Below are 57,671 nucleotides of genomic sequence, written 5' to 3'. Positions count from 1 at the left end.
ACGGCAAGGTTGTTATTACAGCGCCCGTCAATCAGGACATGCCGCTGCGCAAGGGGGTACATCCACCCATTATCTCCGAAGATACTTGGGCAGCTGCCAGATCGGTTATATCCAGCCGCAGCCACGCGCCTGTGCCAAATAATAAACAACTTACAAATCCGCTGGCCGGGTTGGTCTATTGTTCCACATGCGGGCGATCTATGGTGCAGATTCACAAAAAAGGAAAATCCCCTATGCTAATTTGTCCAACGGCAAAATGTCCGACTGTTAGCAGTCTTCGGTCGGTTGTGGAATCGACCTTGCTTGGCTGTCTGCAAGACTGGTTGCGTGGCTATCGCATACAACTCCCCGAACCATCAAATACCGATGATTCGGGAATCAAGGCCGCAGAACGCAACCTTGCCAAAGCCAATCGGGATCTGGCCGCACTGCAAAAGCAGAAAGGCAGCCTGTACGATTTGTTGGAACAAGGCACTTATACGCAGGAAGTATTTTTGGAACGCTCGCGCGTTTTAGCAGGACGTACAGCAGAAGCGGAAGCTAATATAAAAGCACTGTCCGCCCATCTATCTGCAATCAGAGAAGCGGAAAACACCCGCAAGTCCATGGTTCCAAGAATCAAGCATGTGCTGGAGCTATACCCTGCACTGGATTCGCCCGACGAAAAGAATGCACTGTTACGAACTGTGCTGGATCACGCAATATACAGCAAGACAGTGGGTGGGCGCTATCAAGAAAGCGATATGCGGCTATACGTCTTCCCAAAGATTGTCGGCCCCAAAAGTCACCTATAACAACACGGGGGATATACCTATGGGCCTCCCGGCCCTGTGTCACCCCTTCCTCAAGTCCGGGAAGTGCTGGATTATGCCATCACCGAGATTCCCGCCGCAAAGATTTTTCTGGGTCTTTCCAATTATGGCTACGACTGGCCCCTCCCCTTTATGGAGGGCGAGACAAAAGCACAATCCATCTCCAACCAGCGGGCCATTGAGCTGGCCATTGAGCACGAGGTCGCCATTCAGTACGATGAAACGGCTCAGGCCCCCTTTTTCCACTATGCCGACCCCGGCGGCACGGTCCACGAGGTCTGGTTTGACGACGCCCGCAGTCTCTCCGCCCGTCTCCGGCTTATTCAGGAATACGGCTTTCAGGGCGCAGGTATCTGGAACGTTATGCGTCCCTTCTCCCAGCTGTATCTCGCCATGTCCTCCCTGTACAATATCCGATAATGCAAGACGCGGCGGAGCTATTGGCTCCGCCGCGTCTTCTATCTCACACGTCTGTCAGCAGTTTTTCTCCCGTCAGCGCCATCTGCTTGGCCGCAGGCTCCCATTCAAGGTAAATCCGCACAATGCGCTTTCCTTTGCACAGGATAAAGGTGCCCGTCGGTTCCCCGGCACGTTCCAGTTGATAGACTGCATCCGCTCCCCATGGCTGCGCATCCACACTGCGGTAAACGTAGCCCTCGTCGGGATCCATTTCGTTATTCCAATCAGAAAGATCCAGCCAGTCATTCAGTAAACTTTGGCGTAAAAAACCGGCCCGCACATCCAGAATTTCGTAGTTCAGTCTTTCCCAGTCGTCATATTCGGTTTGCTGCGCGTCCCGATATACCGCCAGCGGGCTTGTTTTAACGCGTATCTCATAAGACCAGTGCTTCTCGTCTGCGCCCCGCAGATCTTCCATGGTCAGCGGCAAATCATCGTGATAAATCGTCCACGTATTGCCGTGAGTGTTGACGTATTCCTCCGCATCCTTCGGCTGAAACAAATCCGCTCGCAGCATCAATGCCGTGGTACCCGCCGTCAAAGCAAGCGCCAGCACAATTCCGCCCCCCACTGACACCAGCCGATTCGTCCACGCGTTTACACCCCGCCGTTTCATCCACTTTCGCAGGCCCCATACCGCCGCGATCTCCAGCCCATAAATGCCGCTGTAAATCAGCCACGCACCGGCTGTCTCGTGTCCATACGCCAACGCGGAAGGAATGTATAGCAGCGCCATGACCGCCGCCGAAAAGGCCAGCAGCGCGACCTGCTTTCCCCGCTTAAAGCGATTCTTCCGTTCCACGCACGGCCCGCCCCGCTCCACTGAGCGTCTGCTTCTTCGATACCACAATCCATAGGAGATCAGGTTCCCTCCATAATACACCAGCAACATCAGTACCAGCAGCGATGTGCCCAACTGCATCCCATCGGACAGGTACTGCACAAGGTCATCCATGTTGACGGATAGTTGGATCAGCAAATTGAATCCAAACAGCGCCAGCAGCACCAGATTCCCCGGCAGGAAATTCTTCTTCATCGCCCGGTGGACCACCGCCAGCTTCGTCCTCTCATCCGTCTCAATAGGCGGTGCGTCCGCCCGGTCGGTGGAGAAAATCACCATTTGGTGCCAGCTGGTCACATAGTCCCACCCCGCCGCCGCGCAGTATTCCCGCAGAGTCTCCTCGTTTTCCGTAGGTATCGGGTTAAACTCCGAGGACTCAGAAAAATAGGTCACGGCATACCGTATCTTTCGCGGCTCCGCCCTGCGGTATCGCCAGAGGTTCCCCGCCTGTTCCAGCAGCCAGCCCTTCTCCGCCATCGCCGTCAGATGTTCCACGATGGCTGCGTCTTCGTAGAACTCAAACCACATCAACTCGCGCTTAATCTCTTTCATCGCGTCTCTCCTTCCACACGAAAGCGCCGATAGTCCCCCAGCAATGTCTCCAGCCGTTCCGCCTCCTCCGCCAGCGCCCGCTCCCCCGCCGCCGTAATGCGATAGCTGCGCCGCCGCCCCTCCACCGCCGTCTCTTCGATCATTCCGGCAGTCAAAAAGCTGTCCAGCAGATTATAAAGCGTCCCCGGCCCGATCACGACACGCCCCCGGGTCATTTGGTCCACCTGCGCCATCACGTCCGCACCGCATCGCTCCTGCCGCAGACATAACAAACTATAAAACATCTGCTCCGTCAGGGTCTGAAATTTCTTCCGTGCCATTGCCGCCTCTCCTTCCAGCAGATATCGAATATCGATATTTCATGCCCATAGCATAACATCGAATATCGATATTGTCAACCATATATTGCCTTTGCATGAAAGGATTGTTCTGCTGCAAACAAGATTGCTTAACAAATTAAGCAGCGGAGGATTTGACTCCTCCGCCGCTTGATTGATCAACGATATCCTTTACTCTTTCCGTTCTTCAAAATAGCTTTTAAACTTTTCCGCCGCGAACGCGCTTACCTCGGCGCAGTACCCGTCATAGTCCGTCAACAGCGCCTTCGCCTCTTTGGTCAGCGCGGCTCCTCCGCCGTTTTTTCCGCCGGTGGCGCTGTCCAGCAGCTTGCAGCCGAACACGGCCTCCGCCGTGCGCACGATGCGCCACGCCTTGGAGTATGCCATCTCCATGGACGCCGCAGCAGCGCGCAAAGAATGGTGCTCCTCCACCCTGTGGAGCAGCACGGCAATTCCCGGCCCAAAACAGCGCTCATCGTCGTCGGAGTACAACCGGATCGTCAGTTTTAACTGCAACTTCTTTTTCATGCCTGCATGATAGCACATTTTATATCTCTCGTCAAACAACGAATTTTTTGTCACCACAGCCGTAGTGCCTTTTCTCGCAACGTGCTAAATAAGCGCAGCCCCCCACCGCATCCGGGCAAAATTCGAGAGCCTTCCGCCCCTTGCAAACCGCATCTGAATGGGGTACAATCAGTGTCAGAAAATTTCACCAGCACTTTTTGAGAACGGCGTTGCATCGTTCGCGGATAACGCCGGCGTCATAAATTGTCTGTGATTCCCTTTCATAAATCCCTCGAATACACAAATAGGGAGGAACTTCCCATGGAAATGAAAAAAGTCCGCCTTGGCAGAACCGAACTGATGGTCACGAAAACCGCTTTCGGCGCTTTGCCCGTCCAGCGCATCGGCCATGCGGATGCAAAAGCGCTCCTGCGCCGGGCCTATGATTCCGGTATCAATTATTTTGATACCGCCAACGCCTATACGGACAGCGAAGAAAAAATTGGTGAGGCGCTCAGTGATGTGCGCCACAACATTGTGATCTCCACCAAAAGCGGCGGCGGGGATAAAAAAACCGTGCAATCCCACATTGAGGAGAGTCTCCGCCGCTTGAAAACGGATTACATTGACCTCTTCCAGTTTCATAATCCTGCCCAGCTGCCGGATATCAACGACCCAGACGGGCCGTTTGCCGCCGCGCTGGAGGCAAAGCAGAAGGGCTATGTCCGCCATATCGGCATCACAAACCACCGTTTAAAGGTAGCCCTTGCCGCTGTGGACTCCGGCAATTTTGAGACGATGCAGTTTCCCTTCTGCTATTTGTCCTCCGGCAAGGACGTGGATTTGGTCAATCGCTGCAAGGCGGCGGATATGGGTTTCATCGCCATGAAGGGTCTGTCCGGCGGAATGCTGAACAATGCCGCCGCCTGCTATGCGTTCATGCAGGGCTATGACAATGTGGTTCCCATCTGGGGCGTGCAGCACGAATGGGAACTGGACCAGTGGCTGGAGCTGACCGAGGAGAACCAGCAGCTGACCCCCGCGCTTCAGGCCGTGATCGACCATGACCGCAAGGAGCTGGCCCATAATTTCTGCCGCAGCTGTGGATACTGTCTCCCCTGCTCCGCCGGGATTGACATTCCTCAGGCCGCCCGAATGGCCATGCTTCTGCGCCGCTCCCCCTACCAGCCCTATATGACCGACGAGTGGTACGCAAAAATGCACAGGATCGAAGATTGCATCCACTGCGATGTCTGCAAGAGCCGCTGCCCCTATGAGTTGGATACGCCGGAGCTGCTCCAGGCCATGCTGAAGGACTACGACGCGTTTTATGCCCAGCATCATAACGATCAATAAGGAGAACCCGTATGCTTTTCAAAAACGACGAAGCCAGCTTGAAGCTGGAAATCATCAACTATGAATTTTCCGAGGATTCCGGCGCACCCAACAGCGACGACCGCAACTGGCTGGTCCTTCGCGCCACCTATTCCGACGAGGACGGACGTGTGATCAAAGACTCCAACAGCTGTCTTTTGACCTTTGAGCTGACCGAGCTGACCGCCGGGCTCAAGGTTTTGCGCTCCGGCATCCGCGACAGCTACGACAGCGATTTTTCCGAGCCGTATTTTCTCTTCTCCGCCCGGACGGAGGGCGAGGGCCGTTACGCCGTGGATGTCTCCTTCACCCTGCCCAACACAATGGAAGATCTTGAAAACGCGGATATCAGCTGCACGCTGACCGCTCCGGAACTGGACGCACTGATCGACGAGCTGGACGCACTGTGTAAAAAATTTCCCGACCGCAAATAATCCCCGCTTCTCCAAACCGAAAAACATCCGCCTCCGCCGAAGATATGTATCTTCGGGGAAGGCGGATACTCTTTGCTCAATTTTGATAGAACGTCAGTCTTGTAAAATTTCACAGAGCGCGGCAAAGTCTGCAAAGGTCAGCTGCTCACCCCGAACCGTCTCCGCCAGTCCCGCTGCCCGTATGGCGGCCAGCAGCTCCTCCTTGGATCTTCCCAGCGCGGAGGCCAGACTGTTCGCCAGCGTCTTGCGGCGCAAAGCAAACGCCCCCCGCATCAGCCGGAACAGCAATTCCTCATTCTCCACCTCCACCGGCGGCTTTTCCCGCCGGACGCACCGCACCACGGCGGAGGTCACCTTCGGCGCGGGATAAAACTTTTCCGGAGGCACCGGGAACAGATATTCCGGCTCCATATAATACTGCAAAAACAGGGAGAAAGAGCTCCCCCCACTGGTCCCCGGCGCGGCGCAGATCCGCTGCGCCACCTCCCGCTGAATCATAACGGTGAATTGCCGGATGGCTTTTGTCTCCACGAATTTCGTCAGCACCGGCGTGGTGATGTTGTAGGGCAGATTCGCGCAGGCCATCACCGGCCGATCTCCGAATTTTTCCTGAAGCAGACCGTCCAGATCCAGCTTCATCACATCGCCGGGCACAATTTCCGCGTTGGGAAACTCCGCCAACGTCTCCGCCAGCACCGGCATCAGGGACTTGTCCAGCTCCACAGAGATCACTTTTCCGGCTCTGCTTGCCAGTTCCACCGTCAGCGGCCCCACACCCGGGCCAATCTCCAACACGCCCCACTTCGGCGAAGCGCCGGAAGCGTCCGCGATCTCCTGCGGCACAGCAGGGTCGATCAGGAAATTCTGACCCATGGATTTCGAGAAGCGGAAACCATGCCGTCCCAGCAGGTTCCGCAGATCATTCAGATCGCAAAGATTCATGAGATTCTCCGCCTTTCCGCGCTCGTGCGCCTGTTCACAGAAAGTATCGCCGCAAACCGGCGGGTTTAAAACCGGCCGCAGACAAATACAGGCTGGCGATTTCCGCCAGCCTGTATTATAGCAATTCACAAAAATATCGCAAACAGTTCAACACTCAAACTGCCTCAGCACTGCGTCGTCCTTGTCTTGTGCCGCAGCCGTTTGTCTCGTCTCTTTTATATGTGCTATTTCTGTGGATTGCTATCATTTCTTCGTTACTGGACCTTGCGGGGCAGAACCTGCATCTGTCCGTTGATGCCCGCGCCGTTTTCAATAGTTATACTGGCGGCTTCCAGATCGCCCTCAATATAGGCGCTGCCGTTAACCGTCACATGGCCGCTGACCTGCACGTTGCCCTGCACGCTTCCGGCGCAGTTCAGATCTTTTCCGGTGATGTTGCCGATCACCTTGGAGCTGCCGTCAATCCGCACACTCTCGTCGGCGTGAACGTCGCCCTGCACTTCGCAGGCCACCAGCTCCACCACATTCGCACTCAAATCGCCCGCCAGTTTCGTCCGAATCGTCACCGTGCCGCTGGCGTGGATATCGCCCTGAAAATCACAATCCATGTCCACATCGCCCTGTGCGGTCATATTTCCCACGAACGTGGTGCCCGGCGCCAAAATCGTCTTTTGCACAGGCACCGTTCTGGTATAAGAGGTCTGCGGCGAGTAGGGAACTGCGGCGGCAAAGGGGTCGGGGACCTTCTCTTTCGGCATTTCGGGCGGAGCGATCGGCTCCGGCGGGATGATGGGTTCGGGCGCGGGGACTGGAGCTGCAGGGATATCCGCGGGCACGAAGGGTTCTTCCGGAGCAAACGGCTCCGACGGGGGGGACATAACCGGCTCTGCGGCAGGTGATTCCGTTCTGCTGTCTCCGCCCACGCCAAACATCTCATTCATGGCCTTGCTGAAATTTTCCTTTTTCATCTGTTCTCCATATCCTTTCTCTACTCTGGCCTACCCTGACAGCGGATATCGCTTCGCCGTCCGGCGGTGATTCGCTTGATTTGTGTCTTCCAGCTCAGTCCGGCTGATAGTCGGTATAGTTGAACAGCATGGGCCGCACCTCGCGGCTGAGAGGGGCAAAGTTATAGCCCTGTTCCCGCAGCCCGTCGATCACCCCGCCGAGGGCTTCTACCGTACTGTCCTTGCTGGGTGCGTCGTGGAACAGTACGATTCCCCGCGAGAATGCCGAAGAATTGTTCAGAATATTATCCGTGATCCTCTTGGGCGATATGTAGTTGGAGGACGCATCTCCGCTGGACAGGTTCCAATCGTAAAACACGAATCCCCGCCGCAGCATTTCGGCCACGATCTCCCGGTATACCGGATAGTTATAGCTGTTCACGCTTCCTCCGGGGAATCGGAAGATGGTCGGTGCCTGTCCGGTAGCTTCCTTGATATTGGTGAACAATTGATAGTAGTCGTCCAAAAACGACTCCACCGATTCATAGATTTCATGGTAATTGTGGGTGTAGCTGTGCATCCCCAAGGTATTGCCGTCCGCCGCAATATCACGCATCCATTGGCGCTGTCTCTCCGTGTCGCCCCCCACAACAAAAAAGGTGGCCTTCACGTCCTTGCTGCGCAGGATGGACAGAAGCAGCGGCGTGTTGGATGAGGGGCCGTCGTCAAAGGTGAGGTACATTGTCTTGTCGTCCTGCACCGGCGCGCCCATGGGCGCGTCCACGTAAAAATCCGGATAGAGCGTCTGATAGTCCAGCGGCTCGGTCTGTACCACCTGCCCGGCAACCGACCCGCCCCAGATCGCCTCTTCCGCCTGTTTGTCGGCGGCCAACTGGTCATATCGGGTCTGTAAGTCCTCCAGCGCGGTATTGAGCTGTGCCTGCTCTCCCTCCATCGTACTGACGGCTGCCTCTCCGTGCCGCCAAATGGCGACCGCCAGTACCGTGGGTACCGCAATGGCGATGGCAACCGCCACCAAAATCATGTTTTTAAAAAATTTAACGCTCCCGAAATACGGCTCCTGTGCTTTTTCTGCAAAGCGTTGGCTTTCGTTGCCCTGTTCTTCAACATCCTGCCATTCCGCTCCGTCCTGAGCGGGATCGCCTTCCCCGCCATTGTCCGTTTTCGTAGGCTCTCCCGGTTTTGCAGAGGTCTGCGCCTCGGCAAACTTCTCCGCCTCTCCAGCTTGGCTGCCTTCTGAGACGCTCTCTGTTTCCTCGGCTTCGCTGTCCTTTGAATCGTTCTCCGCTTCTCCAACTTCATTGCCTTCTGAGGCGCTCTCTGTTTCTTCGCCTTCGCTGTCCTTTGAAGCGTCCTCCACCTCTCCGGCTTCACTATCTTCTGTGAAACTCTCCGCTGTCTTCTCCGCATCCACAGCATCTTTTGATTTGAAATTTTCGCCGTCGGTAATTCTCTCCTCCGACTGCTTCATGCCTCCGGGAAAATCCACCGTCTTCCCGGGTAGAAGTTCCTCTGTCAAATCGTCCTCAATCAACGCACCCTGTGCCAGCCGTTTCATTAGGGTCCTCCCCTCCCGCGCCGCAGCGGCCCTTTCAAATAAGCCTCACTGCTTTGGGATAACACACATACCACAATTTTCCCGCCTTGGAGTAAACCGCAACCTGCGAAAAAACGGTTAAAATCGGCGTGCAAATTTTTTCTTGCGGTTATTGTACCATGACTTTTTTAATTTTGGAAGTCTTTGCCGAAAAAAATGACAATTTCTGCTTTCTTTTCTCTTGTTTTTTTAGTCCTCTGTCTGTTCAAAAAAACGTCTGTCCCGCCGAAAATTCGGCGGGACAGACGTTTTTAATCTTCCAAAATTTCTTCAGTTCAACACGTACACCGTGGCGCCCCGGCGACCAAATTCGATACACTGCTGATACGTGTCATAGTACAAATCCACGATATTGCCCCTGACGCCGGTATCCTCGGCAACAGCCATGCCATAAGTCACCTTGCCGTCGGAAGAAACGATATAAAGCTTCGTCCCCAGAGGGATTACCCGCTTGTCAACGGCCACAACACCCACACGCACGGTAGTTCCGGTGGCGGTGTAGCTGTCTGCGCCGCCGTGTCCCTTGGTATAGGCGGTGGCGGTCATGGACTTGACTGTGCTGAAGCTTCGCGTGGCTCCGGACGCGAAGGTCAGCGTACCGCTGCCGTCTGCGTTCTTCGTCACGTCTACCACCCGGTCCCCACTGTCCACGGGGATGTCGGCGGCCACAGCGGTTCCCACACGGATGATCTCGTCCACAGCGGTGGAGTCCTCCTCGGACACCAGCTGGCGGGAAACCCGCTCACCGCCGGAATAAGTCACCTCATATACTGCGGAACGAACGCCGTCCGCACCGGTCTGAACCACCTTCTGCGTACCAGCCTCCATGGTTGGATCGTCCTCGTATACCGTCTGGAAGGAATCGCTTTCCGTCACCCGCTCATAATAAGTCAGGTCGGAAGCCACACTCAGCGTCAGCCCCGTGTCGTTCAGGTCCACAGCCACCATGTCCAGCGGACCGGGAACCGTGTGGACGCGATCCAGCAGCTGAGAGACAGTCTCCTGCCGGGATGTGGTGGAAATGGACGCGCCGTTGTACAGCACCGTCACGGGCCGTCCGGCAGCCAGCGTCAATTCAAAGCCGCTGGCGTTGGTGCCGATATACACCATCTTGGAAGAAAAGTCCGCCACGTCGGCGCCCTGCTCCAAAACGATGGTTGCATCGTCCTCGTCGGTGAGGATATAGAGCGCGGCTGCCCGGTCCGTGGTGAACCAACAGGCGGTCAGAACCAGCACCGTCACACTGACGAATGGGATCAGCCGCCGCGCCGCGCTCTTCGCGCGGGACAGTAGTTGCAGTTTCAAAACAATACCTCCTGAGAATCGTTTCCATCCCATATTTTTCCCGATTTGGAAGACGATTATACGCATTCAAAATCTCGGAGAAATCTTTTGTAACTTATTGTTACCGAATGAAAAACTGGGCTTAGTATACCCCCATTTCCCACTCTTGTCAAGTTTCCGCCGTGTTAAGGAGGGACACCTCCCCACTTTCGCCCAAAAGTTCCCTAAAGCGATTGGATAAGATTGGATATTATCAGGTTAACAGTAACAAAAAAATAACAAAAAAGATAAAGAGAAACAGGCGAGACATCTTTTTGTAATGTCTCGCCTGTTTCTCTTGCACCGCAAGGGTTTTATGCAAATTGCCCATCACTTGAGCCAGAAAGCAAATTGGTTGCGCTTTTCGGCCCGGCGGTAACGCTCGCCACAGATTGGTTGTTTCTCCTCTGCCGTTGGCGAGGGCAGCGAACGATTAGCGTTCCTCCGGTGTAAAGCCCAGATCCTCCAGCTCACCGAGAGCGGTCTTTACACAATTCTCACAGCCGTCGATCTCCACGGTTTTCTTCTCCAGCGATACCTCAAATTTCAGGTCCGCCTTGGTCAGGGCTTCCGTGATGCGCCGGACGCAGTTCTCGCACATCATATCAGGTACAGAAATTGTCTTCATTTTTCATTCTCCTTTTCATTTATTGTTCACGGCAGCTTAAAATCGCCGTTCACTTCATCAGCTTTTGAAGGATATTCAGCAGATCGTCCACCACCTCGGTGCGCCCCGCCTGAATATCCTGCACCACGCAGGTTTTGACATGGCTGCCCAGCAATTCTCTGGAAAAGGCGTTCAGCGCCGCCTGCACTGCCGATACCTGCGTCAGGATGTCGGTGCAGTAGGCCTCCTTTTCCACCATGCCCCGGATGCCCCGCACCTGCCCTTCAATGCGGCTGAGACGGCGCAGCAGCGCGTCGGCCTCCGCCGGTTCCCGGTGCTTGTGCCGCGTACAGCAAGCGCAGATCTCGCCCGTCTCCGGACATTTTTCCTCGTTCATACTCTGCCTCCTTACAGCTTTTTGCGGCCCAGCCGCAGCGCGTTCCCCACCACGCAGATGGAGCTGAGAGACATTGCCGCCCCCGCAAACATGGGCGACAGCAATAATCCGTGGCTCAAATACAGTGCGCCCGCAGCCAGCGGAATTCCCACGGTGTTGTAGCAAAATGCCCAGAACAGGTTTTGCTTGATGTTGCGGATGGTCAACCGGCTGAGCCGGATTGCCCGGGCCACGTCGGCCAAGTCTCCCCGCATCAAAATCACCTGTGCGGACTCGATGGCAATATCGCTGCCGTTTCCAATGGCACAGCCGATATCTGCCTGCGCCAAGGCGGGAGCGTCGTTGATCCCGTCGCCCACCATCATGACCGTGCGGCCCTCATCCTGAATCTTTCGCACCACATCCGCCTTTTCCTCCGGCAGTACCTCTGCCACCACTTCATCCACTCCCACCTGCGCGGCAATGGCCTGCGCGGCGGCTTGGTTGTCTCCGGTGAGCAAAACGGTGCGGATTCCCTGCGCTTTCAGCGCGGCGATAGCGTCCTTGCTGGTGGGCTTCACCCGGTCCGCCACAGAGATCAGCCCCAGCAGCTTCCCGTCTCTTGTGAAGTACATGGGTGTCTGCCCCTGCCCCGCCAGACGTTCCGCATCCCGTTCCAGTGCCGACAGGTCCACGCCGGACTCCCCCATCAGCCGCCGGTTTCCAGCCAGCACATCCGCACCATTCAGCACGGCCCGCAGGCCCCGGCCGGATAGATTTTCAAATTTCTCCGGCGGGTTGGGCAGCGTCAGCTCCCGCTTCCCGGCTTCCTCCACAATGGCGGCAGCCAGGGGGTGCTGGGACACGGACTCCACCCCCGCCGCCAGCGTCAGCAGTTCTTCTTCTGAAACACCCAGCGGCAGCACTTCCATCACCGCAGGTTTTCCTTCCGTCACGGTCCCGGTCTTGTCCAGCACCACCGCAGAGGTTTTGTGGGTGACTTCCAGCGCCTCGCCGCTGCGGATCAAAATTCCGTTGGATGCGCCAAGGCCCGTCCCCACCATAATGGCGGTAGGGGTAGCCAATCCCAGTGCGCAAGGGCAGGCAATCACCAGTATAGAGGTGAAAATTCGCAGAGCAAAGGGAAAGTCCTGTCCTGCCAGCAGCCACACGGCGGCGGCAATAGCGGCGATCACCATGACAGTGGGGACGAACACCCCCGCCACCTTGTCGGCAATGCGGGAGATGGGCGCCTTTTTCCCTTGAGCGTTCTCCACAAACCGGATGATTTTGGACAGTGTGGAGTCCTCACCCACCCGGGTAACAGAAACGTACAGCACGCCGTCGCCATTGATGCTCCCGCCGATAACGGCACTGCCCGCCGCTTTTTCCACCGGCAGGCTCTCGCCGGTAAGCATCGACTCATTGACGCTGCTCTCACCCTTGCTCACCGTGCCGTCGGCCGCGATTTTCTCGCCGGGCTTGATTAAAATCAAATCACCCGCCTTCAGGGATGCGGTGGGAATTTTTTCTCCTGTTTCCGCTAAAACCGCCACGTCGGGCCGCAGGTCCATCAGCTTTGTGATCGCTCCCTTGGTCTTCTGCACGTTTCGGCTCTCCAAAAATTTTCCCACCATGATGAGGGTCAGCACCACCGCCGCCGACTCATAATATAGATGATGCACATGGTGGGGTACGTCCGAAATCAAATAGGTCATCGCCAGTGAGTATAGGAACGAGCACCCGCTGCCAATGGCCACCAGCGAATCCATATTGGGATTCCGGTGCCACAGGGCCTTCAGTCCGCCCACCAGATAACTGCGCCCAAACCACAGAACCGGAATGGTCAGGATGAGCTGCGTCATGGCAAAGTTCACCGGATGGGTATCCATGGACAGGATATTCGGCAGCGGCAGCGGCGTGGGCAGCATCTGCCCCATGGATACATACAGCAAAACAGCCGTAACCACTGCCGCGCTGATCAGATTTCGCTTTGTCTGCCGTAGGGCAAGCTCTGCCTCGTCTGTCTCCTCCTTGACCGGGGCGGCTTTCTCCTCGGTTCTGGACTTGCAGCCAAAGCCTGCTTTTTCCACCTTTTTGACAATATCCGCCGGACTGGTCTGCCCCTCGTCGTATTCAATGGACAGAATCCCCGTGGTGAGGTTCACTTCACTTCGGTTGACGCCCGGCAGTTTCCGGGTCACCCGTTCCACGGACGCACTGCACGCCGCGCAGTGCATTCCGCTGATTTCATAGGTCTCTTCGCGCATAATTGGCTCCTTTCCAGCCGGCAAAATACCCCCATCGGGTATTTCTTTTATGCCTTTATAATATACCCCCACCGGGTATCTGTCAAGCGTCTTTTTAACATCTCCTATCTTTCCCGAAAAGTCAATGACTCACCCGTTCAAACTCAAAATCGCGAAATTTGCCGTTGACATGAAAAGGCACCGGCGCGGACTCATGGTCCGCGCCGGTGCTCTGCATCGGTTAATAAATTTTTTCAAGAAAAATGGATTTGCAGCCGGTTCTTTCCGACGCATACACTATCGGAAAAAACGGATTTTGTTTTCTCGCCGCTTCGACAGCAAACTCCGCAAAATTTTTCAATGTGCTTCGCGGTTATTCGGCGGAGTTGGGTGTCACGGAACCTATTTTACCGTTCCTTTAACCGCACCAAGTCTTCAATGAGTTCCACGGCACCATCCTGCCCGAACACACTGCTGTCCAGACAAAAATCATAGCTGTCCACTGCGCCCCACTTTTTTGCGGAGTAATATTCATAGTATGCGGCGCGGCGTTTGTCGGTCCGCAGAACCATCTGGCGGGCCTTGTCGGTATCCAGATTCTGCCGCCGGGCCACGGCGGCAATCCGTCGCTCCAGCGGTGCGTGGATAAACAGGCTGAGCGTATTGTCCCACCCCTCCAGCGCATAGTCCGCGCAGCGGCCGATAATCACGCAAGGGCCTTCCTCCGCCACATGCCTCACTGCGTCGAAGGTTGCCAGATACACCTGCTGTTCCAGCGAGTCGTTGGTTACCGCGCCGGGCAGAGCAAACATGTACGAGTCCATGGCTATGGAATACAGCAGACTCTTGGGCCGCTCGTCAAAATTCTCGAATAACTTTTCACACAGGCCGCTTTTCTCCGCCGCTTTTTTCAGCAGTTCCTTGTCGTAAAAGGGAATCTCCAGTTTCTTCGCCAAACGAGCGCCAATGTTTCGCCCTCCGCTGCCAAATTGGCGGCCAATGGTGATAATGGTTCTCATGGAAAGACCTCCCTTCTGTGTAATTGAATTATACTGCGAAGAGGGTCTTCCGTCAACGAAAAGACGCGCGGCATTTAGGGCTTTCCCGCAAAAAGGCAACTGTTTTGAAGTCCTCGCTGGAAATCAGGCCGCGGCAAATTCTCCCCCTTCATGGATTTCACCGCAGTGTATGTGTTGGGCTGCTTTGAAACCGTTCATCCGCGGGTTTGCCGCTCATGCCATCCCCCTAGATACACTGAAACAGCACCTTTTCTCTGTTTGCTAAACTCCCCGCGAAACAATTTTACCTTTATCGCATAGAACGAGTAAGTTCCCTTGTTCCTTTTGTTTATACCATTCTAACTTAACGGAGTTTCTCTGCGAAAACGACAGATAAATCATGGGCGGTGTCTGATTTCAGAACCGCCTTTGGCCTTCGCTGCCCGCTGCGGTATGAAGTTTAACTATCATTCGCCTGTACATCCCGCATATCCCGAAAAATCCCGTCAAGCAAGGCGCGCCTCTCCCCACACGCAGGGAGAGGCGCGTTTTTTTCGGTTTGGGGGCAGCGGATCGGGCGGTCCGGCGGCGCAGCCGTCCGCGCAAGCCCTCAGCCGGGAGCAATCCGGCATACCACCGAATCGGCATAGCCCGTCAGCACCCGGCAGTAGCCGCTTAAGGCCGCGTCCAGCGCAGCATCCCCGGTATCCGCCAGCAGCGGCTGGCCCCGCAGCCGGAACAGCTTCTCCCTCGTGGCGGCAATGATGAGATTCTCCCGGCCAACAGCCCGGAGCACTGCCGGGGTCAGCTGCTGATTGCCCCGCCCGAACAAAAAGCCCTGCCCGCCGGTGACGGTAAGCACCAGCTTCGCGGGGTGGCCCCGAATCAGGTCCAAAATCTGCTGCCCATACAGATCGCTTCCTACCAACTGCCCATTCTTTACCAAATCGACCCCAATCAGCGTGTTAGGCAGGCCCAGCTGCTCCATCACCGCCCGGGTGGTTGTCCCCGCTCCGACAAGGTAGAAGACCCCCGGCTCCATGTCGTCCGCGATGCGGCAGCCGATGGCCGCCATGGATGCGGCCTCATCCGGCGGCGAAGCACACTTGCGGTTTTGCGTGTATTGCTTTTGCAGGGGAATGGGCAGATACCCGTACAGCCGGGGTGCGATTTGCTCCTGACGGTAGAGCTCCTCGTCGATGTCCAGAACCTCCTCTTCCTTCGTCCGCGTCACCTTTCCCGTCAGCCACAGCGCCGCCAATTCCCCCGCCGCCCGGGGGCTGCGGGCATACACCGGGGAATGGATTTTCACCCCGGCGGGAATTCCCAGAAACACGCCGGACGGTCCGGCAGTCCGGCAGACATCCCGGGCCGTGCCGTCGCCCCCGGCAAAAAGGGTCAGGTCCGCTCCCTGCGCCTGTATCCACGCGCCGAGAGCGGCGGTGGTTTCCCCGTCGGTGGCGGCGCAGCCGATCTCTTCGGCGCAGACGCAGGTAAAGCCCAGTGAACGGGCCGCGTTCTCCCCCAGTGGGCCGCGGCCCGTGTAGACCGTGATCTGCTCTCGCAGAGGAAGCAGCCGCGCCAGCGCGTCAGCGGCCCGCCGCTCCGCCTGCGGCACAGCTCCCCGGCGCAGGGCCTCCGCCGCCACATGGTCGGTGCCCTTGAGTCCCACGCTGCCGCCCAGCCCCGCCACGGGGTTGACGATTAGTCCCAGTTTTCCACGTTCCATGAAGGTCCCTCCCATGTGAGACGGGGCGGCGCGCAGAGTCTGCCGCCGCCCCGTCCGATTTCATTTGTCTGCGGCGCAGCCGCTCACTGATACTTGCGCAGATAGACCTTCCAGCTGGTGGCCCATTTCGCCGGGTCGTCCATCACGGATTCGTCCACCTGATGGGTGGTGCTGGCGTGGGGCGCGGACTTCACGTACTCCGGCTTTTCATAGCACTCCCGGAACACATATTTCAGCGTCTCCACATACTCGTCAATGTCCTCCTTGGACGGCGTCTCCGTGGGCTCCAGCGTGATGGGCTCGGGGAGATAGAAGGGGTGGTGGCTGGTCCAGTAGTGCATCCCGAAGTCCATCATGCGGCGCTGAATGTCGGTGGTGGACACGCCGGTATCCTCGAAAATTTTTTCCATAGTATAGCGGCACTGCTCCACCCGCTGATTCTTCCCGTCCATGTAATAGGCGCTGACACCGGGAATCTCCAGCATTTTTTTGAACATATAGTTGTTGTTCAGCACCGCAGTCTTGGTGACCTGATAGAGTCCGTTGGGGCCCATGGAGCGAATCCAGCAGTAGGTTTTGAATACCACCGGAGCCACGCCGTAGTAGGACCGAACCTTACGGACGCCGAATTCCTTGTTTTCAAAGGCGTAGTTATAGAAATACTCCTCCCCGTCAAAGTCGATGAGAGGCGCGGGCAGGAACTCCTCCAGCCCTTCCCGGACGCCGGTGGCGCCGCAGGCGGGGCCGCCGCAGCCGTGGGGCGTGGAAAAAGTCTTGTGCAGGTTGAAGTGGCACATGTCAAAGCCCGCTTCCTTTGCCCGGGCCACGCCCAGCACCGCGTTTCCGTTGGCCTGATCGTAGCAGCACAAGGCACCCATCTTGTGCGCATACTCCGTGAACTGGGCGATGTGCCCGTTGTACAGACCGGTATCCTCGGGGTTGGCCTGAATAAAGCCCGCCGTCCGCTCCGTACACACGGCCTTGAACGCCTCCAGATCGGGGACGCCGGTCTCCGGGTCCGGCTGGAGGTAGATGATTTTATAGCCCTTCAGCGCCGGGGCCGCCGCGTCGGAGGGGTGAGAGTAAATCGTGGAGATGAACTTGTCCCGCGTCTCACCCCGGCTGTCCATATAGGCCCGAACCACGGAGGCCATGGTGAACAGGCCCTGAGAGCCGCCGCCGGGCTGGAAGGTGAAGCGGCTCATGCCGGAAATCTCCTGCATGTATCGGTCCGTCTCGTGGAAGATTTTCAGGATACCCTGCACGGTGGAGGGGTCCTGCAAGGGATGCAGGTCGAACAGGCTGCGCGATAGCTGCTCGTTGACTTTGGGGCTGTATTTCATGGTGCAGGTTCCCTGCCCGATCTCGATGTTCACGTCCGCGCCCAGCGTCTCCTGCGAAAGGCGCAGATAGTGGCGCAGAACCCGGCTCTGAGACAGCTCGGGCAGATTGACCGTCTGCTTGCGGCGCAGACCTTCCGGCAGGGCAGACACGCCGTCACCCACGGTTTTGCGTACCTTTTCTTCCGCGTGAGGAGGCAGGATGCCCCGCTCGCCGGGCTTGCTCAGCTCATAGATAATGGGTTCGTCCCACTTGGCCTCGTGGAAACCGGTGCGGACCTTCTGTGTTCTGTCGATACGTTTCATGATACGCTCCCCTCCTTAGCCGACGACCTGCGCCAGCGCCGCCGCCAGACGGTCTAGGTCTTCGCAGGTATGAATTTCCGTCACGCAGTACAGCGCGGACTGGCCCAGCGCCGGGAACTCGCCGGAGAGGTCCTTGCCGCCGAAAATACCCTTTTCCAGCAATGCGCGGTTGATCTCTGCAACGGTTTTTCCGGTGGCGGTGAAATCCACCACAAACTCCTTGACAAAGGCTCCGTTCAGCGCATTGGCCTTCACGCCGGGAATCTTGCTGAGGCAGGCCACGGCATACTGGGCGTTCTGCATCATGGTCTGCCCAACCTCCTCCATGCCCCGGGGACCCATGGTGGCAAGGTACACCCCGGCGGTGATGCCCCACAGGGCGGTCTGCGTACCCACATACTCCTTGGCCTTCTCCCGAAGGTGTCCGAAGGAGGTGCGGTCGTAGGCCACGTCGCCGAAGCCGTACTCCCCCTCCTTGCTGGTGGGGGCGATGCCGAACAGGCGGGAGGGGAACTCCATCACAAAGCGCTCCTCGTCCCGGGTCGCGATAAAGCCGGACTGGCCGCCGCCGAAGTTCATGTGGATGCCAAGGGGCTGGAGATCGCCGCAGACGATGTCCGCGCCGTAGTCCGCCGGAGGAGCCACCACGCCCAGCGTGATGGGGTCCACGCCCACAAGGCTCAGCGCCCCCGCGCCGTGGGCGAGGTCGGAAATCGCCTGCGCGTTCACTTCCAGCGCGCCGAGGTAATTGGGATTTTCAAAATAGACACCGGCGGTATTGGAATTGAGTTTGGCCTTCAGATCATTTAAATCCAGCAAGCCCTGCGCATCACAGGCGACGGACACAAACGCCACGTCGGACGCGCAGTAGTTGCGCATGATGTTCTGCTTGTCCGGGTCGATGATGGCCGGGATAATCACTTCTTTGCGCCCGGTGTAGCGCTGCGCCATGCGGGCGGTCGTCGCCGCAGCCTGCGCCCAATCCATGGTGGGGACGTTCACCACGTCCATGCCCACCAGCTCCGCCACCATGCTGGCGTACTCAAACAGAGACTGGAACCGGCCCAGTTCGTTGTACGGCTCACCGCCGTAACCGGTAAGGAATTCACCCCGGGAGTTGATCTCGTCGCACAGGGCGGGAACATAGTGCTGCCAGCAGCCCGCGCCTAAAAAGTTCAAGTTCTGCTTGCAGGTGGTGTTCCGGGCCATCAGGCTTTCCACATGCCGCGTCAGGGCGTACTCCGAGTCGAACGCCTCGGGCAGGTCCAACGAGCGGTGCATCTGGATTTCGTCGGGAATATCGTGATGCAGCTCCTCCAGCGAGGAAAGTCCGATCTCCCGAAGCATCTCCGCCTGCACGGCAGGATCGGAGTTTGGTATGTAGGGATGATTCGCAAAACCCTTCATGTCAGTCATTGCCCCTTTCCCGCCTGATCAGGCGATGCCGCCGCCGTCCACTACCAGCGCCGCGCCGGTGACCCAGCTGGCAAGCCCGGAGCATAGGAACAGCACGCCGTTGGCGATGTCCTCCGGCTGACCGATGCGAGCCAGCGGACGACCGGAACCGCAAGACTTCAGGAATGCGTCGATGTCGGCGTCGCTCTTAATCTCGCCGGTCTGACGACCCTCGCTGACCATCATGGCAGTGACCGTGTCGCCGGGGTTGACGGAGTTGACGCGGATGTTGTACTTGCCGTAGTCGATGGCCATGGCGCGGGTGACGTTGACGATACCGCCCTTCACGGCGCAGTAGGCCGCCGCCAGATCGCCGCCCTTGAGGCCCCAGCCTGAGCCGGTGTTGACGATGGAACCGCCGCCCACCTTCTGCATCTCGGGGATGACGTGCTTACTCATAAGGAACAGGCCCTTCAGACCCACGTCCAGCACAAAGTCCCACTCCTTTTCGGACAGGTCGGCCATGGCCTTGCGAACGGTGACGCCCGCATTATTATGCAGAATGTCGATGCGTCCGAACTTCTCTACAATGGCCGCAACTGTGGCGGTGACGCTCTCCTCGCTGGTGACATCGCACTTAAAAAACGCCGCCTGCCGTCCGGCGTCCCGCATCTCCTGCGCCTTTTCTTCCGCCTTGTCGCTCACATCCACAATGGCGACTGCCGCGCCGTAGGCGGACAGCAGCTGCGCCACGCCCAGTCCAATGCCGGAGCCGCCGCCGGTGATGACGGCCACCTTCCCGGTCAGATTCAGGGGATCTTTCTTCTGCAGCATCATAAATTCCTCCTATATTTGTTAAATGTCTCTGTGTGGCAATTCTTCTGTCAATATACAAGCAAGAAGCATGCCAATTTTCAAAAAGCAGAAAAGGATGTCGTTTTTTCTGCTTGGGCCAGAAAATCCGGCCTCTTCAGCCGGAAAACATCCCGGTACATCGGGGCGCAGGATGACGCTTGACAGCGCCGTGACGGAAAATGTCAATGTTGTCAAACTGACAATTCTATGATACAGTGAGGAAAAACAGAAATGAAGGTGTACGTATGGAAGACCTGCAACAGCTGCAGCAGCAGTTGCGCCAGCCCATTGAGCGCATGATTAATAGCATCGCGGTGGCTTTGAAGCTGGAGGTGGCGGTGTTTGACAACGAGGCCCATCTGGTCTGCTGCACACCGGTGTATCTGAAGAAGAAGGGTCGGGCAGTCCACGCCCCCTCCATTCAAGAGGTGCTGCACTACGGCAGCATCGTGGTGAACACGCCGGGTCAGATGCCCTCCTGCATCGGCTGCCGGTTTCGGGACAACTGTCCGTCCACCATGGAGCTGCTGGCCTGTATCAAGGCCGACGGTGCAGTGGCAGGAGTGGTGTCCATCACTTCGTTCACCAAAGAGGGCTTCAACCGCATCAGCGGAAACACGGACATGTACATGGAAACCATCAGCGAGATCGCGCTGATGCTGGGCAACTTCATCAGCAGCAAGACCGGGCGGGTTACCTCCGTCCACACCGACGACCTCATCCGCACCGTCATGGAAATGTCCACGCACCCCATGCTTCTGACCGACGCCAACGGCGTCATTGTTCAGTATAACCACATCGCTAAAACCTCGCTGCGGTTCTGCCAGCTCTCCGCCAGTTCCCTGTGGCATATCGTACCGGAGGAAATGGCCCAAAAGGCCCTGCGGGGTGTGGAGTTTCGGGAAAAGGAGTTCGTTCGGGACGGGTATCATGCCCGGTTTTCAAGTCTGCCCGTCTTGCAGGATGGGCAGACCATGGGGGTGGTGGTGCGGCTGACGGACGACCACTACGGTGACGAGAGCGAGAGTTTCAGCATGGACCATATTATCGGCTCCACGCCCCAGACCCGAACGCTTCATCAACTCATCCGAAAAGTGGCAAACAGTTCCTCCCCCATTCTCATCACCGGCGAAACCGGCACCGGCAAGGAGCTGGTGGCCCGGGCCATTCACGAGCAGAGTGAGCGGAGGCGCTATCCCTTTGTGGCGGTAAACTGCTCAGGTATCCCGGACTCACTGTTTGAAAGCGAGTTGTTCGGTTATTCCGAAGGCTCCTTCACCGGAGCAAAAAAGGGCGGTAAGGCGGGTAAGATCGAGATGGCTCAGGGCGGCACCCTGTTTCTCGACGAGCTGGGCGAAATGCCCATGTCCATGCAGCCAAAGCTCCTGCGGGTTCTTCAGGAATACGAACTGGAACGGGTGGGGTCCACAGAGAAAATCCCCCTGAACATCCGGGTCATTGCCGCCACTAACTGCAATCTGGAGGAGATGATGCGGCAGGGGAAATTCCGAAAAGACCTGTACTACCGAATCGGCGTGGTCAATCTGGAACTGCCGCCCCTGCGGGAGCGTCAGGGGGATATCATGCCCATTGCCATGAACTATCTCAAAAAACTGAAGCTCAGTTTCGCCACTCCGGTGGAGTGCTTCTCTCGGGAGGCGGAGGAATTTTTTCTGCGCTGCCCATGGCCCGGAAATGTCCGGGAGCTGCAAAATGCGGTGGAGTACGTTGCCAACCTCTGCGAGCACAGAGAGGTCACCCCACGGGACCTGCCGCCCCGGCTGCTGGCCCAGCGCTCCGCCCGCCCCACCTCAGCGGCAAGAGCCACCGCAGCCTCCGGCCGAGGCCGTGACGAGGAGGCACAGATTCAAAAGCTATTGGATCAGTACGGTGAAACGCTGGACGGTAAAAAGCGGATCGCGGACGAGCTGCACGTCAGTCTGCGCACCCTTTATCGAAAGCTGGAGAAATACGGAATGAAATAAACAGCCGGAACCGGCGTTTCCCGTCTGCCTTGGTCAGATACGGAAACGCCGGTTCCTTTTTCAAACTGCGCCCGGTAGTAAAGGCGTCACTTAAACGCCTTCGTCATGTTGTCGGCGTAGCTGGGGTCGATGTGATAACGCTTGAGGTCGATCTTGTGCAGCACAGTGGCAAGCAAGCACAGCAGCACCAGACCCACCGGCAGCAGAATCAGCGGATTGCAGGCCGTAAAGCCGTAGATCGTATACAGCACCAGAATCACGCCGCCCACCGTCAGGGCATAGGGCAGCTGCGTACCCACATGGTCAATGTGATCCGCACCGGAGAAGATGGAGGCCATGACCGTGGTGTCAGACACAGGAGAGGAGTGGTCGCCCAGAATCGCGCCGGACAGAACCGCGCCGGCCATGCCGATGGACATGTTCACGTCGCCGGTCAGCTGATAGCCCATGGAGATAGCCAGCGGGGTCATGATGGCCATGGTGCCCCAAGAGGTACCGGTTGCAAAGGCGATTAAAATAGATAGCAAAAGCACCAGCGGAGGCAGAACGCCAAAGGGCACGTTGTCTCCGATCAGTTCCACCACGAACGAGGCCAATCCCAGTTCCTTGGTGATGGAGCCCAGAGACCACGCCATCACCAGAATCGCGCCGGTGAGGACCATCAGCTTGAAGCCGTCCACGATGGTGGACATCGTCTCCGCAAAGGTCATGATGCGGGTGGTCAGCGCCAGCACGATTCCTGTGGCCGCCATGACGAAAGAGCCCCACAGCAGCGCGGAACTGGCGTCGCAGTTCTCAAGAACCGCCATGACGCCCTCGGACAGATACTCCCGGCCTGTCCAGACGATACCGCCCAAAATGGTTGCCAGCGCCAGACCGATGGGCAGAACAAAGGTCTTGACCATGGGCTTGTCCATTTTGGGGTCTCCCAGCTCATTGCCCACGTCCATCATGGGGCTTGCTCCGTCCCGGGTAAACTTTCCGGTGGACAGGCAGCGCGCCTCAGCCTTCAGCATAGGGCCGTAGTCCTTGCCGGTATACATCAGGAACGCCACAAACAACAGCGTCAGAATGGAGTACATGTTAAAAGGGATGGAGTGGACGTAAGCCGCCATCGGCTGCACATCGGAGATCCCCGCCATATCCAGTCCCTGTTTGATCATGGAGATCTGATAGGCAATCCAGTCGGAGATCAGCAGCGCCGCCGCGGGCGCGGCAGTGGAGTCCAGCACATAGGAGAGCTTCTCCGAGGAAATGCGGTACTCCTTGCAGATGTCGCGGAAGACGTTTCCATCCACCGCCGCCACCAAGCAGTCGTTGATAGAGGTGCAAATGCCCAGTCCCCATGTGCCAAGGCACACGGAACGCCGCTTCTTGAAGCGGTGCTTTGCGGCCTCAGCCAGTGCAAAGCTGCCACCAAGCCGCCAGATGAATGCAATGCCGACGCCCATGAACATCGTGAAAATGACAAGCAGCGCGTTGTCAGGGTCGCCCAGATTGTCCACAAGGACCTTCAAAGAGTAGGAGATGCCGCCGAGGGGATTCCATCCGGATACGATCAAGCATCCGGTAAACAGGCCCATGAACATCGAGATCAGGACCTGTTTCGTGGCAAAGCAAAGAACAATCGCCACAAGAGGGGGAAGCAGTGCTAATGCGCCATATGATTCCATATGAATCCTCCTTATTTTGGGTTCCGCTTGATTTGGGCTTTATCTACTTTGCAGCACATTCCGTGCCAAAGCGGAGTATGGAGGATTTTTTTGCCTGTTTTTTTTAGAATTCCGGTTTATCGCAAGAATTCACAGTTTTTTAACGATTTAAAATTACATTAAGAGCAAAAAAATTTCAGCTTCCCATGCAATTCATTAATATTTGACAGTACGGTTTGTCATCGCGCGCCAGTTGACACGGGCGGTCCGGCGCTGCCAGAAGTCCCTCAATTTCCAGTTATACCAAGGCTTTGCCAAATTGTTGGAACGTGACAGCGCACTTTGACACACTAATTTGACAATTACGGCAAGAAATGTGCCAACCGCCCCTGCACCTGACATCTGCGCTTAAGGGAACGCTGATTCAATCCGCACAATGGATTGAATCAGCGCATCCTGTATTTTCGATATTTGAGGGGTTCATCGGGCGGTCCGCCCGCAGTCTTCCTGCGCTGCCTCAGCTTTCTTCCGGCATGGGCTTTCCCAGTCTGCGGTACATGGTCTTTTTCACGGCCCGCAGGATGTTTTCATATCCGGTACACCGGCAAAGATGGCCGGAGAGGAGCTTGCGTAGCTCGTCGTCCGTGTATTCCTTTCCGGATTCCAGAATCTCCACGGCGGTCAGCATAAAGCCGGGGGAACAGAAGCCGCACTGGATGGCGGCCTCGTCCACAAACGCCTGCTGGATATCGGAAAGCTCGCCATTGGGACCCAGCAGCCCCTCCAGTGTGCGGATGGCCTTGCCCTCCGCCCAAACCGCCAGATAGATGCAGGAGTTGAAAGCCTCGCCGTCGATCAGCACGTTGCACGCGCCGCACTCCCCCACCTCGCAGCCCTTTTTCACCGAAGTCATCCGAAAATCGTTGCGCAGCATGTCCGTCAAAGACGCCCGCACGTCCACCGTGCGCTCCACATTCTTGCCGTTGAGACTAAAATGGACGGTCTTGTACTGCATCACATGTTTTTCCATCACAGCGCACCTCCCGCCAGTTTCACGCTCTCCATAAACGCCCGCTTCGCGCTCTCCACGGCAATGTGCAGTCGGAAATCCCGGCTGGCGCGCCAGCTGTCCCGCGGATTGATGTCCTCCTTCACCGCCTGAGAAAACCGCTCCGCCAATTCCTCGGAAATCGGCTGGCCCTCTGCCAGACGCTCCGCCGTCACTGCCCGCAGGGGGATGGGGCCTGCCACGCCGAAGGCCACGCGCGCCCGTTTCACATACTTTTTGTCGGCGGACAGCCGCACGTTGACCGAGGTTCCCAGCGTGGCGATGTCCATGGCGTTGCGCATTGCATATTTAATATAATGTCCAAAGGTATTTTCGTAGCTCTCTTTGGAAATCAAAATGGCCGTTTGAATCTCGTCGGGATGGATATCCACTTTTCCCGCCTTGATATAGAACTCCTGAATGGGGATACGGCGCACGCCCGCCTGTCCCGTCAGCTCGACCACCGCGTCCCACGCGAACAGCGTGGAAGCAGAGTCGGCGGAGGTCACGCCGTTGCAGGTATTGCCGCCGATGGTGCCGATGTTGCGGATCTGGGGGCCGCCCACCTGATCCACCGCCTGTCCCAGCACATTGATGTATTTTTGGATAAGCGGATCCCGGGTGATGTGAGAAAAGCTGGTGAGGGAGCCGATGCGCAGCGTCCCGTCCTCTTCCAGCGACACGCCTCGCAGAGCGTCGATGCCGTAAATGGAGATCAGCTCTTTTCCGGCCCGCTTTCCCTCCCGCATCTGCACCAGCACGTCGGACCCTCCCGCGATGATCTGGGCCTCGGGATGCTCCATACGAAGGGAGACGGCCTCCTCCACAGAGCCTGCCTCATAGAGGGCTTTCATATCATACATCTGCGTCTCTCTCCTTTCACTCTTCGATCAGTCCCGCCTTGCGGAACTCTGCGTACAGCACATGCGGGGTGATGGGACAGCAATCCACAGCCACTCCGGTGGCGTTCAAAATCGCGTTGCGGATCGCCGGCGCGCCGGAGCAGGCCGGAGGTTCACCCAGCGCCTTTGTCCCGTACGGCGAGGTCGGCTCTGGATTTTCCACAAACTCTCCCTCCAGATGGGGATGATCCATAAAGGTGGACAGCTTATAATCCAGCAGGTTATTGTTCAAGGGCTTTCCGGTCTTTTCGTCAAACTTCAGCTCCTCAGAAAGTCCATAGCCAATGGCCATGGACATGCCGCCGTGCACCTGTGCCTCCGCCAGCTGAGGATTGATGAGCGTTCCGCAGTCGTGAACATTGATCATATTCACCAGTTTTACCTTGCACATTTCGATGTCCACTTCCACTTCTGCAAAGGAACATCCAAAAGAATAGGCGTTCGTCTTGATCTGGGCGGTGGTTTCGGCGGTGATGTGCTGGCTGCTTTCCATAGAATAAAGGCTCTCCATCGCCAAATCTCCCAGCGTCTTCAAAATCCGCCCGTCGGTCTTGCGGACAATGTTGCCGTCGATCAGGTCGAGATTGGAAACCGGCATCCGGGTCTGCTCATGGGCGATGTTCAAAATCCGCTCCCGCAGGGCAAGCCCGGTCTGCATAATGGAAAATCCGCCGATGTAAGTTTGCCGGGAAGCATACGCGCCCGTGCCGTAAGGCGTCACGTCGGTATCCTGTGTGGAGACTACGTGAACCTTCTCCAGCGGCACACCCACCGCATCCGCTACCATCTGGGAATACGCGGTGTCGCAGCCCTGCCCGATCTCCGTCTCGCCGGTCTGGAATTGCAGGGAGCCGTCCTGATTGAGCACCATCCGGCAGGAGGAGGACTCCAGCGAAATGGGCCACACGGCGGTATTGTACCAGAACACCGCGCACCCAACGCCCTTGCGCACCGGCCCGGTCTGGTTCTTATATGCCTCATACTTCCGCGCGAAGTCGATGTACGCCAGTCCACGGTCCATGCACTGATTGAACGTGTCGTCATACAGCTCATTTTTGGAAAACCCGTCCACATACCCCACCGGCATCAGATGCGCCCGGCGGAACGCTACGGGCTCCTGCCCCACAGCCTTTGCCACATCGTCGATGTGGCACTCTCCGGCAAACATTGCCTGCGGAATTCCGTAGCCCCGCATCGCTCCGGCAGAAGGTTTATTGGTGAACACCGTCCAGCAGTCGCACTCCAGATTTTCGCAGGGATACAGCTGGGGGAACGCGCCCATGCCCTTGGCCACGATGCCGTGGCCGTGGGAGGCGTAGGCTCCCTGATTGGAAAACGCCTCGAACTTCCGGGCGACAAACGTGCCGTCCGGCCGGACATAGCTGATGATGTGGGTGCGGATCGCGTGGCGCACGCGGTTGGAGACAAACGTTTCTTCCCGCGAACACTCGAATTTCACCAGTCTTCCGCCCACCTGCGTGGAAAGCCACGCGCACAGCGGTTCATACAGCGCGTCCTGCTTGTTGCCAAAGCCGCCACCGATATAGGGCTTGATGATGCGTACATTGCCCCATGGAATCCCCAGCGCCTGACCCACCACACGGCGGACAATGTGGGGAATCTGAGTAGAGGAAACCACTACCACCCGGCCCGCTTCCTCATAGGCAAAGCAGCCGTGGTTTTCAATGTGGCAGTGCTGCACCGTGGGCGTGTCGTACCAGCCCTCCACGCGGATGAGGCCCGGCTCCTGAATCGCCGCTTCATAGTCGCCCCGGCGGATTTCGGTGTGAGCCAGCACATTGCCGGGATACTCCTCGTGCAGCTGCGGCGCGTCCGGCTCCAAGGCCTTCAGCACATCCAGCACAAAGGGCATCTCCTCATACTCCACCTTCAGCGCCCGAACGGCCTGCATGGCGGACACCTCGTCCTCCGCGATCACGGCGGCCACATCGTCGCCGTAGTACCGGACATGGCGGTTCAGCAGCATTCTGTCCGCCACGTCCTGATGATGGGGGTCCATAGACCAAGGGTGTCCTGCTGTGGGGAAGGGGCGGTTGGGCGCGTCAAAGCAGGTGAGAATCTTCACCACGCCGGGAATCGTCTCCGCCTCGCTGGTGTCAATTGATTTTACGAATCCGTGGGCAATGGTGCTGTGCTTGACCTTTGCGATCAGGGCCCCCCTGTCGCACAGGTCATCCATGTACTTTGCCCGGCCTGTGGCTTTTTCGTACGCGTCCACCCGGATAGCGCTCTTGCCGACGCTTTTGCTCATGAAACTGGCCTCCTTTTTCAACTGAACTTCCCCACATAGTTGACTCGATGTGGGGAAAGCGGATATACTAAAGAAAAGTAACCGATAAGGGGTGTCAAAATGGAAAACTTGGGCTGTGTGGTCCTTGCCGCCGGATACGGAAAGCGGTTCGGCGGGAATAAGCTGACTGCGGCGCTGGATGGTCGTTCTCTGATCCTGCGCTCGCTGGAAACAGTTCCTTCAGAGCACTTTTCCTCCATCGTTGTGGTCACCCAGTACCCGGAAGTGCTGAAGCTGGCGGGAGAATTTCATTTCGCCGCCATTCTCAACGACAAGCCGGAGCTTGGATTGAGCCGCTCCCTCCAGCTGGGGCTTACGGAAGTGCGAAACTGCGAGGCCGTCTGCTTTCAAGTCTCGGACCAGCCGCTTCTGCGGCGAGAGTCCGTGGCAGCGCTGTGTGATTTCTGGAGGGAATCGCCGAAAAAGCTGGCGGCCTTGGGCCACGGCGGCGTCCGGGGCAATCCCTGTATCTTCCCCTCCGAATTTTTCCCGGAGCTGATGGCTCTGACGGGTGATATTGGCGGCGCGGCGGTCATCCGCCGACACGAGAACGCTTTGCGCCTTTTAGAGGTTCCCGCCAAGGAGCTTTGGGACGTGGACACGCCGCAGGCGCTGGACGAAGCGGCGCACATCTTAAACCCGGAGGACAAGGCATGAACTTTTTGGTCGTTGGTCTGGGCGGCGGATTGGGAGCCGCCGCCCGATATGGCGTCGGGCTTCTCCCATGGCGGGGGAATTTTCCGCTCCTGACGCTTTGCATCAATCTTCTGGGTGCGGCGGTGATCGGCTTTCTGGTGGGCCTTGCGGAGCAGCGAGCGTTGAATCCCCGTGCGCTTCTCTTCTGGAAAACCGGGGTCTGCGGCGGCTTTACCACCTTCTCCACCTTTTCGCTGGAGGCCGCCCAGCTGCTCTCCGCTGGGGAGCGGGGTCTGGCCGCGCTGTACATTCTTCTCAGCCTTGCCGGGTGTCTCGCGGGCGTCTGGCTGGGCCAGTCCTTGAGCCGGTCACTGGTAGGCTGAGTCCAGCGGTCCCCTGTGGGGGACCGCTTTACTTTTTACTGTAAGGTGTGTTCTCCAACGGCAGGCTGGACCGGAAATTTCCATCGTACCGGAAATAGGCGTCCGCGATAGCGGGGGCCGTGGGGATGGAGGTAATCTCTCCGATACCGATGGCGCCGCAGGCCACGTCAAGGCCCGGCTTCTCCACGATCAGCGCCTTCACCTCCGGCACCTGATTCGCCCGAAACAGGCCCAGCGTGCCGTACCTTGCCAAGGGTTTGCAGTCCTCCAGAGGATAGCGCTCCGTCAGGGCAAAGCCCATACTCATCACCACGCCGCCCTCGATCTGTCCCTCCACCGAGGTGGGGTTGACCGCCTTTCCCACATCGTGGGCCGCCACGATCTTCTCGATCTTTCCCTCGTCGTCCAAAATGCAGATCTGGGTGGCGTAGCCGTAGGCCACATGGCTGACAGGGTTCGGCACGTCCGCCCCCAACGGGTCGGTCTTTGCCAGATACTCTCCGTAAAACTCCTGCCCCTCCAAATGGGACAGGGGGTTTTCTTTTTTTGCCTCGTTCAGCTTCTCACACGCCCGGCGGCAGGCCTCTCCCGTCACCAGCGTCTGCCGGGAACCAGAGGTAGTCCCCGAATCCGGGGCCAGATAGGTGTTGGACCGCTCGTAGACCACATCGTCCCGTCCAAGGCCCGTCTGGTCGCAGACCATCTGGGTCAAAACCGTACCCAATCCCTGCCCGATGCAGGAGGCTCCGGCGTAAATGTGGAGTTTTCCTTCTTCCACCCGCAGGCGAATCCGGCCCGTGTCCGGAATTCCCACGCCCACGCCCGCGTTTTTCATGGCGCAGCCGATGCCCACGTACTTTGCCGCGTCGTAGTAGGGCTTCACCGCCTCCAGCGTCTCCGCAAGACCCGTGGACGCATCCACGATCTGGCCGTTGGGCAGTTCCTGCCCCGGACGGATGGCGTTGCGCCAGCGAATCTCCCAAGGGGTAATGCCCACTTTGTCGGCCATCTGGTTCAAAAGGCTCTCCACGCAAAAGCACGTCTGCGTCACGCCAAAGCCCCGGAACGCCCCGGCGGGCGGGTTATTGGTGTAATACGCCCAGCCGTCAATCTCAAAATTCTGATAATTATAAGGTCCCGCCGCGTGGGTGCAGGCCCGTTCCAGCACCGGCCCGCCCAAAGAGGCATATGCACCGGTGTCCGCAATGACCTCCGCCGCAACGCCCTGAATAATCCCGTTTTCGTCGCAGCCCATGGAAAATTCCATCTCCATGGGGTGGCGCTTGGGGTGGATTAAAATGCTCTCCGCCCGAGTCAGTTTCACCTTGACCGGACGTTTCAAAAGATAAGCCACCAGCGCGGCGTGGTGCTGGACCGTCACGTCCTCCTTGCCGCCAAAGCCGCCGCCCACCAGCAGATTTTTGACCTTCACCTTTTCGGCGGGCAGGCCCAGCATCCCCATCGTTTCATGCTGGGTGTCATAGGCCCCCTGATCCGTGGACCAGATGGTGACTCCATCCCCCTCCGGAAACGCCACGGCGCATTCCGGCTCCAAGAACGCATGCTCCGTCCAAGGCGTGGAAAAATGCTGCGTCAGCACATATTTCGATCTGGCGATGGCCTCTGCCGGATTGCCCCGCTGGATATGCTTGTGGGCCAGCAGATTCCCGGACCGATGGACCAGCGGCGCGTCGGGCAGCATGGCCTCCTTCGGGCTTCGGACCATGGGCAGTTCCTCATAATCCACTTCCACCAGCGCTTTCGCCTGCTCCAAAATCTCCTTTGTCTCGGCGGCTACAATGCAGATGGTGTCCCCCAGATAGTGGGTGACCTCTCCCACGGGAATCATCGTATCCCAGTCCTTTTGAAGATGGCCCACCTTGTTCTGTCCGGGAATGTCCGCCGCGGTGAAAACTCCCGCAACACCCGGCAACGCCTTTGCCGCTTCTGTGCGGATGGCCAGCACCCGCGCCCGAGGATACCGGCTGCGCACCGCGCTGGCATAGAGCATACCGTCCAGATACACATCGTCGGGATACTGCCCGGTGCCGGTAACCTTTTCCCGCACGTCCACCCGGGGTACCCGCGCGCCCAGATTCCAGTCTGTCGGCAGAGCAGGAATCTCGCCGCTGCGCAGCGTCTCCGCCGCCAACAGAATTCCGTCGATGATCTTCACATATCCGGTACAGCGGCAGATATTGTTCCGAATGGCAAACGCCGCCTCCTCCCGGGTGGGATTCGGATTCGCGTCCAGCAGCGCCTTGGCGGAGATCACCATCCCCGGAATGCAAAAGCCGCACTGAACGGCTCCCGCTTTGCCAAAGGCGTAAGTATATACGTCCTTTTCAAAATCGCTGAGGCCCTCTACCGTCAAAACGGACTTTCCCTCCATCTTGTCGGTCTGTGGAATGCAGGCCTTGGTGGGTTTTCCGTCAATCAGCACCGTGCAGGTGCCGCAGGCCCCTTCGCTGCACCCGTCCTTCACGGAGGTCAAGTGCAGTTCATCCCGCAGGAAGCGGATGAGTTTTTGGTTTTTCTCCACGCTCACGGCTTTGCCGTTCACGGTAAATGTCGCCATCGTGTATTCCTCCTCAAACTCCGTGCCCGGCCCCGGTCCCACGGTCATTCTTCAGCCGCCCTTCGGCCTCTTGCCGAAAGGTCAACCTTTTATTGACTCATTATACAATAATTTTTAGGCCAGCGCAATCTTTGTTTGTGCAGTCCGTTATACTACTTATGCTATCACGCTTTCTTTTGCGGAAGCTCCCAACCCACCAGCAGCGCTCCGTCCCGGACGGTGACGACGGCGGACCTCTCCAGAATGTGATTGCTGACTCCCAGCGGAAACTCCGGCGTCAGCACGGCGTTTTTCAGCGGGTACTGAAAGCCCGTCTCGTCAATCCCTCTGGCCTCGTCCCCCAGACAGAATGCTGAGAACAGGCCCCATTCCACTTCCTTTTGAATGGAGAGGGACTCATTTTCAATGGCTGTCCAGAGAAAATCATCGCCGTACAGCCAGCCTCGCGCTCCTCTGCGCCGCAAATACAGCAAGGACTGGAGATTTGCCAGCGTGTGATCCAACCGTTTCCCGCCGGTGAAGCCGTACAGATAAAACGCATCGCATTCGGCTTCCAGTCCGGTTTTCAGCGCCAGCATCGTGTCGGTGTCGTCTTTTTCCACCGGCACCCGCCGCACCGCAATCCCCTCCGGCTCCGGCATGGAATCGAAATCTCCCAGCACCAAGTCCGGTATAATCCCAAGGCTTTGGCACAGTCGGTAGCCCGCATCGGCGGCAATCACCAGATCTCCGGGTGCGGGACATTCCCGCAGGCCATAAAAACTCCCGGCAGCAAAAATAAAACAGCGTCTCATGCGCGTTCCCTCTGTTTCTTGTGTTGACGGCGGGACCCCACTCTCTTTCGCCCACCGGTTTGCTGTGATTGTACCACAACTTCTCCCACTTGACAAACAGGTGTTACCACATTATAATGAATGCGACAATTCCAAGGGGTGCTGGCGGAAGCCGGCTGAGATGGGCGTATTCTCGCCCGGTCCCTCGAACCTGATCCGGGTAATGCCGGCGTAGGAATGCGAGCTGTTTGACTGTACCCGCATGACGAGGCCGACGCCCGCCATGCGGTTTTTTCTGCCCGTGGGCGAAGGCCGGGGGAAACGGAATTGCCAAATATCGTAAAGGGAGTTCCGAAATTATGAAAAACAGCAACGTCCGCATGATCTGCGAAGCCGCCGTTATGATGGCCATGGCGCAGATCCTCAGCTACATCAAGCTCTACGAGTTTCCCAACGGCGGGTCTATCGACTGCGCCATGGTCCCCATCATTCTCTTCGCCGTTCGCTATGGCGCGGGCTGGGGAACCGGCGTCGGCTTTGTCTACGGAGCCATGCAATATTTCTTTGCCAACGGTATTTCCATCGACTGGACGACTATTATCTGTGACTATTTCATTGCCTACGCACTGCTGGGCTTTGGCGCGGGGCTGTTCCGTGGTCATAAATACGGTGTCTACTTCGGGACACTCAGCGGCGGTCTTCTGCGGTTTGCGGCCCATTTGGTGGTAGGCGCGGTGGTCTGGGGAAAGTGGATGCCGGACGCGTTTTTCGGCATGACCATGACCAGCCCCTGGTTCTATTCTCTGCTGTATAACGGCAGTTACATGCTTCCGGACATCCTGATCTGCGGCGTGATCTTCGCTCTGCTGTACCGACCCTTGAAAAAGTATTTTACCAGCGCCGATCTCCGCGCTGCGCAGGTGTAATCCATCCGAAATACGCAATCGGCCCCGGCCCCGCCAAAAGCGGGGCCGGGGCTTTGCTCGGAAGCGTTTCACTTTGCTTTTCTATTTGCAGAACCGTTACATGATGTGTTCCTCGCAGAAGTTATCCACCACGCGCACGCCCATCTCGCTCCGGCTGGCCACGGGGAACAGTGCAATGCTCACGGGGTCGAACGCAGGGCAGAGCCGTTTTTCCGGCTCAATGCGCAGGGTGGGCGTGTTTTCCGCAGGACGATCCGTTCGTTGTCTTTTGCTCATGAAATCACCCTTCGGTAGTGTGTGGAACGTTGAAAAAAAGTATTCCATACATTTTTTTGAAAAGGGGTTGACAATCTCGGAATTTTTTGTATAATAATATCTGTTCGCTACGCCAATCACGTACCGAACGGCAGATAGCGGGTTTGTGTAATGGTAGCACGCCGGACTCTGACTCCGTCTGTGAGGGTTCGAATCCTTCACCCGCTGCCACAAGATTTCCCTGAAACCTCAATGGTTTCAGGGCTTTTCTTTTACCCGCTTGTTATTTCCTATAAAATAGGATTCCCGTATAACCCCGGTTGTCACCGAATGAGTGCGCCCACAAAACTTTATATTAGGAATGCATTACAGCACTTTTCCTCAAATTTCTACATAATTCTCGTCATGATGGGCAATCTACCGCTGAGGTGATTTTCTGTGGATGACCGTCCTATTGAAATTCCGCACAAAAAACCATATCAAGAAGAAAAACCCATTCCAAATGTCTACCCGGTGATTGACACTGATCTTGCACGCGACAATATCGAGAACAACATTCCCGCCGCAGACTTGGAAGACCTTTAGAAGGGCAGCCCGTCCAGATTGGCCGCGCACAAAGTCCCACAGCAAAGGTCTTCTAACACCGCAGTTTCAAGATATCCCTGAGACAGGAGTCATATTGGCGCTGCAAACGGCACGGTCTTTCGGCCGCGCCGTTTTTTTGCCGTTAAAAATTATTTTCTATATGCCGAAAGGGCATTCCGTCTGTCAAATACAGGCGGAATGCCCTTATTTTATGAAAGCAAGTCTCAAGGTTTGGCCGATTTACTTGTTTTCCAGCAGCAGCGTATATTGATCCTCCCTGCTCACTTCGTAGACCCGCTCCACATCCGTGTCCATGGCAGAAAGGCAGGCCTCCCCCGCCTCATATCGCACGCAGGTACCGCAGGAAGAACTCAGCTTTCTGGGGACCGGCATCATCTTGGCGATAACGCCCACTCCGCCCAAAGCGCGGGCTGTGGTCAAGGCCGCCAGATGGGTATGGAACGTGGCGATGTAACGGCTCATTTTTTCAGTGTCATATGGAAGTCATGGCCTTCCGGAGTCACGCTGACCTGATAGCCGCAGCTGCTTCCATAGCGGGTCACATTCTCCACCGAACACTGGTTGTCCACCAGAACTTCCAGCTCTGCGGGACTGTTCTTCTTCACTTCCCTCTGCACCATCACCACGGGCGTGGGGCAGGAGTAGCCTCTTGCGTCAACCATTTTGATGTCCTTCCTTTCTCAATGCGTCTTTGCGGCAACAGCGGCAGTTTCCTCTTTGGGCAGATTCATCACAGAAATCACAGCAAACACCACGAAGCCCAAAAGCACCGCCACCTTACCAGCGTTGGAGATTCCGCCAACCACCAGCTCCTTGGCCTCATTCAGAGAGTCGGGGTTTCCCGCCAAGCCAAAGTTGTGCGCCAGCGCCGCGCCGGAGATCATTCCAAACACGGTAACGGCGGAGTCGCCATTGCCCTCGCCCGCCAAAATGAGTTGACGCAGCGGGCAGCCGCCCAGCAGAACAGAACCCCAGCCCACCAGTACCATGCCCAGCAAGTTCCACAGATGATTGCTGTGGGCAACAGGCTGCATGGTAAAGCCGAAGTGGAAGCTGCCGGTGACAAGGTTTCCCACCAGAACTACCAAAAAGATGGCGACAAAGCCGTACAGCAGTTTAAAATCCTGAAACAGCACCGCATCGCGGATGCCGCCCACCATGCACAGGCGGGCCTTCTGGGCCAGTGCTCCCACAATCAAAGCGATTACCAGAGCAGCGAGCAGGGGCGCGTGCTTGGAGCCGGGGCCTTCCTCGCTGAATTTTAACAGCGTGGGGACCGCCAGCAGCAAAATCAGCAGACCGGTCATGACGATCGGCAGCACGCCGCCCTCCGCCTTGCGCACCTCATATGCCCGCTTTAAAGAAAAACCGCGCTTGAGGAACTGCACACCGATCACAATGCCGATGATGAAGCCCAGAAGGCCCACCAACGCGTTGGCGTCTCCGCCGCCCAGCCGAATTACCATCCGCAGGGGGCAGCCCAAAAATGCCAGTGCGCCGATTACCACAAATCCGCCCAACACAAACCGCGTAGCCGGAGAGGAACCCGCTTTCGCCCGGAATTCCTTTGTTGCCACGGACATGATGAACGCGCCCAGCACCAGCCCGATGATCTCCGGGCGGACATACTGCACCTTTGCCGCGCTGTGCATTCCCACCGCACCTGCGATATCCCGTAAAAAGCAAGCGATACAAAAGCCCATGTTAGCGGGGTTCCCAAGTGCTGTCAGCACAACCGCCGCAAGACCGACCGCCGCGCCGGCGATCACCACGACCCAGTTAACCTTCTTCATTTCAACGCTCCTATATCCATACAAAATTCCCGTGATTTTCCACAGGTTTTCGCCATTTATTATAGAATACATCTATGAAAAAGGCCAATCTTTGTTTACAATGCCGTGAAATCAAAAATCGTTTTTAACGATGATAGCGCGGCTTCTTTTTCCCGCCGGACAGGCTGCCGCTCAATTTTCACCCCTTCTTCTTCAGCTCGGAGCGAAGATATGTAACAAACGCCTGCTCCATGCGGGTAAGGCTCACGTCCTTGCGCCAAACCAGATAAATTCTTCGGAAAAAGCCGCTCTCATCCAAATCGAAAGTCAACAGCTTTCCGGCGTTTGCCTCCTCCCGAACAGATAACTCCGACATGACGGAAACGCCCATCCCCTCCGCCACGCTGCGCCGAATTGCCTCCGGATTGTCCATGCAGGCCACCACCCGCATTCTGTCTTGAGAAATACCGTGTTTTTTCCAATATTCCTCTGTAACACGGCGGGTGCCTGAAGTCTCCTCCCGGACGATAAACGGCTCGTCCAGCAGATCCCGCCCATACAGGCCCTGCGCCTTCAGCGCTCGGAACCGCTCCGTTGCCGCGGTGACCAGCACCAGCCGGTCGTCGCACAGCGTCTGGTAGGTAAACATCCGCCGATCCAGCGCACCACCCACCACGCCGATACGGACCTCCCCCTGTGTCAGGAGACTGTGAACCTGTGCGCTGTCTCCCCGGCGCAGGAGAAATCGGCTGTCGCCATAGCGCTGGAAAAATCCCGACAGCAGCCCCGGCAGCAAATACTGCGCCGGAGCCGTGGACGCACCCACGCTCAATTCTCCGCCCTGCGCCGTGGACTCCGGGTCCTGCAAAAGTCGGCAGCGATCCAGAATATCTCTCGCCGCACCGTAGACCCTCCGCCCCTCCTCTGTGAGCGTCAGCTTTCGCCGCGCTCCCCGCAGGATCAGCTGAACGCCCAGTGTCTCCTCCAGCGCCAAAATGTGGGCGCTGACGGTGGACTGCGTTAGATAAAGTTCTTCCGCTGCCCTCGTAAAACTGCCATATTCCGCCGTGGCTGTGAATGCTTCCAGTTGCTTGAGATTGATCTTCAGCATATCCTTCCCTCGCAGTCCTGTTTTGTGCCTTCGCGCATCGGGCAGTTCTGTCATCATCCCGCTGGCAAAGCAGTTCTCTTTATGTGATTGACCCTATGATAGGGTATTTCTCAGGCACCTGTCAAGTCTGGCTTTGGAATAACGACACCGCCCATTCGGTAAAAACCGAACGGGCGGTGCTTTCTTATCCTTGGCGCGGATTACCAGATAACGACTCTGTTTGCCGGAGCCAGCCACATTCCGTCGCCCTCCTTGATGTCAAAGGCGTCATAGAACTGCTGGAAATTCTGCAAAACCAAACTGCCCCGCAGTTTATCGGGCGCGTGAACGTCGGCCTGCGTCAGATACTGCTTCATCTCTCTGGAATAGCTGGAGCACCAAATCTCCGCCGCTGCGGTGTACAGCGCCTTGTAATCCGGATGCGTACGCTTGCCCTCCATTTCGGTGATACAGGCCATGGCTCCCAAATCCGCAATATTTTCAGACAGCGTCAACGCCCCGTTGCAGGTGATGCCGGGTGCGGCCTCTTTTCCGTCGTACAAGGAGACTGCCTGATCACACAGCTTCTGAAACGCCGCGTAGTCTGCGGCGGTCCACCAGTCGGTGGCATTGCCCTTTTCGTCAAACTTTGCCCCGTTGTTGTCAAAGGCATGGGTGATCTCGTGGGCGATCACATAGCCGATGGAACCCAGATTCTGCTCATAAGAAGCATTCACGTCGTAAAACGGCGGCTGCAAAATGGCGGCGGGGAAGGTGATGGAATTATCAACGTCTAAATAGCAGGCATTCACGGTATCCGGCGTCATGGGCCACTCCGTCTTATCCACGCCGTCCTTTTGTGCTTGGACCGACAGCGCCTGCTCCGTCTTGCTCATGGCGATCACATTGTCAAAAAAGCTGCCGCCCTGCGCCACGGTCAAAAACTCCGTGTCCTTAAAATCATCCCGCCATGTATCGGGATAGCCGATGTTCAGCTTCATAGTCTCCAGCTTGCGAATGGCCTTGGTCTTGGTGGCGTCCTGCATCCACGTCAGATTCTGGATACGCTCCTTATAGACGGCCAGCATCTCCTTCACCATCTTCTCCACGTCGGCCTTGGCCTTGGCGGTGAAATGGCGATCCACATACGCCTTACTCAGATAGTCGCTCATCAGGGACTGCACATACTGCGCGGCCACTTCCTCTTTGGACAGGCTCCCGCTGGAACCCATATAATCCTGCTGAAATGCGTTGGATGCGTCGATGAAATCCTGACTCAACAGTGCGCCGTAATTGGCGGTCAGATCCAGTCGGCAGTAGGTCTTCAGCAATTCCAGATGCGCCGCGTTGAAATACGCCGCGCAGGCTTTCAGCTCCCCGACATCCGCCACCACGATCTTGTCGGTCTGGGTATAGCCGGTCTGGGCGAAAACCGCATTCAAGTCCACATTGGGAAACAGATTTTGCAGCTGCGTCATGGTATAGAGGTTGTAGGTTTTGTCCACGTCGTAAAGTTCTTGATTGGTCAGGGACTTGGCGGCAACGGACGATTCCAATTCCCAAATCTGCTGCGCCTGCTTTTTCGCGTCGGCGGCAGATGCGCCGCCCAGCTGGAGCAGCGTGGCAACATAGGTCAGATAGGCGGACTTCTGGCTGTCAGTCGCCCCTGTGTAGCCGCTCTGGCCCAAAGAGGGGGAAAACGCGCCAAATGTCAGATCGTACACATCGCTATTTTTGGAGTCCACGGTCAAATCAAAACCCAGCAGCATACTGGAGCCCAACTCCTGATAAACGCGATTGCATACATCCATCAGCTCGTTCAGGGTCTTCGCGGAGCCGATCGCGTCCAGATAAGGCTGGATGGGCTTAATCCCCGCCTTGTTCCGGGCTTCCATGTTCAGGATATTGCCGTACAGCGCGGAAATCTTTTTCTCCCCCGCCGTTTTGGGAGACGCGGCGGCCTCCTTGATAATCTGCGCCACCTGATCGTTTACCGTGATGGCCAGATCGGTAAAGCCGCCGGTGCCGGTGTATCCGGTTTTGATGACGCTGGAATCCAGCGCCGTCTTGTTCACCGTCGCATAAAAATCATCCTTTAGATTCGCGCCCTCCAGCGCGTAAGTCCGCTGGATGAACAACTCCATCTGCCGCTCCGTTACGTAACTGTTAGGGGAAAAGGTGGTGGCGCTGGTCCCGGCCACAATGCCGGTAGAGAGCACGTCCTTCAGATCCTCCGCCGCCCACGCGGGCAGATCGGCAAAGTTGGCGCTGGAGTATCCGCTGCGGGCATTGTCACCCACAGCCGCCGGCAGATCACCGCCAAAGGCCCGGCGCAGCATCACCAGCGCCTGCGCACGGGTGACGGGCCGCTCCTCGTGGAGGCTGCCGTCGGAATACCCCTGCAAAATATCGGTTTTCTCCACGCCGAGGTTGTAGTCGTCCGCCGCGGCCACCAGCATATCCGCCACCTCGCCGCGCGTCAGATACCCCGGTTCCGCCGCCAAAACCGTCTGCACCGACGACGCCAGCATGACTGCCGTCAGCAATGCCGACAAGATTCGCTTTTTAATACTCAATCCAGTTTCCTCCATTCATCTCTTGCAAACAGGAAAATTTTGTCCGCGCTTATGTTTGTATTGCAATACTAATACAATCAAACATTATTGTCAATCCCTTTATAGGAAATATTTACCGCAAGCACCACTTGCAGACAGCAATTTTCAGAATTTCAGCCTTTTCGACATATTTTACACCCACCATACTACTACAATATCCTTGAAACATTCACTCAGCATTCAGGAGGATCGCATGAAAAAACTTCTTCAGCTGCCTTTGCATCTGCGGATTCTGCTGGGCATTGCTGCCCTGCTGGCGGGTCTGGCCCTCGCATGGAGGCTTTTGGAGCTGGATGGCCTCGGTCTTCTGCTCCTGCTGCCCTTTGCGGCCTTCTTTATCTGGATCAACCCGGAGCTCTGGCAGAAAGAAGACTAAATCGTGCGGTACGGCCTTGGTATCAGCGCCCGCTATTCCAATAGAATGCCGAATAAATGGGACGGAGGGAGCCGCGCTGCGGCTCCCTCCGTTTTGTTTCGTCTGTTAACTTTTGGAACCGCTCACAGCTCGGTGAATTCCAAAACTTCCTTCGTCCGCTCAAATTCCTCATACCGAAGCCCCCGGCTTGACAGCTCCATTTCCCCTACCTGATTGTCATAGGGATCGGCGCGCCAGTGTTTCATGGGTACATCGAAATCCGACTGAAACGCCGTGTTGGAAGACATCCGGTAACAGTCCAAATTGCCGAAATAGAACGTTCGGCGTGTCTCGTTCCCCTCTCGGGCGGCTCCCGCTCCAAAGGAGGGGTCGGCGTACAGCCAGCCGTAGGGCGCGGCGTAAAACTGCGTCCAGTCGTGGGCTCCGCAAAAGCCCGGCTCCGCCTTCCAGCCGCTCTCCCACCGGGCGGGAACACCCGCGCAGCGGCACAGGGTAATGAACAGCAGCGCCATGATCCCGCAGTCACCCACCAGATTTCGTGCGCAGTTCTCCGCAATGTTTTCCAGTCCGAAATAGGGCCGGACATAAGAGTATTTCACGTTCAGCGTCACAAAATCATAGAGTTTCCGCGCTTTTTCCAGCGGCTCCTCCACTCCGTTCGTCAGTTCTTCTGCCAGCGCCCGGAGATAGGGCGTGAACAGGATGTGGGGCGGCTGTTCCTCCAGATACAATGCCGGACGCTCCGCACCGTACTGGGGATGGCTCAAATCGGTGTACACGGCGGTACGCACATAGGAGAATTCGACGGAAAATTCGTGGTTTTCTTCCATGCGCTCCTCCCAGAACACCACGCGCTGCGGGGCATTCTCCGGGGAGATATGCGCAGGCTCGGGCGTAATCTTTTCAATGCGGATATCGTTTTGCGCCCCACAGGCACACGGCAAAGGCAGATACGCCCGCACCAGCTCCCCTTTGCGGAATGTCTCGTCTTTCAGCCGCACCGATGCGCGACAGCGGATGCGGGCGGACATCTGTCCGTTTTCCCGCATCAGCCGCATGGCCCGATCCAAACGCGGTTCGCCGTTTTCTCCGGCGGCGCTGGACCCATCCGCACCCAGCTGCGAAACACCCGCCCGGGCGGCGAAAGATGCGTCGGTCTTGCACAGGGAGTCAAACCAGCGATCAAAGTAATGGGGCACACCTTCAATATAGATCCAATCCACCCGGCCCGCCTTAACCAGCGCGTCAAACTCCTCCGCCGTGAAATCCGGCGCGGCGGACTTCGCCAAAGCAATGGCCTCCTCCCGCGTCAGGGGGTAATCCGTCGAGAGCCGCGCCATCATCTCCCGCTGGACGGTTAGGCAGCTTTTCAGCGCCGTTGGAGTGTTGGGCGAGCGCAGATGCCGCTCGATGGCCAGGTCCGCCCTGGCAAAGTCGCCAAAGGTTTTCAGGCGCAGAACATCCTCCGGCAAACCGATGTGCAGATATTTAAAATTGTCGTTAAGACTCATACCGTATCCTCTCTTTCTGCGTGCAATCCCCCACCCGCCGCGGCAGATGGGGGATTGTTCACAGGAAAATCAAATTCGTTTGCGATGGAACTCAGACAAACAAATGCAAAATTGCGCCCATTCCCAATCCACAGAAGTTGCCGATGGCTGCACCCAGCACACCCATCAAAACACCGATACCGGCGAAAGAGGGGTCATACGCAGTGGCAATAATCGGTGCAGACGCCGATCCGCCGATGCAGGCCACCGAGGCGGTAGAGCACATGCACAGATCCCAGTGGAACACCTTGCACAGGATGTACATCAGTACCACATGAATCACCAGAATCGCGATGCCGTAAACCACCCACATGGGTGCGGTGAGCAAGTCGGTGACAGAGGCAGTGGAAGCCAGCAGAGAAACCACCGCATAGAGATAGACGCTGGAGAGGTCTTCCACGGCGGGCAGCTTGCCCAGCGGAGTCATAGCGCAAATCAGGCCAAAGATGGTAATGAACACGGTGACGCAGGTTCCCTTGTCGAACATGCCCAAGCCAATCGCCTTCAAGCCCTCGTTGGCGCTGGCTCCCAGCCACTGGAAAACTGCGGAAACCATGAGAGACAGACCGATCAGGAAAATCCAGTCAGAAGCGGTCGCGTGTTTCTTATCCTTTGCAACCTCGGCGTTGGCCGCTTCGGCAATGGCATCCAGACCGGTGGTATTGGCCTTGACGGAGTTGTTCCACTTATTGGCATAACGGACTGCCAGAAGCAGCAGCGCAATCCACAGGGAGTAGCAAACCGTATCCAGCGCCAGTGCGCAGCTGTAAGCGCCCGCGTCCACAGGAAGCGCGTCCTGCATGGCAGCCATGTTGGCAGAGCCGCCTACCCAGGAGGCATACAGCGCCGCGGTGGCAGCCCAAGTCTTTTCGCCGCCGCCCAGAACGCCCATGAAAAGGGGATAGCACACAATGAAGCCGATTGCCAGCGTAAAGGCGCAGCCCATAAAGATGGCGATCATGCGGGGTCCCAGCTTGCCCAGCTTGCGGAAGTCGCAGCGCAGCAGCATGACAAAGATCATAGCGTAGAGAATATTGTTTTTCAAAGAGCCGTACGCGGCGGAGCAAGCGTCCGAGCTGTAAAGACCCATGGTGCAGAAAACCATGTTCAGTACGTAAATCCACACCAGAGGCGGCACCACGTTAAATACCTTCCACTTGGTCTTTTTCTCCAGGAACAGAAGCCCGCCGGCAATGAACATCAAGAACGCTATGTACGTGAAGCTGTTGGTGATAACCATAAATTCTCTCCCTTTCACTCGTTAATTTTGTAAGTTCTAAAACCCTCTTTTCAGTTCCGTCTCCCAGTATGGAACCTTTTTTCCGGACTACGCCTCCTCTCCCCCTCTTTTTTTATTGTTTGCGGGAGATCCCGCCGGTCCACTTAATCCAGATAGGTGAGGCCCTGAATGCCCTTGATGCCAAGGCCCGGTTCGTCGGAAATGGTGATCTCCTTTTCGTTGAACTCCGCGCCGCCCAGAATGGGGTCCTCACTGCACAGCACCGGTCCGTCCAGATCCACCTTTGTGATGATCTTCTTGCCGCAGGCCAGATGCACCGCCGCGTTGACGCTGACCTTTGCCTCCAGCATACAGCCGATCATGCACTCCACGCCGTAAACCTCAGCGGCGGAGGCAATCTTCAGTCCGTTCCAAAGGCCGCCGCACTTCATCAGCTTAATGTTTACCAAGTCCGCCGCGCCCATCTGCATGATCTTCACGGCATCCTCGGGGGAGAACACGCTCTCGTCCGCGAGGACCGGAACGTAGCTCCGCTCGGTGACGTATTTCATACCCTCGAAATCGTGAGCCTTCACGGGCTGCTCCACGAACTCGATGTCCAAGCCCTTCTCCTGCATCTGGTTCAGCAACTTCACTGCCTGCTTGGGGGACCAAGCCTGATTGGCGTCGATGCGGATGCACATATCGTTTCCGGCGGCCTTCCGCACGGCGGCAAGCCGGGCAACGTCCAGCTCGGGGTTGGCTCCGACTTTGACCTTCAGGCAGTCATAACCCCGCTCGAGGGCATTGACTGCGTCGCGCGCCATCTCCTCAGGATCGTTCACGCTGATGGTGATATCGGTGACAATCTGCTTGCGCGCACCGCCCATCAGTTTATAGACGGGGATTTTATAGAGCTGCCCGTACAGGTCCCACAAGGCCATGTCCATGGCGGCCTTGGCGCTGCTGTTTTTCACGATGCAGCCGTTCATGGCGGTCATCAAATCCTCGAAATCGTCCACATCCCGTCCCACCACGGTCTTGATGATATGATCCTTCAAGGCTCCAATGATCGCCCCGGTGGTATCGCCGGTGATAACGCCGGTGGGGGGTGCCTCGCCATAGCCCACTGCGCCGGTGTCGGTATGAACCTCCACAATGATATCCTCTACGCTGTTTACCTGCCGCAGCGCCGTCTTAAACGGCACCCGCAGGGGTACAGAAATGCGCCCCAGTCGGACTTCTGTGATCTTCATATCGCTCCTCCTCGTTCTTTCTTATTTCGCAAGTTCATACATCGCTCGCGCGATGATCTGCGCATTTTGCATCAGACGGTCCACCTCAATGAACTCATCCGGCTTGTGTTCGCGGACTTCGTCGCCCGGGAAAATAGGACCAAAAGCCACCACGTTTGGCACAGCCTTGGCATAGGTCCCGCCTCCAATGCTCTTGGGAACCGCGGGCAGGCCCGTCTCCTCCACGTACACCTTCAGGAGCTTGCTCACCAGCTCACTCTCCGGAGAGACGTAAAGGCTGGCCTTATGGGTCTGCTTTTCCACCTGAAAACCGGCCGCTTCCAGTTCCGTCTGGAACTTCGGGCCGCAGTCGTCCAGTGTCTTCGTCACAGGATAACGGTAATTCACGCAGCAGCGCAAGCCCGTCTCATCACCCTCGGCCGTACCGAAATTGAATGTCAGGCCGCCGGAAACCTCATCCTGCAATGCGATGCCCAGCGCTTTCCCGTCTGTCTCCATCCCCAGCTTTTCCGCCAGAAAACCCACAGCCTGTTTCAACTCGCCCTCCAGCGGCAGCGCGTTCAGCGCAAGGAACAGGCGGCCCACCGCGTTTTCTCCCTGCTCCGGGGTGCTGCCGTGGGCGCTCACGCCCAGAGCCTCCAGCCGCACGCCGCCGGGAATGGGAACACAGGTCACCTTTTCCGGCAGCGCTTCAACGATCTTCCCCGCCAAATCTTCCGGGCACTCCAACTCTGCCGCAGCGGAAGCGGGAACCACGTTGGGCGCGGACCCGCCGGAGAGCTTTTTCAGCCGCACAGGGCCGGACTGCCGCAGTTCCCGGCGAAACGTCACGTTGACGATCCCCTTTTCCCCGTTGATGAGGGGATATTCTCCGTCCGGCGTAAAGCCCATCACCGGCGTCTCGCCGCCATGCGCCAGATAGTATTTCATGTCGGCGGAACCAGTCTCCTCGTTGGTTCCCATCAGCAGGCGAACCCGCCGCCGCAAAGGAAGTCCCGACTCCTTCAGCGCCTTTAAAGCGTACAGCGCGGCGACTGTCGGTCCCTTGTCATCCATAGAGCCTCTGCCGAACACCTTTCCGTCCCGAATCTCACCGGAAAACGGATCGCCGTGCCACCCCTCTCCTGCGGGGACCACATCCAGATGGCCCAGCACGGCTACCATTTCCTCGCCCTCGCCCAACTCGCACCAGCCGGCCTGATTATCCAGATTTTCTGTTTTAAATCCAAGCTCTTTTCCCGTGTTCAGCATGAATTCCAGACACCTTTGAATATTTGCGCCATAGGGATAGGCGCTGCCGTCCTCCTCCTGCACGCTGGGGATTTGGATGCACGCCTGCAAGGTCTTCAGCAGCGCTTCTCGCTGCTGTTCCACCAAGTTTTTCAGTTCCATTTCGCACTCCTTTTCGTACTTTGCCGCGCGCCTTCCCCGGCGGATCGACGGTAGAGGCGCGGATGTCAATCGCAGTTGATGTCAAACCGCAAAACGCAAAAAAGCCCAGCAAGGACCGAAGAAATTCTTCGATCTTTACTGGGTTTCCCTTGCTGATTGATATATTGGAAGATATATCACACAAGAGGAAGCAGTTTATGAAATTACCCGATTATTCGCTTTTTCCCACCGCAGCACGATACCGTTTTTCCGCGTCCTTCATAGCGGCCAGCACTGCCTTGGCAGAGGAACCATGATATCGGCGAGCCACCTCGTCCTCGATCTGGGTATATTGCTCCAACAGGGACTTCCCCACAAAAATACGCCGCAAAAACAGTTCCGTCAAATCCAGAGAATGCGTACAGCCAAATTCCAAAATTCTCCCGCTGTCAGCCTCAATCTCCAGAGCCATGTAAAATGAGCCGTAAATTTTCGTGATTGCATTGTCGCTGTTGGTTCGGGACTCACCGATGATGTATAATGTCTCCTTATTATCCATGTGTCACATTACCCTGCTAAAATATTTTCTATGGCTATTATATCATTTCACTCTTACCTGTCAAGAACCTCATGGCCATTTTGTACAAAAATCATCCGTTTCCACAAAATATTGTGGTATAATTTTGTGAATTAAGCAAGTCGTTGTTAAAGGTTCTCCAGAAAAGCGCCGCTTTTTTGGATGATTGGTCAATCTTTTCCGCCTTTTCGCAGTCGGTGCAAAGAAGCGCCCGCAGGGATTTTTTCCCTGCGGGCGCTTCAGTAAAACGAGTTAGCGCTTGCTGATTTCTTCGTCGATGGCCTTGGCGGCGGTTTTGCCGGCGCCCATGGCCAGAATGACGGTAGCCGCGCCGGTGACGGCGTCACCGCCGGCATAGACGCTCTTGCGGGAGGTCAGGCCGTCCTCATTGACGACGATACCGCCCTTCTTGTTGATCTCCAGTCCCTCGGTGGTGGACTTGATGAGGGGATTGGGAGAGGTTCCCAGAGACATGATGACGCAGTCCACCTCAATCTCAAACTCGCTGCCGGGGATCTCCACAGGACGGCGGCGGCCGGAAGCGTCCGGCTCGCCCAGTTCCATCTTGATGCAGCGGATGGCACGCACGTCGTCGTTCTCGTCGGCCAGAATCTCCACGGGATTGTGCAGCGTCTTAAAGATGACGCCTTCCTCCTCCGCGTGCTCCACTTCCTCGTGACGGGCGGGCAGCTCCTCCATGCCGCGGCGATAAACCACGTACACTTCTGCGCCCAGCCGCTTGGAACAGCGGGCCGCGTCCATTGCCACGTTGCCGCCGCCAACCACGGCCACCCGCTTGGGGTGCTGGATGGGGGTGTCGGATTCGGGCTTATAAGCCTTCATCAGGTTGATCCGGGTCAGGAACTCATTGGCGGAATACACGCCCTTGTAGTTCTCGCCGGGAATGTGCATAAACATGGGCAGACCTGCGCCGGAACCGATGAACACGGCCTCAAAGCCCTCTTCTTCCATCAGCTCGTCGATGGAAATCGTGCGGCCCACCACGGTGTCGGTGGCGATGGTAACACCCAGAGCCTTCAGCCCGTCCACTTCCTTCTGAACGATGGCCTTGGGCAGACGGAACTCGGGAATGCCGTACACCAGAACACCGCCCGCCAGATGGAGGGCCTCGAACACGGTGACATCATAGCCCTTCTTGGCAAGGTCGCCCGCGCAGGTCAGGCCGGAGGGGCCGGAACCGATGACGGCAACCTTATGGCCGTTGGCCTTGGGCTTTTCCGGGGCGGCGGTGACGTTGGCGTTGTGCCAGTCAGCCACAAAGCGCTCCAACCGGCCGATACCCACAGGCTCGCCCTTCACGCCGCGGACGCAGTATTTCTCGCACTGGCTCTCCTGCGGACAGACACGGCCGCACACGGCAGGCAGAGAACTGGTCTGGGAAATAATCTGATAAGCAGCCTCAAAATCGCCCTTGGCGACCTCGGCAATAAACTCGGGAATGTGGATCATAACGGGGCAGCCCTGAATGCAGGGATGGTTCTTGCAGTGAAGGCAGCGCTGCGCCTCGTCCAGTGCCATTTCCTTCGTATAGCCCAGTGTGACCTCTTCAAAGTTCTTGTTGCGGACATTGGGGTCCTGAGCGGGCATGGGATTTTTCTTCAAACTCATATTGGGCATAATCAGTTGGCCTCCTTTTTGAGCAGGTTGCAGGTTTCTTCGTGCTTGTGCTTCTCGAAGTCCTTGTACATCTGGTTGCGCTTAACAGCCAGATCCCAGTCAACCTTAAACCCGTCGAAATCGGGGCCGTCCACACAGGCAAACTTCATCTCGCCGCCCACGCTCAGCCGGCAGCCACCGCACATGCCCGTTCCGTCGATCATAATGGGGCTCATGGACACCGTGGTGGGGATGCCGTAAGGCTCCGTGGTCTTGCAGACAAATTTCATCATAATCATGGGGCCAATGGCGAAGATTTCGTCATACTGGTTCCCTGCTTCGATCAGTTCCTTCAGCGCGTCGGTGACCAGACCCTTCTGCCCATATGTACCGTCGTCGGTGCAGACCTTCAGCACAGAGGAAACCGCCTTGAACTTGTCCTCAAGAATAACAACGTCCTTGCTCTTGAAGCCAACAACGGCATGGACTTCGGCCCCGTCGTCATGGAACTTCTTCAAAACGGGATACGCGATGGCGCAGCCCACACCGCCGCCGACCACGGCAACCTTTTTCTTGCCCTCAGTCTCGGTGGCCTTGCCGAGAGGACCCACAAAGTCCTGCAGGCAATCGCCCTCGTTCAGATGATTCAGCTTCTCCGTGGTAGCGCCGACGATCTGGACAATGATGCTGACAGTACCCTTCTCGCGGTCGTAATCATGGATCGTCAGGGGGATACGCTCGCCGTTCTCATCCACACGCAGGATGATGAACTGACCGGGCTGGGCTTTCTTGGCGATCATGGGGGCTTCGATCTCAAACAACACGACAGTGGGTTTGAGCGCCTCTTTTCTCACGATTCGAAACATAGTTCTCCTTCTTTCCTCATATTGCTGCGCGCTGGGACAACATACTTCTCATATGTTAACACACGGGCTCCTGCGCGTCAAATCAATTCCCTGTCTTTAATGTCAAATTTTTGACAATATTTTTGTAACATTCGTAGATAGCCAAAAAGTAACCGATTTCATCCCAATCTTTCGTGCAAAAATGAAGATTTCTCCATCTTCCCGGTCACTCTTTCTCTCTTTTCGCGGGACCAGCCTTAATCCAGCAGGGTGATTTCTCGGCCATCCGTCTGGATGAGATCCTCTTCCCGCAAATGCTTCATCTCCCGCATCATGGCGCTGCGGTCCGTGGCGATGTAATCCGCCAGCATACTCAGGGAAAAAGGCAGCTGGAACGTTTTCTTTCCGGTCTTTTCCGCCTGCTGATGGAAAAAGCACAGGAGCTTTTCACGAATGGAGCGGCGGGAGAGGACGTCGATCCGCTCCGCCAGCGTCTGCGCCTTTTCGGTGATAAGACGCAGCATGTTCTGGACCAGCATACTGTGGTGGGTGCAGGCCTTCTCGCATCGCTTCAGGATGTGCGGATAGTCGATGTACAGTACGTCGCAGGCCGTTCGACAGACCACCTCCAGACTGTCTCCGCTGCCGCCCGAAAAGGCAAGGCTGCGACCAAAGACACTGCCTGTGGTCAAATTCTCCAAAACGGTGGACACGCCGTCCTCATCAATGCGGATGAGCGACGCCTCTCCCCGCTCCAAAATTCCCACCTGATCTCCGCCCCGTTCAAAGTCATAGGCCACGTCCTCCGGGCGATAGGACTTTTGAGCCGCCCGAAAACAATCAATCATTAAAAGATAGCTCTCATAACTGATGCCCTCAAAAATAGGGCTATCCCTCAGTTCCTCCGGTGATAGCATGAAACGCGCCCCCTTGTTGCATTTATCACATTTTACCAAATATTTTTGCAAATGTAAAGGCATTTTTTTACCTGCAAACACGATTTAAAAATTTGTTCACCATTGGCTGGAAAAAAATCGGTATAGTAAACATAAGAAGTCAGTATACCGACATCCTGAAGAAACAATGAAAAGGGGTATGCGCGTGAATATCGCTTATTTCCTGACACCCAAGAACAGTGTTGCCTATCTGTACGACGACTCCACGTTTCGCCAGGGTCTGGAAAAAATGCGGCGGCATGGGTACTCTGCCATTCCTGTTATCGCGCGGGATGGAGCCTACAAGGGAACCGTCAGCGAGGGAGATTTCCTCTGGCATCTGCTGGACGCGGAAAAGACACAGGACGCGCCGCTTTCCATGAAGGACACGGAAAAACTCCATGTACGGGACATTCTCCGGAACAATACATATCCCCCCGTCCGCATCACCGCCTCGATGGAGCATCTGCTCTCCAATGCACTGAACCAGAACTTCATCCCGGTTGTGGACGACCTGGGAAAGTTCATCGGGATTGTCACCCGGAAGGACATCCTGCGGCACCTTTCCAAGAGCACGGATTTTTCGACCGCGCCCCAGCTGCAAAAAATTGTTTGAGCGGAACTAGAGCTTGTTTAATAATTGGAAATATGCCCAACGACGAGGAGTTTTTTTACTGGGCAAGCTATTTTTGTGCAGGGCCCCTGACGGGTTTCAATAAAAAATGGCGCGGCACAGTGAAAAAAGGTCCGTCGATTGGACGTGTTGACAATTTTTAAGCAAGCCCCAAACAACCATCTGAACTGAAAGCGGGAGCAGCGTATAACGCTGCTCCCGTTTTTTCTTTTTTCCGCCCCGCTGCGGATACACGACAGCCGTTTTACTCCTGTGCGTCGATCTGCTCTTTCAACTCGTTGAGATAGACCCAGCGCTCGGTCTTTTCATCCAGCGCCGCTTGCAGCGACTCCTGCTTTTCCGTCAGCTCTTGGAGCTTCACATAATCGCTTCCGCAGGCGCTCATTTCCGCGCCCACCGTCTTCAGTTCCGCTTCCAGCGCGGCAATGTCGTCGTCAATCGTCTCAAACTCATGCTGCTCTTTAAAGGTGAACTTCAGTTTCTTTTCCCGGGGCTTACGGGTATCCTCCCGCTGCGATTTCTCCGCCGCAGCGGGCTGCTCCGCCGCCTTTCGCTTTTTGGCATAGTCCGACCAGTTGCCGGTGTAACGCTCTATCCGGCCTCCGTCCTCCACGGCGAAAATCTGCTCTGCCAGCTTGTCCAAGAAAAACCGGTCATGGGACACCGCCAGAATCGGGCCGGGGAACGTCTCCAAATAGTCCTCCAGCACGGACAGGGTCGTCACATCCAGATCGTTGGTGGGTTCGTCCAGCAGCAGCAAGTTGGGCGCGGACATCAAAATACTCAGCAGATACAGCCGCCGCCTTTCCCCGCCGGAAAGCCGCCCGATGGGCACGGACTGCAAGTCCGCCGGGAACAGGAACCGCTCCATCATGTCCTTGGCGGAAAGGGTTCCCTCCTCGGTTTTCACCTCGTCGGAAATGCCCCGGATGAAATCAAACACCCGCTGGTCAAGGTCCAGCTCCCGCCCCTCCTGAGAGAAATAACCGATTTTCACCGTGGCTCCCACGTCCACGCTGCCGCCATCCGGCGTCAGCATCCCTGCAATGAGGTTCAGCAGCGTGGATTTTCCCACACCGTTATGGCCCACAATGCCGATGCGGTCGTCCCGCAGAACGCCGTAAGAAAAGTGGGAGAGGACCGTTTTACCGTCGAAGGCTTTGGAGAGGTCGTCGATCTCGATGATCTTCTTTCCCAGACGGCTGGACGCCGCCGCCAACTGCACCGCGTCGTCTGTCTCCGGCGCGGCCTGATTTTTTATGGCCTCGTACCGCTCGATGCGGTCTTTGCTCTTGGTGGTTCGGGCGCGGCAGCCCCGCATGATCCATTCCCGCTCCACCCGCAGGATGGACTGGCGCTTTCGCTCTCCTGCCAAAGCGTATTCCGCACGCTGTTCCTTCAGTTCCAGATATTTTGAGTAGTTCGCCTCGTAGTAATAGAGCTTTGCCCGGTCCAGCTCTGTGATGTGGTTGGCAACCCGCTCCAAAAAGTAGCGGTCATGGGTCACCATTATAAGACCGCCGGTCCATCTGCGCAGCCGTTCTTCCAACCACGCCACCATTTCCGTATCCAGATGGTTCGTCGGCTCGTCCAGAATCAGCACGTCCGCCGGGTGGATCAGTGCCGCCGCCAGCGCAACCCGCTTGCGCTGTCCGCCGGAGAGCGTTCCGATCTTCCGGTCCGTGTCCGGTATCCCCAGACGGTTCAGCATGGACTTTGCCTCATACTCGTTCAGCGCCCGAAATTCCTTTGGAAAGCTGAGGAAGACCTGCTCCAAAACGGTTGCGTCGTCGTCCATGTCCGGATTCTGGGATAAAAAGCTCACCTGTACATTGGGGTCCCGGCGCACCGTGCCGCCGTCCGGCTCGATAAATTGGGCAAGAACCCGCAAAAAGGTGGATTTTCCGGTGCCGTTGATTCCGATAATCCCAACCTTGTCGCCGTCATTCAGGTAAAAATTCACATCCTCCAGCAGCTGTCTGCTGCCGAAGTTGATAGACAGGTGTTCCGCCGATAAGAGCATAGGGGCCTCCTTCAAGTCCGGCGCGGCGCAAATGCGCCTCCGCCATTCATATTGCTTTTTATTGCTTCGCAATAAAAAATGCCATGCGCCGCTCAGCGGCGCGGCTAAAATTTCAGGCATGGCCCCAGAGGAGCCATATGCCGTAAAAAATAGCGGTTCACGCTGTTTTTTATTTTACTACATTCTGCCCCATTTCGCAAGGTGCGGGCCGCCCCGCCTTGATAAGCGGAAAGCCGCATGCTAAAATAAAGCAATACAGCCGTATTCACGCATCGCCTATTGACGCGGACGGGCTTGGAGATTGGCCGTGACGTCGAAGACGACGGGCCTTTAGATGAACGAACTTTTATTTTTATAAGGAGGACAGGTCATGCCGTATGTTTCCCATTGCGTCTCTCAGGAGGAGCGCGGCCTCACTGTCCGCCACATCTTAAAACAGAAGCTGCACTTTTCCTCCCACGCCATTTCCCGCCTGACCCGGACCGAAAACGGCATTCTGGTCAACGGCCTGCCCGCCCGCACCACGTTCGTACTCTCCCCCGGTGACACGGTCGCGGCGGAAAGCGGGGACGTGCGGGCACAGCGGGAGGCCCCGGTGCCGGGGCCGTGGCCCCTGCCCGTCGTCTGGGAGGACGATCATCTGCTGATTATCAACAAGCCCGCGGGCATGACCGCCCATGTGTCCAATTTTCTGCCGGACACGCCTACCGTGGCCGGGGCGCTGGCTTTCAGCAGGGGGACGGATTTTATTTTCCACGCGGTAAACCGTCTGGACAAGGGAACCACCGGGCTGATGGCCGTGGCCAAGAGCGGCCACGTTCATGATCTTCTTCGCAAAACCCTCCACTCCGACCGGTTTTTTCGGGAATACCGGGCAGTCTGTGTGGGCACCCCCGTCCCGGCGGAGGGCGTAATCAACCTGCCCATCGGGCGGGACGAGACTTCCACCGTCAAACGCATGATCCGCTCCGACGGGCAATGCGCCGTCAGCCGCTATCAGGTTTTGGAGACGCACGGCGCGTTCTCTCTTGTGCAATTGCTGCCCGAAACAGGCCGTACCCATCAGCTGCGTGTCCATATGGCGGCTGTGGGCTGCCCCTTGGCGGGAGACTGGCTGTACGGCACGGAAGATCTGTCGTTGATAGCCCGTCCCGCTCTTCACTCATTCCGCATGGCGCTGACGCATCCCATTACCGGAGAGCCGCTGGAATTTTACGCAGAACTGCCGGAGGACATGGTCCGCCTTCTGCGGGACTGACGCGGGAAAGTGCCTTCTCCGTCCGGTCAAAGCGGATGAAAAACGATTTCTAAAATGCGGAGTTTTGCCATCAGCATGTACAGGCGCTGGAAAAGCTGTTGAAAAACGGTTTTGTTTCTTCACAGGTTTGTCCGCAAACCTCCGTCCGCTGATGAACGGTCATTACTCTGCCTAGGGACGACTAATAAGAAATGAAAAGAGTGCGAGGGGAAAATCCCCTCGCACTCTCTGTTTTCAGGTTGTTCGTGTGACATGCCATGTTCGGGCGATCTGCCCGTTTTTTGTTACCGATAGATCGGGAATGCCTCGCAAAGTGCGTTGACCTCCGCCTTGACCTGCTCGGCACTGCCCTCAAAGTTACGGGCAGTCTCGCCCATCCAGTGGGCGATCTTCGCCATCTCCGGCTCCTTGAAGCCCCGGGAGGTGGAAGCGGGCGTACCCACCCGGATGCCGGAAGTGACAAAGGGCTTTTCCGGATCGTTGGGGATGGAGTTCTTGTTGACGGTGATCTGAACCTCGTCCAGCCGATGCTCAAACTCCTTGCCGGTGATGTGGAAGTTCCGCACATCCACCAAGCACAAATGGTTGTCGGTGCCGCCGGAAACCAGACGGAACCCCTCTTTAATCAGGCCCTCGGCCAGTGCGGCGGCGTTTTTCACCACCTGCTCCTGATACTGCTTGAATTCCGGCTTCAGCGCCTCGCCAAAGCACACGGCCTTGGCCGCGATGATGTGCTCCAGCGGGCCGCCCTGCGTACCGGGGAAGACCGCGGAGTTGATCTTCTTATAAATGTCGTCGTCGTTGCACAGGATCATGCCGCCCCGGGGGCCTCGCAGAGTCTTGTGGGTGGTGGTGGTCACCACGTCGGCATAGGGAATGGGAGAGGGATGAACGCCTGCGGCCACAAGGCCCGCGATGTGCGCCATATCCACCATCAGGTACGCGCCCACCGCGTCGGCCGCTTCCCGGAACTTCTTGAAATCAATGCTCCGGGGATAGGCGGACGCGCCCGCGACGATCATCTTGGGCTTGCACTCCAGCGCGGTCTTCATCAGAGCGTCATAATCGATCTGCTCCGTCTCCTCATCCAGACCGTAAGGAACGATGTTGAAATACTTGCCGGAGATATTCACCGGGCTACCGTGGCTCAGATGCCCGCCGTGGGCCAGGTTCATGCCCATCACGGTGTCGCCGGGCTTGACCAGCGCGAAAAACGCGGCCAGATTGGCATTAGCGCCGGAGTGGGGCTGCACGTTGGCGTGATTGCAGCCGAACAGCTCGCAGGCCCGCTTGCGGGCAATCTCTTCGGTCACGTCCACGGCGTAGCATCCGCCGTAATACCGGTGTCCGGGATAGCCCTCGGCATACTTGTTGGTCAGGCAGGTACCCATAGTCAGCATGACCGCCTCGCTGACGATGTTCTCGCTGGCAATCAGTTCGATGTTCCGGCGCTCCCGGGCAAACTCCTCTTTAATGGAAGCGCCCACCTCAGGATCATAATTGGAGATGTAGTCCATGGTCTGGTGCATCATGTCAAAAACCCCTTTATTTTTAAATTCAGCGCAGGGCAGCGCGACTCGGTTATAAACCTGCGCCGTGTTCTCTAAGGCAGTGCCGCTCCAAGGCCGTCTCGCAGCTTTGCGCCGCGCTGCCTTAAATTTTTATTTTAGGTCATCATATCACAGGTAATCGTTTTTGTGAAGAGGTTCTAAAAAATATTTTTTATGCCCTAAAAATTTTGTACATTTTAGTCAGATTCATTTCTTCATCTCACTTAATCCGGGCGGGAACCCCGTCTTCGTACAGCCCGTTTTCCGTCACCACCCAAGGCACCGGCATGTCGTGCGGCTCCACGGGAACATCCTCCCGCAGTAGCCGCTCCCGGCACAAAAGGGCCGCGCTGCCCCGGTAGGTGGAGAGGAAGCGGTCATAATATCCGCCGCCCTGCCCCAGCCGGTGCCCGCCCCGGCTGCAGGAAAGGCACGGAAGAACGGCAAAATCCACCTCGTCCGGCGTCAGACACACCGTGTCCGCCGCTGGTTCCAAAATTCCATAGGCTCCGGGAACCAGTTCATCCAAAGACGCAACCACCCGCAGTTCCATAATACCCGGCTCCGCCATGCACAGCGGCAGACACAGCCGCTTCCCTTTTGCCAGCGCATCATCCAGAATCGCCCGGGTGTCAATCTCCCGCTCGGTTCCCACAAAGCAGAAAACCGTGTCCGCCTCCTGATAGTCCGGCAGCGCGCAAACAATCGCGGCGATGGCCGCGGCGGACTGCTCTTTGTAGCGGGGCGAAAGCTCCCGCTCCTGCGCCCGGATTCTCCGGCGCAGATCCTTCTTTTCCTCTGCAATGGTCATAGCAGGGGGGCCTCCTTTTTTTCCGGGGCGGACGCGCCAAAGCGCACCGCCCCCATTCCGTATTTTCCGCGAATCTGATCCAGCGCGGATTCCAGTTTTTCCTGTTTCTCCCGTTTGGGGCCGGAGTTGTCCAGCAGGTCCACCTGCTCATAGGCGTCGGCGCTGTCCGTCAGGGCAATCGCGGTTACGGTCAGCATCCGAATAGGGTCCGGAGTCTTCCAAAAGGTTTCCAGAAGCTCCATTGCCCCGTCCGCCAACTCCCGCATCAGGTGGGTTGGCGAAGCAAACCGTTTTTGGCGGGAGCGGTCCTGAAAGTCCGGCGTTCGCAGCGTCACCGCCACGCCCCCGGCGTACATCCCATAGTGGCGCAGGCGGGTGGCCGCGTCGTCCGCCAGCAGACTCAGCGCCGCGCTCACCTCTCTCCGGGAGCGCAGATCCTTTTGAAAGGTGGAGCCGCTGCCAACGGATTTGGGCGTTTCCGTCTCGCTGCGGGAGTGTACCGGCTCCCTCTCCAGCCCGTTGGCGTATTCATAGAGCTGCCGCCCCGCCTTACCCATCAGCGCCTCCAGCTGTCCAACGTCCATGGCGGCAAGCTCTCCGATGGTTTTCACGCCGAACTGCGCCAGCGTATTCCGGGCGGCCTTGCCCACAAAAAGCAGTTCCCCCACCGGCAGCGGCCACACAATGTCCTTCCAGTTTTCAGGTGAAATCACCGTGGTAGCGTTTGGTTTTTTGTAATCACTGCCCAGTTTTGCAAAAACTTTGTTGAAGCTGACCCCCACCGACACCGTCAGGCCCAGCTCCCGCCGCACCCGTTCCCGGATCTCGTCCGCCACGGCTTTTCCGTCCCCGCCCAGCAGGTGGAGGGAACCCGTGATATCCAGCCAGCTCTCGTCCACACTGAACGGCTCTACCAGATCGGTGTATTGGTCGTAGATTGCGTTGACCTTCCGGGAATACTCCCGGTACAGATGATGGTGGGGCGGCAAAAGCACCAGTTCCGGGCATTTTTTCCGCGCCTGCCAGATTGTTTCGGCGGTGACAATGCCAAACTTTTTCGCCGCCTCGTTTTTAGCCAAGATGACCCCATGCCGGGAGGCCGGATCACCGCACACAGCCACCGGCGCGTCCCGCAGTTCGGGGCGGGACAGCAGTTCCACCGAGGCAAAAAAGCTGTTCATGTCGCAGTGCAGAATCACGCGCGCCATGGTCGTCCCTCCCTTCCAGAGCTGATGGAATCGTCCTTTTTATTGTAGCACATGTGTTCTTTTTTGCAAGTTCCAATCGTAAGTACGGAGGGACATACCGTCTCCTCCGCGTCTAATATCGAGAATTGAGAAAGGACGCGAACCGGCGATGCCGGCTCGCGTCCTCTCCGAATCAGGCGTTTTGAAAAATCAACCCTGCATCGCCTTTGCGGATTCCTCCAGCTTGGCGATCAGCTCCTTATATTTAGCGACCTTCTCCCGCTCCACGTTCACCACAGCCTCGGGCGCGTTGGCAACGAACTTCTCGTTTTTCAGCTTGCCCTCCGTGATGCGCAGACCGTTCTCGGCCTTTTCCTTCTCCTTGGCGATGCGCTCCAGCTCCGCCTTCACGTCCACCAACTCCGCCAAGGGGATATAGGCGGTAGCCTTGCGGGTGACGATGGACACCATTCCGTCCAGACTTGCGGGGGCCTGCTCCGCCACCGTCACGTCAGAGGCGTAGGCCAGACGGGTGATGAAGTGAGCCGCCTGCCGGTAGATTTCCGGCTCGTCGGTCTTCAAAACGACCTCCGCCTTTTTGGAAGGCGGCACGTTCATCTCCGCCCGGCGGGCGCGGATGGCGCGAATGGTATCCATCACCGCTTCCATCGCCTCGGCCTCGGCGGCAAAGTTCAGTTTTTCGTCATACTCCGGCCACTTGGCGGTCATCAGGAACTTGTTGTCCGCTGCCTCCTCGGCCTGACGGGGCAGAGACTGCCAGATTTCCTCCGTGATAAACGGCATGAAGGGATGCAGCAGCTTCAAGACCTCGATCAGCACGTAGCACAGCACGTTTTCCGCCGCCAGCTTGCTCTGTGCGTCGTCCCCGTTCATGCGGGTCTTGGTCAGCTCGATATACCAGTCGCAA

Annotated in this window: 51 protein-coding genes, 1 tRNA gene and 1 riboswitch (2 of these 53 only partly in view); of the genes, 12 read left to right on the top strand and 40 right to left on the bottom strand. The window is 57.1% G+C overall.

Annotated features, from left to right (window positions below):
- A protein-coding gene (locus ON16_RS04410) for a recombinase family protein (protein WP_040659712.1) crosses the window boundary here: on the top strand, positions 1-794 show its 3' portion. The gene continues 790 nt to the left of window position 1, outside the view; 794 of the gene's 1,584 nt are visible here — the last part of the coding sequence; its start codon lies beyond the left edge, outside the window; the stop codon is at positions 792-794.
- 36 nt (positions 795-830) lie between these two features.
- Complete coding sequence (locus ON16_RS04405; protein ID WP_081579584.1) at positions 831-1,232, top strand: glycosyl hydrolase family 18 protein; 402 nt, start codon at positions 831-833, stop codon at positions 1,230-1,232.
- A gap of 43 nt (positions 1,233-1,275) precedes the next feature.
- Here ON16_RS04405 and ON16_RS04400 read toward each other — a convergent pair whose 3' ends face one another.
- The 3 genes from ON16_RS04400 to ON16_RS04390 form a co-directional block, all read right to left on the bottom strand.
- On the bottom strand, positions 1,276-2,664 hold the full coding sequence (locus tag ON16_RS04400; protein ID WP_040659710.1) for a DUF2812 domain-containing protein: 1,389 nt from the start codon (positions 2,662-2,664) through the stop codon (positions 1,276-1,278).
- Positions 2,661-2,984: a PadR family transcriptional regulator gene (locus tag ON16_RS04395; RefSeq protein WP_040659708.1), complete on the bottom strand. Its 324-nt coding sequence runs from the start codon at positions 2,982-2,984 to the stop codon at positions 2,661-2,663. The genes ON16_RS04400 and ON16_RS04395 overlap by 4 nt, the downstream gene beginning before the upstream one ends.
- A gap of 189 nt (positions 2,985-3,173) precedes the next feature.
- Entirely contained in the window at positions 3,174-3,548 is a 375-nt protein-coding gene (locus tag ON16_RS04390) for a winged helix-turn-helix domain-containing protein (protein ID WP_051131516.1), read from the bottom strand.
- Positions 3,549-3,836: 288 nt separating this feature from the next.
- Here ON16_RS04390 and ON16_RS04385 point away from each other — a divergent pair, with 288 nt between their 5' ends.
- Positions 3,837-4,865, top strand: coding sequence for an aldo/keto reductase (locus tag ON16_RS04385; RefSeq protein ID WP_040659896.1), 1,029 nt, complete (start codon positions 3,837-3,839; stop codon positions 4,863-4,865).
- Positions 4,866-4,876: 11 nt separating this feature from the next.
- Positions 4,877-5,317: a WapI family immunity protein gene (locus ON16_RS04380; RefSeq protein ID WP_040659705.1), complete on the top strand. Its 441-nt coding sequence runs from the start codon at positions 4,877-4,879 to the stop codon at positions 5,315-5,317.
- A 93-nt stretch (positions 5,318-5,410) separates the two neighbouring features.
- On the opposite strand, the gene rsmA is transcribed toward ON16_RS04380, so the two are convergent.
- The 12 genes from rsmA to ON16_RS04320 form a co-directional block, all read right to left on the bottom strand.
- The gene (gene rsmA / locus ON16_RS04375; protein WP_040659703.1) at positions 5,411-6,259 is read right to left on the bottom strand and encodes a 16S rRNA (adenine(1518)-N(6)/adenine(1519)-N(6))-dimethyltransferase RsmA; all 849 of its coding nucleotides are present in this window, start codon (positions 6,257-6,259) and stop codon (positions 5,411-5,413) included.
- Positions 6,260-6,513: 254 nt separating this feature from the next.
- Positions 6,514-7,227, bottom strand: coding sequence for a bactofilin family protein (locus tag ON16_RS04370; RefSeq protein ID WP_040659701.1), 714 nt, complete (start codon positions 7,225-7,227; stop codon positions 6,514-6,516).
- 94 nt (positions 7,228-7,321) lie between these two features.
- The gene (locus ON16_RS14895) at positions 7,322-8,785 is read right to left on the bottom strand and encodes a polysaccharide deacetylase family protein (RefSeq protein ID WP_051131515.1); all 1,464 of its coding nucleotides are present in this window, start codon (positions 8,783-8,785) and stop codon (positions 7,322-7,324) included.
- 309 nt (positions 8,786-9,094) lie between these two features.
- A complete protein-coding gene (locus ON16_RS04360; protein WP_040659699.1) occupies positions 9,095-10,129 on the bottom strand; it encodes a G5 and 3D domain-containing protein in 1,035 nt (344 codons plus the stop codon).
- A 451-nt stretch (positions 10,130-10,580) separates the two neighbouring features.
- Positions 10,581-10,775 (bottom strand): heavy-metal-associated domain-containing protein, encoded by a 195-nt coding sequence (locus ON16_RS04355; RefSeq protein WP_040659697.1) that lies wholly within the window; start codon positions 10,773-10,775, stop codon positions 10,581-10,583.
- Between the two features lie 49 nt (positions 10,776-10,824).
- Positions 10,825-11,151 (bottom strand): metal-sensing transcriptional repressor, encoded by a 327-nt coding sequence (locus ON16_RS04350; RefSeq protein ID WP_040659694.1) that lies wholly within the window; start codon positions 11,149-11,151, stop codon positions 10,825-10,827.
- 11 nt (positions 11,152-11,162) lie between these two features.
- Complete coding sequence (locus ON16_RS04345; RefSeq protein ID WP_040659692.1) at positions 11,163-13,400, bottom strand: heavy metal translocating P-type ATPase; 2,238 nt, start codon at positions 13,398-13,400, stop codon at positions 11,163-11,165.
- Between the two features lie 386 nt (positions 13,401-13,786).
- The gene (locus tag ON16_RS04340) at positions 13,787-14,398 is read right to left on the bottom strand and encodes a cytidylate kinase-like family protein (protein ID WP_040659690.1); all 612 of its coding nucleotides are present in this window, start codon (positions 14,396-14,398) and stop codon (positions 13,787-13,789) included.
- A gap of 589 nt (positions 14,399-14,987) precedes the next feature.
- Entirely contained in the window at positions 14,988-16,106 is a 1,119-nt protein-coding gene (locus ON16_RS04335; protein ID WP_040659688.1) for an ATP-NAD kinase family protein, read from the bottom strand.
- Positions 16,107-16,189: 83 nt separating this feature from the next.
- Positions 16,190-17,752: an aminomethyl-transferring glycine dehydrogenase subunit GcvPB gene (gcvPB, locus tag ON16_RS04330; RefSeq protein WP_040659686.1), complete on the bottom strand. Its 1,563-nt coding sequence runs from the start codon at positions 17,750-17,752 to the stop codon at positions 16,190-16,192.
- Positions 17,753-17,767: 15 nt separating this feature from the next.
- A complete protein-coding gene (gcvPA, locus tag ON16_RS04325; protein ID WP_243441761.1) occupies positions 17,768-19,168 on the bottom strand; it encodes an aminomethyl-transferring glycine dehydrogenase subunit GcvPA in 1,401 nt (466 codons plus the stop codon).
- An 18-nt stretch (positions 19,169-19,186) separates the two neighbouring features.
- Positions 19,187-19,984 carry an SDR family NAD(P)-dependent oxidoreductase gene (locus ON16_RS04320; protein WP_243441760.1) on the bottom strand — a complete coding sequence of 266 codons (798 nt, stop codon included), beginning with the start codon at positions 19,982-19,984 and terminating at the stop codon, positions 19,187-19,189.
- A gap of 263 nt (positions 19,985-20,247) precedes the next feature.
- Between ON16_RS04320 and ON16_RS04315 the strand changes: the two genes are divergently transcribed.
- Positions 20,248-21,987: a sigma-54 interaction domain-containing protein gene (locus ON16_RS04315; protein WP_040659682.1), complete on the top strand. Its 1,740-nt coding sequence runs from the start codon at positions 20,248-20,250 to the stop codon at positions 21,985-21,987.
- 86 nt (positions 21,988-22,073) lie between these two features.
- On the opposite strand, the gene ON16_RS04310 is transcribed toward ON16_RS04315, so the two are convergent.
- The 4 genes from ON16_RS04310 to xdhA form a co-directional block, all read right to left on the bottom strand.
- A complete protein-coding gene (locus ON16_RS04310; protein ID WP_040659680.1) occupies positions 22,074-23,660 on the bottom strand; it encodes a Na+/H+ antiporter NhaC family protein in 1,587 nt (528 codons plus the stop codon).
- 496 nt (positions 23,661-24,156) lie between these two features.
- The gene (xdhC, locus tag ON16_RS04305; protein ID WP_040659678.1) at positions 24,157-24,669 is read right to left on the bottom strand and encodes a xanthine dehydrogenase subunit XdhC; all 513 of its coding nucleotides are present in this window, start codon (positions 24,667-24,669) and stop codon (positions 24,157-24,159) included.
- Positions 24,669-25,550 (bottom strand): xanthine dehydrogenase subunit XdhB, encoded by an 882-nt coding sequence (xdhB, locus tag ON16_RS04300; protein ID WP_040659676.1) that lies wholly within the window; start codon positions 25,548-25,550, stop codon positions 24,669-24,671. Before xdhB ends, xdhC begins: the two co-directional genes overlap by 1 nt.
- Positions 25,551-25,566: 16 nt before the next feature.
- A complete protein-coding gene (xdhA, locus tag ON16_RS04295) occupies positions 25,567-27,861 on the bottom strand; it encodes a xanthine dehydrogenase subunit XdhA (protein ID WP_040659674.1) in 2,295 nt (764 codons plus the stop codon).
- A 99-nt stretch (positions 27,862-27,960) separates the two neighbouring features.
- Here xdhA and ON16_RS04290 point away from each other — a divergent pair, with 99 nt between their 5' ends.
- Positions 27,961-28,557, top strand: coding sequence for a nucleotidyltransferase family protein (locus tag ON16_RS04290; protein ID WP_040659672.1), 597 nt, complete (start codon positions 27,961-27,963; stop codon positions 28,555-28,557).
- Entirely contained in the window at positions 28,554-28,919 is a 366-nt protein-coding gene (crcB, locus tag ON16_RS04285) for a fluoride efflux transporter CrcB (protein ID WP_040659670.1), read from the top strand. The genes ON16_RS04290 and crcB overlap by 4 nt, the downstream gene beginning before the upstream one ends.
- A 28-nt stretch (positions 28,920-28,947) precedes the next feature.
- Here crcB and xdh read toward each other — a convergent pair whose 3' ends face one another.
- On the bottom strand, positions 28,948-31,497 hold the full coding sequence (xdh, locus tag ON16_RS04280; protein WP_040659891.1) for a selenium-dependent xanthine dehydrogenase: 2,550 nt from the start codon (positions 31,495-31,497) through the stop codon (positions 28,948-28,950).
- 164 nt (positions 31,498-31,661) lie between these two features.
- Positions 31,662-32,291 (bottom strand): thiamine diphosphokinase, encoded by a 630-nt coding sequence (locus tag ON16_RS04275; RefSeq protein WP_040659668.1) that lies wholly within the window; start codon positions 32,289-32,291, stop codon positions 31,662-31,664.
- A 124-nt stretch (positions 32,292-32,415) separates the two neighbouring features.
- Positions 32,416-32,525: riboswitch (TPP riboswitch) on the top strand.
- Between the two features lie 104 nt (positions 32,526-32,629).
- On the opposite strand from ON16_RS04275, the gene ON16_RS04270 reads away from it, so the two are divergent.
- Positions 32,630-33,196: an energy-coupled thiamine transporter ThiT gene (locus ON16_RS04270; RefSeq protein ID WP_040659666.1), complete on the top strand. Its 567-nt coding sequence runs from the start codon at positions 32,630-32,632 to the stop codon at positions 33,194-33,196.
- Between the two features lie 96 nt (positions 33,197-33,292).
- Here the strand turns inward: ON16_RS04270 and ON16_RS04265 are convergent, their stop codons facing one another.
- Positions 33,293-33,472, bottom strand: a complete 180-nt coding sequence (locus ON16_RS04265; protein WP_040659664.1) for a hypothetical protein — start codon at positions 33,470-33,472, stop codon at positions 33,293-33,295.
- A gap of 136 nt (positions 33,473-33,608) precedes the next feature.
- Here ON16_RS04265 and ON16_RS04260 point away from each other — a divergent pair.
- A tRNA-Gln gene (locus tag ON16_RS04260) sits at positions 33,609-33,682 on the top strand.
- Between the two features lie 594 nt (positions 33,683-34,276).
- Here the strand turns inward: ON16_RS04260 and ON16_RS04255 are convergent.
- The 5 genes from ON16_RS04255 to ON16_RS04235 all read right to left on the bottom strand — a co-directional run bounded on the left by ON16_RS04255 (position 34,277) and on the right by ON16_RS04235 (position 39,495).
- Positions 34,277-34,519: a putative Se/S carrier protein gene (locus tag ON16_RS04255; RefSeq protein WP_040659662.1), complete on the bottom strand. Its 243-nt coding sequence runs from the start codon at positions 34,517-34,519 to the stop codon at positions 34,277-34,279.
- On the bottom strand, positions 34,516-34,719 hold the full coding sequence (locus tag ON16_RS04250) for a sulfurtransferase TusA family protein (protein ID WP_040659660.1): 204 nt from the start codon (positions 34,717-34,719) through the stop codon (positions 34,516-34,518). The genes ON16_RS04255 and ON16_RS04250 overlap by 4 nt, the downstream gene beginning before the upstream one ends.
- 18 nt (positions 34,720-34,737) lie before the next feature.
- Complete coding sequence (gene yedE, locus ON16_RS04245; RefSeq protein ID WP_040659658.1) at positions 34,738-35,850, bottom strand: YedE family putative selenium transporter; 1,113 nt, start codon at positions 35,848-35,850, stop codon at positions 34,738-34,740.
- A gap of 178 nt (positions 35,851-36,028) precedes the next feature.
- On the bottom strand, positions 36,029-36,940 hold the full coding sequence (locus tag ON16_RS04240; protein WP_040659656.1) for a selenium metabolism-associated LysR family transcriptional regulator: 912 nt from the start codon (positions 36,938-36,940) through the stop codon (positions 36,029-36,031).
- 200 nt (positions 36,941-37,140) lie between these two features.
- A complete protein-coding gene (locus tag ON16_RS04235) occupies positions 37,141-39,495 on the bottom strand; it encodes a M13-type metalloendopeptidase (RefSeq protein WP_051131514.1) in 2,355 nt (784 codons plus the stop codon).
- 232 nt (positions 39,496-39,727) lie between these two features.
- Between ON16_RS04235 and ON16_RS04230 the strand changes: the two genes are divergently transcribed.
- Entirely contained in the window at positions 39,728-39,910 is a 183-nt protein-coding gene (locus tag ON16_RS04230; RefSeq protein WP_040659654.1) for a hypothetical protein, read from the top strand.
- A 122-nt stretch (positions 39,911-40,032) separates the two neighbouring features.
- Here the strand turns inward: ON16_RS04230 and ON16_RS04225 are convergent, their stop codons facing one another.
- The 8 genes from ON16_RS04225 to ON16_RS04190 all read right to left on the bottom strand — a co-directional run bounded on the left by ON16_RS04225 (position 40,033) and on the right by ON16_RS04190 (position 49,262).
- Positions 40,033-41,421 (bottom strand): transglutaminase-like domain-containing protein, encoded by a 1,389-nt coding sequence (locus ON16_RS04225; protein ID WP_040659652.1) that lies wholly within the window; start codon positions 41,419-41,421, stop codon positions 40,033-40,035.
- Positions 41,422-41,512: 91 nt separating this feature from the next.
- Positions 41,513-42,700, bottom strand: coding sequence for a DUF819 family protein (locus tag ON16_RS04220; RefSeq protein ID WP_040659650.1), 1,188 nt, complete (start codon positions 42,698-42,700; stop codon positions 41,513-41,515).
- 143 nt (positions 42,701-42,843) lie between these two features.
- Entirely contained in the window at positions 42,844-43,935 is a 1,092-nt protein-coding gene (locus ON16_RS04215; RefSeq protein WP_040659648.1) for a dipeptide epimerase, read from the bottom strand.
- Between the two features lie 21 nt (positions 43,936-43,956).
- Positions 43,957-45,327 (bottom strand): dipeptidase PepV, encoded by a 1,371-nt coding sequence (gene pepV, locus ON16_RS04210; protein ID WP_040659646.1) that lies wholly within the window; start codon positions 45,325-45,327, stop codon positions 43,957-43,959.
- 211 nt (positions 45,328-45,538) lie between these two features.
- Complete coding sequence (locus ON16_RS04205; RefSeq protein ID WP_040659644.1) at positions 45,539-45,865, bottom strand: DUF3870 domain-containing protein; 327 nt, start codon at positions 45,863-45,865, stop codon at positions 45,539-45,541.
- A 270-nt stretch (positions 45,866-46,135) separates the two neighbouring features.
- Entirely contained in the window at positions 46,136-47,521 is a 1,386-nt protein-coding gene (gene gltA / locus ON16_RS04200) for an NADPH-dependent glutamate synthase (protein ID WP_040659642.1), read from the bottom strand.
- Between the two features lie 2 nt (positions 47,522-47,523).
- Positions 47,524-48,366, bottom strand: a complete 843-nt coding sequence (locus tag ON16_RS04195; RefSeq protein ID WP_040659640.1) for a sulfide/dihydroorotate dehydrogenase-like FAD/NAD-binding protein — start codon at positions 48,364-48,366, stop codon at positions 47,524-47,526.
- A 236-nt stretch (positions 48,367-48,602) separates the two neighbouring features.
- Positions 48,603-49,262, bottom strand: coding sequence for a Crp/Fnr family transcriptional regulator (locus ON16_RS04190; protein ID WP_040659638.1), 660 nt, complete (start codon positions 49,260-49,262; stop codon positions 48,603-48,605).
- 184 nt (positions 49,263-49,446) lie between these two features.
- Between ON16_RS04190 and ON16_RS04185 the strand changes: the two genes are divergently transcribed.
- A complete protein-coding gene (locus ON16_RS04185) occupies positions 49,447-49,896 on the top strand; it encodes a CBS domain-containing protein (protein WP_040659888.1) in 450 nt (149 codons plus the stop codon).
- 262 nt (positions 49,897-50,158) lie between these two features.
- On the opposite strand, the gene ON16_RS04180 is transcribed toward ON16_RS04185, so the two are convergent.
- Positions 50,159-51,937, bottom strand: a complete 1,779-nt coding sequence (locus ON16_RS04180; RefSeq protein ID WP_040659636.1) for an ABC-F family ATP-binding cassette domain-containing protein — start codon at positions 51,935-51,937, stop codon at positions 50,159-50,161.
- Positions 51,938-52,307: 370 nt separating this feature from the next.
- Here ON16_RS04180 and ON16_RS04175 point away from each other — a divergent pair, with 370 nt between their 5' ends.
- A complete protein-coding gene (locus ON16_RS04175) occupies positions 52,308-53,195 on the top strand; it encodes an RluA family pseudouridine synthase (RefSeq protein WP_040659634.1) in 888 nt (295 codons plus the stop codon).
- Positions 53,196-53,479: 284 nt separating this feature from the next.
- On the opposite strand, the gene glyA is transcribed toward ON16_RS04175, so the two are convergent.
- The 4 genes from glyA to ON16_RS04155 form a co-directional block, all read right to left on the bottom strand.
- A complete protein-coding gene (gene glyA, locus ON16_RS04170) occupies positions 53,480-54,727 on the bottom strand; it encodes a serine hydroxymethyltransferase (protein WP_040659633.1) in 1,248 nt (415 codons plus the stop codon).
- A gap of 238 nt (positions 54,728-54,965) precedes the next feature.
- Complete coding sequence (locus ON16_RS04165) at positions 54,966-55,556, bottom strand: 5-formyltetrahydrofolate cyclo-ligase (protein ID WP_040659631.1); 591 nt, start codon at positions 55,554-55,556, stop codon at positions 54,966-54,968.
- Positions 55,553-56,764, bottom strand: coding sequence for a DNA polymerase IV (gene dinB / locus ON16_RS04160; protein WP_040659629.1), 1,212 nt, complete (start codon positions 56,762-56,764; stop codon positions 55,553-55,555). Before dinB ends, ON16_RS04165 begins: the two co-directional genes overlap by 4 nt.
- A gap of 189 nt (positions 56,765-56,953) precedes the next feature.
- Positions 56,954-57,671: the end of a valine--tRNA ligase gene (locus ON16_RS04155; RefSeq protein ID WP_040659627.1), read on the bottom strand. The gene runs 1,931 nt beyond the window's last position; only the last 718 of its 2,649 coding nucleotides appear in the window; its start codon lies beyond the right edge, outside the window; it ends in the stop codon at positions 56,954-56,956.

It is taken from the genome of Oscillibacter ruminantium GH1 (genome assembly GCF_000307265.1).
Classification (GTDB): Bacteria; Bacillota; Clostridia; order Oscillospirales; family Oscillospiraceae; genus Oscillibacter; species Oscillibacter ruminantium.
This window is presented reverse-complemented; position numbering and strand designations above follow the sequence as displayed.

What these genes read in the sequence shown, in the direction of transcription:
- ON16_RS04205 (WP_040659644.1), bottom strand. Translation starts at nt 45,865, where the DNA reads ATGGATAATAAGGAGACATTATACATCATCGGTGAGTCCCGAACCAAC.
- ON16_RS04395 (WP_040659708.1), bottom strand. Translation starts at nt 2,984, where the DNA reads ATGGCACGGAAGAAATTTCAGACCCTGACGGAGCAGATGTTTTATAGT.
- ON16_RS04390 (WP_051131516.1), bottom strand. Translation starts at nt 3,548, where the DNA reads ATGTGCTATCATGCAGGCATGAAAAAGAAGTTGCAGTTAAAACTGACG.
- gcvPB (WP_040659686.1), bottom strand. Translation starts at nt 17,752, where the DNA reads ATGAAACGTATCGACAGAACACAGAAGGTCCGCACCGGTTTCCACGAG.
- rsmA (WP_040659703.1), bottom strand. Translation starts at nt 6,259, where the DNA reads ATGAATCTTTGCGATCTGAATGATCTGCGGAACCTGCTGGGACGGCAT.
- gcvPA (WP_243441761.1), bottom strand. Translation starts at nt 19,168, where the DNA reads ATGACTGACATGAAGGGTTTTGCGAATCATCCCTACATACCAAACTCC.
- ON16_RS04175 (WP_040659634.1), top strand. Translation starts at nt 52,308, where the DNA reads ATGCCGTATGTTTCCCATTGCGTCTCTCAGGAGGAGCGCGGCCTCACT.
- ON16_RS04345 (WP_040659692.1), bottom strand. Translation starts at nt 13,400, where the DNA reads ATGCGCGAAGAGACCTATGAAATCAGCGGAATGCACTGCGCGGCGTGC.
- ON16_RS04350 (WP_040659694.1), bottom strand. Translation starts at nt 11,151, where the DNA reads ATGAACGAGGAAAAATGTCCGGAGACGGGCGAGATCTGCGCTTGCTGT.
- ON16_RS04370 (WP_040659701.1), bottom strand. Translation starts at nt 7,227, where the DNA reads ATGAAAAAGGAAAATTTCAGCAAGGCCATGAATGAGATGTTTGGCGTG.
- ON16_RS04240 (WP_040659656.1), bottom strand. Translation starts at nt 36,940, where the DNA reads ATGCTGAAGATCAATCTCAAGCAACTGGAAGCATTCACAGCCACGGCG.
- ON16_RS04335 (WP_040659688.1), bottom strand. Translation starts at nt 16,106, where the DNA reads ATGGAACGTGGAAAACTGGGACTAATCGTCAACCCCGTGGCGGGGCTG.
- dinB (WP_040659629.1), bottom strand. Translation starts at nt 56,764, where the DNA reads ATGGCGCGCGTGATTCTGCACTGCGACATGAACAGCTTTTTTGCCTCG.
- xdhA (WP_040659674.1), bottom strand. Translation starts at nt 27,861, where the DNA reads ATGAGCAAAAGCGTCGGCAAGAGCGCTATCCGGGTGGACGCGTACGAA.
- ON16_RS04400 (WP_040659710.1), bottom strand. Translation starts at nt 2,664, where the DNA reads ATGAAAGAGATTAAGCGCGAGTTGATGTGGTTTGAGTTCTACGAAGAC.
- ON16_RS04225 (WP_040659652.1), bottom strand. Translation starts at nt 41,421, where the DNA reads ATGAGTCTTAACGACAATTTTAAATATCTGCACATCGGTTTGCCGGAG.
- ON16_RS04220 (WP_040659650.1), bottom strand. Translation starts at nt 42,700, where the DNA reads ATGGTTATCACCAACAGCTTCACGTACATAGCGTTCTTGATGTTCATT.
- xdhC (WP_040659678.1), bottom strand. Translation starts at nt 24,669, where the DNA reads ATGGAAAAACATGTGATGCAGTACAAGACCGTCCATTTTAGTCTCAAC.
- glyA (WP_040659633.1), bottom strand. Translation starts at nt 54,727, where the DNA reads ATGATGCACCAGACCATGGACTACATCTCCAATTATGATCCTGAGGTG.
- xdhB (WP_040659676.1), bottom strand. Translation starts at nt 25,550, where the DNA reads ATGTATGATATGAAAGCCCTCTATGAGGCAGGCTCTGTGGAGGAGGCC.
- ON16_RS14895 (WP_051131515.1), bottom strand. Translation starts at nt 8,785, where the DNA reads ATGAAACGGCTGGCACAGGGTGCGTTGATTGAGGACGATTTGACAGAG.
- ON16_RS04270 (WP_040659666.1), top strand. Translation starts at nt 32,630, where the DNA reads ATGAAAAACAGCAACGTCCGCATGATCTGCGAAGCCGCCGTTATGATG.
- ON16_RS04385 (WP_040659896.1), top strand. Translation starts at nt 3,837, where the DNA reads ATGAAAAAAGTCCGCCTTGGCAGAACCGAACTGATGGTCACGAAAACC.
- ON16_RS04290 (WP_040659672.1), top strand. Translation starts at nt 27,961, where the DNA reads ATGGAAAACTTGGGCTGTGTGGTCCTTGCCGCCGGATACGGAAAGCGG.
- gltA (WP_040659642.1), bottom strand. Translation starts at nt 47,521, where the DNA reads ATGCCCAATATGAGTTTGAAGAAAAATCCCATGCCCGCTCAGGACCCC.
- ON16_RS04275 (WP_040659668.1), bottom strand. Translation starts at nt 32,291, where the DNA reads ATGAGACGCTGTTTTATTTTTGCTGCCGGGAGTTTTTATGGCCTGCGG.
- yedE (WP_040659658.1), bottom strand. Translation starts at nt 35,850, where the DNA reads ATGAAGAAGGTTAACTGGGTCGTGGTGATCGCCGGCGCGGCGGTCGGT.
- ON16_RS04215 (WP_040659648.1), bottom strand. Translation starts at nt 43,935, where the DNA reads ATGAAGATCACAGAAGTCCGACTGGGGCGCATTTCTGTACCCCTGCGG.
- xdh (WP_040659891.1), bottom strand. Translation starts at nt 31,497, where the DNA reads ATGGCGACATTTACCGTGAACGGCAAAGCCGTGAGCGTGGAGAAAAAC.
- ON16_RS04355 (WP_040659697.1), bottom strand. Translation starts at nt 10,775, where the DNA reads ATGAAGACAATTTCTGTACCTGATATGATGTGCGAGAACTGCGTCCGG.
- ON16_RS04190 (WP_040659638.1), bottom strand. Translation starts at nt 49,262, where the DNA reads ATGCTATCACCGGAGGAACTGAGGGATAGCCCTATTTTTGAGGGCATC.
- ON16_RS04340 (WP_040659690.1), bottom strand. Translation starts at nt 14,398, where the DNA reads ATGAGAACCATTATCACCATTGGCCGCCAATTTGGCAGCGGAGGGCGA.
- crcB (WP_040659670.1), top strand. Translation starts at nt 28,554, where the DNA reads ATGAACTTTTTGGTCGTTGGTCTGGGCGGCGGATTGGGAGCCGCCGCC.
- ON16_RS04380 (WP_040659705.1), top strand. Translation starts at nt 4,877, where the DNA reads ATGCTTTTCAAAAACGACGAAGCCAGCTTGAAGCTGGAAATCATCAAC.
- ON16_RS04315 (WP_040659682.1), top strand. Translation starts at nt 20,248, where the DNA reads ATGGAAGACCTGCAACAGCTGCAGCAGCAGTTGCGCCAGCCCATTGAG.
- ON16_RS04180 (WP_040659636.1), bottom strand. Translation starts at nt 51,937, where the DNA reads ATGCTCTTATCGGCGGAACACCTGTCTATCAACTTCGGCAGCAGACAG.
- ON16_RS04195 (WP_040659640.1), bottom strand. Translation starts at nt 48,366, where the DNA reads ATGTTTCGAATCGTGAGAAAAGAGGCGCTCAAACCCACTGTCGTGTTG.
- ON16_RS04265 (WP_040659664.1), bottom strand. Translation starts at nt 33,472, where the DNA reads ATGAGCAAAAGACAACGAACGGATCGTCCTGCGGAAAACACGCCCACC.
- ON16_RS04165 (WP_040659631.1), bottom strand. Translation starts at nt 55,556, where the DNA reads ATGACCATTGCAGAGGAAAAGAAGGATCTGCGCCGGAGAATCCGGGCG.
- ON16_RS04230 (WP_040659654.1), top strand. Translation starts at nt 39,728, where the DNA reads ATGAAAAAACTTCTTCAGCTGCCTTTGCATCTGCGGATTCTGCTGGGC.
- pepV (WP_040659646.1), bottom strand. Translation starts at nt 45,327, where the DNA reads ATGGAACTGAAAAACTTGGTGGAACAGCAGCGAGAAGCGCTGCTGAAG.
- ON16_RS04320 (WP_243441760.1), bottom strand. Translation starts at nt 19,984, where the DNA reads ATGATGCTGCAGAAGAAAGATCCCCTGAATCTGACCGGGAAGGTGGCC.
- ON16_RS04250 (WP_040659660.1), bottom strand. Translation starts at nt 34,719, where the DNA reads ATGGTTGACGCAAGAGGCTACTCCTGCCCCACGCCCGTGGTGATGGTG.
- ON16_RS04310 (WP_040659680.1), bottom strand. Translation starts at nt 23,660, where the DNA reads ATGGAATCATATGGCGCATTAGCACTGCTTCCCCCTCTTGTGGCGATT.
- ON16_RS04255 (WP_040659662.1), bottom strand. Translation starts at nt 34,519, where the DNA reads ATGAGCCGTTACATCGCCACGTTCCATACCCATCTGGCGGCCTTGACC.